At 39.4% G+C, this 57,035-nt stretch carries 71 protein-coding genes and 2 other annotated features (1 of these 73 running past the window's edge); of the genes, 1 reads left to right on the top strand and 70 read right to left on the bottom strand.

Annotation, left to right across the window (positions count from 1 at the left end; all coding sequences use genetic code 11):
• Positions 1-643: 643 nt before the first annotated feature.
• From V7083_RS14000 to V7083_RS14030, 7 genes are all read right to left on the bottom strand, one after another.
• Entirely contained in the window at positions 644-1,051 is a 408-nt protein-coding gene (locus tag V7083_RS14000; protein WP_335478766.1) for a polysaccharide biosynthesis C-terminal domain-containing protein, read from the bottom strand.
• A gap of 153 nt (positions 1,052-1,204) precedes the next feature.
• A complete protein-coding gene (locus tag V7083_RS14005; RefSeq protein WP_335478769.1) occupies positions 1,205-2,170 on the bottom strand; it encodes an NAD-dependent epimerase/dehydratase family protein in 966 nt (321 codons plus the stop codon).
• A gap of 125 nt (positions 2,171-2,295) precedes the next feature.
• Positions 2,296-4,173, bottom strand: coding sequence for a glycosyltransferase (locus V7083_RS14010; protein WP_335478772.1), 1,878 nt, complete (start codon positions 4,171-4,173; stop codon positions 2,296-2,298).
• 70 nt (positions 4,174-4,243) lie between these two features.
• A complete protein-coding gene (locus V7083_RS14015) occupies positions 4,244-5,497 on the bottom strand; it encodes a UDP-glucose dehydrogenase family protein (RefSeq protein WP_335478775.1) in 1,254 nt (417 codons plus the stop codon).
• Positions 5,494-6,591: an NAD-dependent epimerase/dehydratase family protein gene (locus V7083_RS14020; RefSeq protein WP_335478777.1), complete on the bottom strand. Its 1,098-nt coding sequence runs from the start codon at positions 6,589-6,591 to the stop codon at positions 5,494-5,496. Before V7083_RS14020 ends, V7083_RS14015 begins: the two co-directional genes overlap by 4 nt.
• Positions 6,592-6,612: 21 nt before the next feature.
• Complete coding sequence (rfbF, locus tag V7083_RS14025) at positions 6,613-7,392, bottom strand: glucose-1-phosphate cytidylyltransferase (protein ID WP_335478779.1); 780 nt, start codon at positions 7,390-7,392, stop codon at positions 6,613-6,615.
• 504 nt (positions 7,393-7,896) lie between these two features.
• Positions 7,897-8,424 carry an AAA family ATPase gene (locus tag V7083_RS14030; protein WP_335478781.1) on the bottom strand — a complete coding sequence of 176 codons (528 nt, stop codon included), beginning with the start codon at positions 8,422-8,424 and terminating at the stop codon, positions 7,897-7,899.
• A gap of 422 nt (positions 8,425-8,846) precedes the next feature.
• Here V7083_RS14030 and V7083_RS14035 point away from each other — a divergent pair, with 422 nt between their 5' ends.
• Complete coding sequence (locus V7083_RS14035; protein ID WP_335478908.1) at positions 8,847-9,032, top strand: tyrosine-type recombinase/integrase; 186 nt, start codon at positions 8,847-8,849, stop codon at positions 9,030-9,032.
• A 120-nt stretch (positions 9,033-9,152) separates the two neighbouring features.
• On the opposite strand, the gene rpsI is transcribed toward V7083_RS14035, so the two are convergent.
• The 63 genes from rpsI to clpC form a co-directional block, all read right to left on the bottom strand.
• The gene (gene rpsI, locus V7083_RS14040) at positions 9,153-9,545 is read right to left on the bottom strand and encodes a 30S ribosomal protein S9 (protein WP_335478783.1); all 393 of its coding nucleotides are present in this window, start codon (positions 9,543-9,545) and stop codon (positions 9,153-9,155) included.
• A gap of 20 nt (positions 9,546-9,565) precedes the next feature.
• On the bottom strand, positions 9,566-10,003 hold the full coding sequence (rplM, locus tag V7083_RS14045) for a 50S ribosomal protein L13 (RefSeq protein WP_335478785.1): 438 nt from the start codon (positions 10,001-10,003) through the stop codon (positions 9,566-9,568).
• Positions 10,004-10,250: 247 nt separating this feature from the next.
• Positions 10,251-10,988 (bottom strand): tRNA pseudouridine(38-40) synthase TruA, encoded by a 738-nt coding sequence (truA, locus tag V7083_RS14050; protein WP_335478788.1) that lies wholly within the window; start codon positions 10,986-10,988, stop codon positions 10,251-10,253.
• 12 nt (positions 10,989-11,000) lie between these two features.
• Entirely contained in the window at positions 11,001-11,798 is a 798-nt protein-coding gene (locus tag V7083_RS14055) for an energy-coupling factor transporter transmembrane component T family protein (protein ID WP_335478790.1), read from the bottom strand.
• Positions 11,795-12,664 carry an energy-coupling factor ABC transporter ATP-binding protein gene (locus V7083_RS14060; protein ID WP_335478792.1) on the bottom strand — a complete coding sequence of 290 codons (870 nt, stop codon included), beginning with the start codon at positions 12,662-12,664 and terminating at the stop codon, positions 11,795-11,797. Before V7083_RS14060 ends, V7083_RS14055 begins: the two co-directional genes overlap by 4 nt.
• Positions 12,640-13,479: an energy-coupling factor ABC transporter ATP-binding protein gene (locus tag V7083_RS14065; protein WP_335478794.1), complete on the bottom strand. Its 840-nt coding sequence runs from the start codon at positions 13,477-13,479 to the stop codon at positions 12,640-12,642. Before V7083_RS14065 ends, V7083_RS14060 begins: the two co-directional genes overlap by 25 nt.
• Positions 13,480-13,871: 392 nt before the next feature.
• Positions 13,872-14,234: a 50S ribosomal protein L17 gene (rplQ, locus tag V7083_RS14070; RefSeq protein ID WP_335478796.1), complete on the bottom strand. Its 363-nt coding sequence runs from the start codon at positions 14,232-14,234 to the stop codon at positions 13,872-13,874.
• Between the two features lie 51 nt (positions 14,235-14,285).
• Entirely contained in the window at positions 14,286-15,230 is a 945-nt protein-coding gene (locus tag V7083_RS14075; RefSeq protein ID WP_335478910.1) for a DNA-directed RNA polymerase subunit alpha, read from the bottom strand.
• A gap of 170 nt (positions 15,231-15,400) precedes the next feature.
• Positions 15,401-15,790 (bottom strand): 30S ribosomal protein S11, encoded by a 390-nt coding sequence (gene rpsK, locus V7083_RS14080; RefSeq protein ID WP_191275926.1) that lies wholly within the window; start codon positions 15,788-15,790, stop codon positions 15,401-15,403.
• 22 nt (positions 15,791-15,812) lie between these two features.
• Positions 15,813-16,178 carry a 30S ribosomal protein S13 gene (rpsM, locus tag V7083_RS14085; RefSeq protein WP_335478799.1) on the bottom strand — a complete coding sequence of 122 codons (366 nt, stop codon included), beginning with the start codon at positions 16,176-16,178 and terminating at the stop codon, positions 15,813-15,815.
• A gap of 24 nt (positions 16,179-16,202) precedes the next feature.
• Positions 16,203-16,316, bottom strand: a complete 114-nt coding sequence (gene rpmJ / locus V7083_RS14090; protein WP_000868344.1) for a 50S ribosomal protein L36 — start codon at positions 16,314-16,316, stop codon at positions 16,203-16,205.
• A gap of 36 nt (positions 16,317-16,352) precedes the next feature.
• On the bottom strand, positions 16,353-16,571 hold the full coding sequence (gene infA / locus V7083_RS14095; RefSeq protein WP_007085268.1) for a translation initiation factor IF-1: 219 nt from the start codon (positions 16,569-16,571) through the stop codon (positions 16,353-16,355).
• A gap of 320 nt (positions 16,572-16,891) precedes the next feature.
• Positions 16,892-17,542 (bottom strand): adenylate kinase, encoded by a 651-nt coding sequence (locus tag V7083_RS14100; RefSeq protein ID WP_335478801.1) that lies wholly within the window; start codon positions 17,540-17,542, stop codon positions 16,892-16,894.
• A gap of 56 nt (positions 17,543-17,598) precedes the next feature.
• Positions 17,599-18,894 carry a preprotein translocase subunit SecY gene (gene secY / locus V7083_RS14105; protein ID WP_335478803.1) on the bottom strand — a complete coding sequence of 432 codons (1,296 nt, stop codon included), beginning with the start codon at positions 18,892-18,894 and terminating at the stop codon, positions 17,599-17,601.
• Positions 18,894-19,334, bottom strand: a complete 441-nt coding sequence (rplO, locus tag V7083_RS14110; protein ID WP_335478805.1) for a 50S ribosomal protein L15 — start codon at positions 19,332-19,334, stop codon at positions 18,894-18,896. Before rplO ends, secY begins: the two co-directional genes overlap by 1 nt.
• A 32-nt stretch (positions 19,335-19,366) precedes the next feature.
• The gene (gene rpmD / locus V7083_RS14115; protein WP_335478807.1) at positions 19,367-19,549 is read right to left on the bottom strand and encodes a 50S ribosomal protein L30; all 183 of its coding nucleotides are present in this window, start codon (positions 19,547-19,549) and stop codon (positions 19,367-19,369) included.
• A 13-nt stretch (positions 19,550-19,562) separates the two neighbouring features.
• On the bottom strand, positions 19,563-20,063 hold the full coding sequence (gene rpsE / locus V7083_RS14120; RefSeq protein ID WP_335478809.1) for a 30S ribosomal protein S5: 501 nt from the start codon (positions 20,061-20,063) through the stop codon (positions 19,563-19,565).
• Positions 20,064-20,087: 24 nt separating this feature from the next.
• Positions 20,088-20,450 carry a 50S ribosomal protein L18 gene (gene rplR / locus V7083_RS14125; protein ID WP_335478811.1) on the bottom strand — a complete coding sequence of 121 codons (363 nt, stop codon included), beginning with the start codon at positions 20,448-20,450 and terminating at the stop codon, positions 20,088-20,090.
• A 32-nt stretch (positions 20,451-20,482) separates the two neighbouring features.
• Entirely contained in the window at positions 20,483-21,019 is a 537-nt protein-coding gene (gene rplF / locus V7083_RS14130) for a 50S ribosomal protein L6 (protein WP_335478813.1), read from the bottom strand.
• A 31-nt stretch (positions 21,020-21,050) separates the two neighbouring features.
• On the bottom strand, positions 21,051-21,449 hold the full coding sequence (rpsH, locus tag V7083_RS14135; RefSeq protein WP_335478815.1) for a 30S ribosomal protein S8: 399 nt from the start codon (positions 21,447-21,449) through the stop codon (positions 21,051-21,053).
• A 29-nt stretch (positions 21,450-21,478) separates the two neighbouring features.
• Positions 21,479-21,664, bottom strand: coding sequence for a 30S ribosomal protein S14 (gene rpsN / locus V7083_RS14140; RefSeq protein ID WP_066366377.1), 186 nt, complete (start codon positions 21,662-21,664; stop codon positions 21,479-21,481).
• Between the two features lie 24 nt (positions 21,665-21,688).
• Complete coding sequence (gene rplE / locus V7083_RS14145; protein ID WP_335478822.1) at positions 21,689-22,228, bottom strand: 50S ribosomal protein L5; 540 nt, start codon at positions 22,226-22,228, stop codon at positions 21,689-21,691.
• 26 nt (positions 22,229-22,254) lie between these two features.
• Positions 22,255-22,563, bottom strand: coding sequence for a 50S ribosomal protein L24 (rplX, locus tag V7083_RS14150; RefSeq protein WP_335478825.1), 309 nt, complete (start codon positions 22,561-22,563; stop codon positions 22,255-22,257).
• Between the two features lie 34 nt (positions 22,564-22,597).
• On the bottom strand, positions 22,598-22,966 hold the full coding sequence (gene rplN, locus V7083_RS14155) for a 50S ribosomal protein L14 (RefSeq protein ID WP_335478827.1): 369 nt from the start codon (positions 22,964-22,966) through the stop codon (positions 22,598-22,600).
• A 41-nt stretch (positions 22,967-23,007) separates the two neighbouring features.
• Complete coding sequence (gene rpsQ / locus V7083_RS14160; RefSeq protein WP_335478829.1) at positions 23,008-23,271, bottom strand: 30S ribosomal protein S17; 264 nt, start codon at positions 23,269-23,271, stop codon at positions 23,008-23,010.
• 23 nt (positions 23,272-23,294) lie between these two features.
• On the bottom strand, positions 23,295-23,495 hold the full coding sequence (rpmC, locus tag V7083_RS14165) for a 50S ribosomal protein L29 (RefSeq protein ID WP_335478831.1): 201 nt from the start codon (positions 23,493-23,495) through the stop codon (positions 23,295-23,297).
• Entirely contained in the window at positions 23,485-23,919 is a 435-nt protein-coding gene (gene rplP / locus V7083_RS14170) for a 50S ribosomal protein L16 (RefSeq protein WP_335478833.1), read from the bottom strand. Before rplP ends, rpmC begins: the two co-directional genes overlap by 11 nt.
• A gap of 1 nt (position 23,920) precedes the next feature.
• Positions 23,921-24,577 carry a 30S ribosomal protein S3 gene (gene rpsC, locus V7083_RS14175; protein ID WP_335478835.1) on the bottom strand — a complete coding sequence of 219 codons (657 nt, stop codon included), beginning with the start codon at positions 24,575-24,577 and terminating at the stop codon, positions 23,921-23,923.
• A gap of 3 nt (positions 24,578-24,580) precedes the next feature.
• Positions 24,581-24,922 (bottom strand): 50S ribosomal protein L22, encoded by a 342-nt coding sequence (rplV, locus tag V7083_RS14180; protein WP_026574092.1) that lies wholly within the window; start codon positions 24,920-24,922, stop codon positions 24,581-24,583.
• Between the two features lie 17 nt (positions 24,923-24,939).
• Positions 24,940-25,218, bottom strand: coding sequence for a 30S ribosomal protein S19 (gene rpsS, locus V7083_RS14185; protein ID WP_335478837.1), 279 nt, complete (start codon positions 25,216-25,218; stop codon positions 24,940-24,942).
• Between the two features lie 60 nt (positions 25,219-25,278).
• Complete coding sequence (rplB, locus tag V7083_RS14190) at positions 25,279-26,109, bottom strand: 50S ribosomal protein L2 (RefSeq protein ID WP_335478839.1); 831 nt, start codon at positions 26,107-26,109, stop codon at positions 25,279-25,281.
• Between the two features lie 29 nt (positions 26,110-26,138).
• Positions 26,139-26,426: a 50S ribosomal protein L23 gene (rplW, locus tag V7083_RS14195; RefSeq protein ID WP_335478912.1), complete on the bottom strand. Its 288-nt coding sequence runs from the start codon at positions 26,424-26,426 to the stop codon at positions 26,139-26,141.
• Positions 26,423-27,046, bottom strand: coding sequence for a 50S ribosomal protein L4 (gene rplD, locus V7083_RS14200; RefSeq protein WP_335478841.1), 624 nt, complete (start codon positions 27,044-27,046; stop codon positions 26,423-26,425). The genes rplW and rplD overlap by 4 nt, the downstream gene beginning before the upstream one ends.
• A gap of 29 nt (positions 27,047-27,075) precedes the next feature.
• The gene (gene rplC, locus V7083_RS14205; protein ID WP_335478843.1) at positions 27,076-27,702 is read right to left on the bottom strand and encodes a 50S ribosomal protein L3; all 627 of its coding nucleotides are present in this window, start codon (positions 27,700-27,702) and stop codon (positions 27,076-27,078) included.
• A 41-nt stretch (positions 27,703-27,743) separates the two neighbouring features.
• Positions 27,744-28,052 carry a 30S ribosomal protein S10 gene (gene rpsJ, locus V7083_RS14210; protein ID WP_007085291.1) on the bottom strand — a complete coding sequence of 103 codons (309 nt, stop codon included), beginning with the start codon at positions 28,050-28,052 and terminating at the stop codon, positions 27,744-27,746.
• A 385-nt stretch (positions 28,053-28,437) separates the two neighbouring features.
• Complete coding sequence (gene tuf / locus V7083_RS14215) at positions 28,438-29,625, bottom strand: elongation factor Tu (RefSeq protein WP_335478845.1); 1,188 nt, start codon at positions 29,623-29,625, stop codon at positions 28,438-28,440.
• A gap of 126 nt (positions 29,626-29,751) precedes the next feature.
• On the bottom strand, positions 29,752-31,833 hold the full coding sequence (gene fusA, locus V7083_RS14220) for an elongation factor G (protein WP_335478847.1): 2,082 nt from the start codon (positions 31,831-31,833) through the stop codon (positions 29,752-29,754).
• 48 nt (positions 31,834-31,881) lie between these two features.
• Positions 31,882-32,352 (bottom strand): 30S ribosomal protein S7, encoded by a 471-nt coding sequence (rpsG, locus tag V7083_RS14225; protein WP_066321259.1) that lies wholly within the window; start codon positions 32,350-32,352, stop codon positions 31,882-31,884.
• Between the two features lie 42 nt (positions 32,353-32,394).
• The gene (gene rpsL / locus V7083_RS14230; protein ID WP_335478849.1) at positions 32,395-32,817 is read right to left on the bottom strand and encodes a 30S ribosomal protein S12; all 423 of its coding nucleotides are present in this window, start codon (positions 32,815-32,817) and stop codon (positions 32,395-32,397) included.
• 102 nt (positions 32,818-32,919) lie between these two features.
• A complete protein-coding gene (locus tag V7083_RS14235; protein ID WP_335478851.1) occupies positions 32,920-33,168 on the bottom strand; it encodes a 50S ribosomal protein L7ae-like protein in 249 nt (82 codons plus the stop codon).
• Between the two features lie 150 nt (positions 33,169-33,318).
• Positions 33,319-36,918 (bottom strand): DNA-directed RNA polymerase subunit beta', encoded by a 3,600-nt coding sequence (rpoC, locus tag V7083_RS14240; protein WP_335478853.1) that lies wholly within the window; start codon positions 36,916-36,918, stop codon positions 33,319-33,321.
• Between the two features lie 116 nt (positions 36,919-37,034).
• The gene (rpoB, locus tag V7083_RS14245; RefSeq protein WP_335478855.1) at positions 37,035-40,595 is read right to left on the bottom strand and encodes a DNA-directed RNA polymerase subunit beta; all 3,561 of its coding nucleotides are present in this window, start codon (positions 40,593-40,595) and stop codon (positions 37,035-37,037) included.
• 254 nt (positions 40,596-40,849) lie between these two features.
• Entirely contained in the window at positions 40,850-41,449 is a 600-nt protein-coding gene (locus tag V7083_RS14250; RefSeq protein WP_335478858.1) for a class I SAM-dependent methyltransferase, read from the bottom strand.
• Between the two features lie 110 nt (positions 41,450-41,559).
• Positions 41,560-41,922 (bottom strand): 50S ribosomal protein L7/L12, encoded by a 363-nt coding sequence (gene rplL, locus V7083_RS14255; RefSeq protein ID WP_335478860.1) that lies wholly within the window; start codon positions 41,920-41,922, stop codon positions 41,560-41,562.
• A 56-nt stretch (positions 41,923-41,978) separates the two neighbouring features.
• Positions 41,979-42,479: a 50S ribosomal protein L10 gene (gene rplJ / locus V7083_RS14260; RefSeq protein ID WP_335478862.1), complete on the bottom strand. Its 501-nt coding sequence runs from the start codon at positions 42,477-42,479 to the stop codon at positions 41,979-41,981.
• Positions 42,480-42,512: 33 nt separating this feature from the next.
• Positions 42,513-42,655 (bottom strand) — a sequence feature (ribosomal protein L10 leader region).
• Positions 42,656-42,705: 50 nt separating this feature from the next.
• On the bottom strand, positions 42,706-43,404 hold the full coding sequence (gene rplA / locus V7083_RS14265; protein WP_335478864.1) for a 50S ribosomal protein L1: 699 nt from the start codon (positions 43,402-43,404) through the stop codon (positions 42,706-42,708).
• 109 nt (positions 43,405-43,513) lie between these two features.
• A complete protein-coding gene (rplK, locus tag V7083_RS14270; RefSeq protein ID WP_042453928.1) occupies positions 43,514-43,939 on the bottom strand; it encodes a 50S ribosomal protein L11 in 426 nt (141 codons plus the stop codon).
• Positions 43,940-44,220: 281 nt separating this feature from the next.
• Entirely contained in the window at positions 44,221-44,754 is a 534-nt protein-coding gene (gene nusG / locus V7083_RS14275; protein ID WP_335478868.1) for a transcription termination/antitermination protein NusG, read from the bottom strand.
• Positions 44,755-44,943: 189 nt separating this feature from the next.
• Positions 44,944-45,126: a preprotein translocase subunit SecE gene (gene secE / locus V7083_RS14280; protein WP_335478870.1), complete on the bottom strand. Its 183-nt coding sequence runs from the start codon at positions 45,124-45,126 to the stop codon at positions 44,944-44,946.
• Positions 45,127-45,175: 49 nt separating this feature from the next.
• Complete coding sequence (gene rpmG / locus V7083_RS14285) at positions 45,176-45,331, bottom strand: 50S ribosomal protein L33 (protein WP_435556508.1); 156 nt, start codon at positions 45,329-45,331, stop codon at positions 45,176-45,178.
• 105 nt (positions 45,332-45,436) lie between these two features.
• Complete coding sequence (gene sigH, locus V7083_RS14290) at positions 45,437-46,090, bottom strand: RNA polymerase sporulation sigma factor SigH (protein WP_335478874.1); 654 nt, start codon at positions 46,088-46,090, stop codon at positions 45,437-45,439.
• 67 nt (positions 46,091-46,157) lie between these two features.
• Positions 46,158-46,667, bottom strand: coding sequence for an NYN domain-containing protein (locus V7083_RS14295; protein ID WP_335478876.1), 510 nt, complete (start codon positions 46,665-46,667; stop codon positions 46,158-46,160).
• A gap of 2 nt (positions 46,668-46,669) precedes the next feature.
• Positions 46,670-47,413: a 23S rRNA (guanosine(2251)-2'-O)-methyltransferase RlmB gene (gene rlmB / locus V7083_RS14300; protein WP_335478878.1), complete on the bottom strand. Its 744-nt coding sequence runs from the start codon at positions 47,411-47,413 to the stop codon at positions 46,670-46,672.
• Positions 47,410-47,832 carry a Mini-ribonuclease 3 gene (locus V7083_RS14305; RefSeq protein WP_335478880.1) on the bottom strand — a complete coding sequence of 141 codons (423 nt, stop codon included), beginning with the start codon at positions 47,830-47,832 and terminating at the stop codon, positions 47,410-47,412. Before V7083_RS14305 ends, rlmB begins: the two co-directional genes overlap by 4 nt.
• Before the next feature lie 3 nt (positions 47,833-47,835).
• Entirely contained in the window at positions 47,836-49,233 is a 1,398-nt protein-coding gene (gene cysS / locus V7083_RS14310; protein WP_335478882.1) for a cysteine--tRNA ligase, read from the bottom strand.
• Entirely contained in the window at positions 49,214-49,879 is a 666-nt protein-coding gene (gene cysE, locus V7083_RS14315; RefSeq protein WP_335478885.1) for a serine O-acetyltransferase, read from the bottom strand. The genes cysS and cysE overlap by 20 nt, the downstream gene beginning before the upstream one ends.
• Positions 49,880-49,934: 55 nt before the next feature.
• Positions 49,935-50,177 (bottom strand) — a binding site (T-box leader).
• Between the two features lie 46 nt (positions 50,178-50,223).
• Positions 50,224-51,681 (bottom strand): glutamate--tRNA ligase, encoded by a 1,458-nt coding sequence (gene gltX / locus V7083_RS14320; RefSeq protein WP_335478888.1) that lies wholly within the window; start codon positions 51,679-51,681, stop codon positions 50,224-50,226.
• A 58-nt stretch (positions 51,682-51,739) separates the two neighbouring features.
• Positions 51,740-52,231 carry a 2-C-methyl-D-erythritol 2,4-cyclodiphosphate synthase gene (gene ispF, locus V7083_RS14325; RefSeq protein WP_335478890.1) on the bottom strand — a complete coding sequence of 164 codons (492 nt, stop codon included), beginning with the start codon at positions 52,229-52,231 and terminating at the stop codon, positions 51,740-51,742.
• A complete protein-coding gene (gene ispD, locus V7083_RS14330; RefSeq protein ID WP_335478892.1) occupies positions 52,231-52,923 on the bottom strand; it encodes a 2-C-methyl-D-erythritol 4-phosphate cytidylyltransferase in 693 nt (230 codons plus the stop codon). The genes ispF and ispD overlap by 1 nt, the downstream gene beginning before the upstream one ends.
• 28 nt (positions 52,924-52,951) lie before the next feature.
• On the bottom strand, positions 52,952-54,040 hold the full coding sequence (locus tag V7083_RS14335) for a PIN/TRAM domain-containing protein (RefSeq protein ID WP_335478894.1): 1,089 nt from the start codon (positions 54,038-54,040) through the stop codon (positions 52,952-52,954).
• Positions 54,041-54,248: 208 nt separating this feature from the next.
• Positions 54,249-55,322: a DNA integrity scanning diadenylate cyclase DisA gene (gene disA, locus V7083_RS14340; protein WP_335478896.1), complete on the bottom strand. Its 1,074-nt coding sequence runs from the start codon at positions 55,320-55,322 to the stop codon at positions 54,249-54,251.
• A gap of 3 nt (positions 55,323-55,325) precedes the next feature.
• On the bottom strand, positions 55,326-56,705 hold the full coding sequence (gene radA / locus V7083_RS14345) for a DNA repair protein RadA (protein WP_335478898.1): 1,380 nt from the start codon (positions 56,703-56,705) through the stop codon (positions 55,326-55,328).
• 181 nt (positions 56,706-56,886) lie between these two features.
• Positions 56,887-57,035, bottom strand: the 3' end of a protein-coding gene (gene clpC, locus V7083_RS14350; protein ID WP_335478900.1) for an ATP-dependent protease ATP-binding subunit ClpC. Its footprint extends 2,293 nt past the window's final position; only the last 149 of its 2,442 coding nucleotides appear in the window; its start codon lies off the right edge, out of view; its stop codon occupies positions 56,887-56,889.

Raw genomic sequence — 57,035 nt, forward strand, 5'->3', positions numbered from 1 at the left:
GTTTCGGCGAGCCTCCTCCGGCGCTTGGCCTGGGGCCCCCCAGAACCGCACTCTCACAGGACTTTGAATGGCTTCCTTTAATCCGCCTACGCACGAAGAAAATGCGAAAGCATTTTCGAGAGTATTCGTGCCTTCGGCTCCAATCAACGGTGCTGTTTAACATAGCTTTTTGAATAAAAGAATAGAAAAAGATACCATAGCCCTAGATCTAATTATCCCTTTAGCAGAAAATTGTTAACGAAGAACATTATGAAGGGCTAATCTACAAGATTTATCACGGTCTTCTGGATCAATAGCATTAAAAACATACGAAAATAACCAAGTTAAAAACCAAACGGCACAAAAATCTCAGAAGTAAATTGAGTTAAAAAAATGTCCATGTGTTCGATTAATTTTCCGTGGTCAAAAGTTATTTTCATAAATACAAAAGACCCTTTCCACATAAGTGAAAAGAGTCTTTTGAAACGTCGATCATTTACGTTTTGAGAACTGTGGCGCACGACGAGCACCTTTAAGACGTATTTTTTACGCTCTTTATATATATATAAGATATGGAAAAACACAGATCAAAACAATACCTCAGAAAGCCTCATTTTAAAGACCTTTTTTGGTATTGTGAAAATAAATAATTTTTATTTCGGTACTATTGTAAGATATCCATCGGGAATGTGTCTGTATCCAGTTCATTATATTCTTTCGAAGATATGGCAAGCATTATTAACTGCTGAGCCTCTTCATTCTTAAAGGCGTGGACTACCTGTGGCGGTACTTTTAAAACCACATTATCTTCCGCCGAAATATAGAGTTCTTTTAAAATTCCTGTATCCAAATTCTTTAGGGCAACTTTTGCCTTTCCACTAACGACCACAAAATACTCTAACGTTTTCTTATGGTAATGATTTCCTCTAACGCTCCCCTTTTCGGAATATAACAAGTAAACCTCTTCTATTTTTTCATTTTCCTTAAGCTGACTCTTCATTAAAATTTTTTTGAGACTTCCTCGCTTATCCTCAAAAGGTTTTATAGGAATTAATTCATACCCTTTTTCCATCACCATACTCCCTCTCCGCTATAGATTCAAAAAAGAGGTTAAACTACTAGTAATATACTGTATACCTTCCGCTTCAAATAAAACACAATCGTCAACAAAGACATTAGTTTCATGCAAGATTTTAGTCCATTGTTAGCATTTACCACCTTCTCTTTATCTCCTTGTTCCGATAAATTTCTCTTTATTTGCCTGATACCAGTTAATTGTTCTTTTGATTCCCTTCTCGAGGCTTACCTTAGGCTGCCAATTTAAAAGGCTCTTAATTTTAGTTGTATCAGGCTGTTGTCTCCAAACTTCATTTGTTCTATAAGGCAATGCTCCATAGTTTGGTTGGTTCTTTAGTCCCACCTCTTTGTAAATAATGTCTACAAAATGCTTTAATTTGAAAATTTCACCACTACCAATATTGAATATCTCATTTTTAATATCTTCGTTTTTGGCGGCCAAAACAAATCCATCCATGATATTTTCTATATAACAATAATCCCGGTATTGTTCACAAGGTGTTAAATTCACTTCTTTGCCTTCTAAAATCGATAGAATAATATAGGGAAAGAATTTATGACTTCCTTCCTTTTCACCAAATATCCCAAAAGGTCTTAAAGTTACAAGATTTATGTTGTTTTCAGCCGCAATTTGGTGTGCAATGATCGAGGCTGATGCTTTTGTACTTCCGTAAATACTATCAGGTTTTAAACAAGAATTCTCCTGAATAATCTCGGTTTTATCCCCGTACTCCATACATGTGCCAACATTAATAAACTTCTTGCACCCTATATCTTTAACAGAATTCAGCAAATTCATTGTCCCAATGATATTTGTGCTAGCTGCAATATGATAATCCTTTTGCCTTGAATCTACTCCATAAGCACCAACATGAAAAATAAAATCGGGTTTAATTTGTTTAACACACTTATCAATTGATAAAGTATCTCTTAAATCCACTAGGTGAATATCGATATCTTTTTTTAATTCTTCAATTCTCCATAAATCAGATGATTCTCTAACTATTACTGATACAAGAGCTTTCTCTTGTACCATTCTTTGGACTACATGAGATCCAATAAATCCATTCGCCCCTGTAATCAGAACCCTCTGATTATTAAAGTGATTTTCCACAATAACCTCTCCCGCTTAAAGATAAGCTTACTATTTATATCCCTCAAAATGTTTATTAAAGATCTTGACCAAGATCGAGGCAATGACAAAATTAATCATCTTTTTCTTAAAAGTCGGAATTTCAGTTATTCGGCATGAAAATAGTTTAAAGCTTTATTTCGTGAATAATTGTTTTTTTCATCCTCATAAGACTGCCCATTTAGCGACTTTATGACATCCATTTCTTCTCTAACAGCTTTAACATACGGCAAATAAATGGCATTTATCATATTTTCACTTAGGACATTCGTTTTACAAAAATCAAATTCTACATGATTCTTGATGACAAACCCGTTGTAATGAAATGCTATCAGTTTATCGCTGTTGTGAAATAGTTCATTATCTTTAATAGTGAATAGGCTTTCTTTTGCGTTCCAGGGACCCGCAGTCCTATCAGGGTTCTCTATAACTTTAACGGATGGAAAACTTTGAACCCATTGATCCAAATATTTTTGATCCGCCCAGTACCCATCCTCAACTTTATCAAAACACCATTTTACACAATCTTTCCTCCATTTAAAAAGACATTCAAACGAGATTTCATTCCTCTGAAATCCTATAAGTCCAGCATCATAAGCCCCATAGTTTTTTTCATCTTCAGCGGAAGCCCTACGTGGAACTATAAAAACGGGGTGCTGTTGATTCAACTCATTAAATAAATTTTTGACATCCCTGAAAAAGTACATATCGGCGTCTGTATAGATAACAGAATTTATATTATAGTTATTTTTTAATACATATGAAATAAATGAAGCTTTTAAGGTTCGGCAATACTCATCGAAACTTCTGCTATCTTTAATACTTAATAACTCCTTGCCCTCAATATTTTTTAAGGTAATGAGAACGACATGATCCAAATCCATTTTATTTAGTAGGGAATAGGTGCTATCATCTAGACAACAAATCCAAAGTCGAAAATTCGATGTATTCTTTTTGAGGGAACGATAAAGTGCTAAACCTTGCGCCAGGTGTTTTTGGCTTATTATCGTACAGATGTTATATATTTCCTCAGTGGACAGGTTAACTTGAAGGTTAAAGTAATTTCTTACATGGTAGTCTTTGCTGTTTTTTTCGATATTAAAGTTACTTTCGACAGCTTTAATCTTATCCATTATTTCATTGCAAGCATTTAAATAGGGAATATAAAGATGTTTAATCACCTCATCCCTTTGATTCATTACATAGTTGCATATATCAAACACATTGCCATCATAATATTTGAATCCGTAATAATGGAAAAATACAACTTTTTCATTGTCGATATAAATATCATTACCTGAATGAATGACTGAACTTTCTTTGAACCGATAATTTATGATATAAGGAGTAAGATTAACTCCTATATTTTCAATTATTCCTACATTTTTAAATCTTTTCGTCCAATCATTTGCATATACTTGATCACTCCAAAGTCCATTTTCCCACTTATCAAAACACCATTCTATCAACTTCTGTCTAAACCATTGGAGACACTCGAGTGCATGATCATCTCTTTTGAAGCCCATATAACCCGTATTAAAGACACCGTTAGTATCACCCAAGAATTTATGTTCTTCACGCCATTTTTCCTCAGTCAGCGTAATAGAGTAGTCTCCCCATTCGGTAAAGATAGGTTCGGGATCGGAGAGAAACAAAGTATCACCATCTAGCCATACAATATGATTAATTTCGGAAAACTGGTTAAATAAAAACAGACATATTGATGCCTTAGATGTCCAGATATACTCCTTGTCATTTCGGGAGTTCTTTACGGAAAGTAAGATCTTGTCTTCCTTTTCAATTTCCTCCATGCTTATGATCGTTGCATGAGCTAGGTTCATTTTCTCGAATATATTTTTTGCCTCTTCATGTAGGCAAATCATAAAAAATTCAAAGTCTTTATCATGTTTTTCTAGAGAATTGTATAATAATAAACCTTTATAAGCATAATCTTTACTAAACGTTGAACAATAATAGTGTTTCAACTGCCCAAACTCCTTCCAAATTAAATTTTCCTTAAATACGGGTAATTAAGCAGTTTTCCCTAATAGTTGTTTAATCATATATATAACGATAATCAAAAACCTTCTTCTTTTTTATTGATTCTTGATTTAGTAAAAATTCATCCCAAGCTGTTAAAATAACAACATGATTGACTTTCGCAAGTAATGATTTTAAGTCAGAAGAATATTCAATTGGAAGGCTATATGCCTCTTTAAACTCTTCAATAGCCATCGGGTCATAAGCGATAATATTTTTATATCCTTTTTGTAATAAGCCATCAATAATTGATTTTGCTGGTGTATCCCTTATGTCATTTGAATTTGGCTTAAATGCTAAACCGAGAATTCCTATAGGCTCTTTCTCCGTTACTTTTCCTGCTACATCATTAACAACAAATTCTTTCATTGTTTCATTTACCTTTAAGGTTCCTTTTAATAGTTCTGGTGAGTAGGAGTTTTTTAATGCCTGATTAACTAATGCCTTCGTATCCTTTGGAAGACAATACCCTCCAAAACCACAACCTGGATAAACATAAGACGTCATATTGGATGGCGCACCAAACCATCTTTTATCAAGGTGCAAAACTTGAAAAGATTTTTTTATATCTATATCTCCTATATACTTAGCGATTAATGACTGTTCGTTCGCAAAACTAATAAGAGTCGCTAGTAAAGTATTAGATAAATACTTAATAAATTCTGCCGTATTTAAACTAACCCTGTAGATTGGGACGTGAAATGACTGATAAATACTTTCCACGTACTGTCCGCTCTTATCTTCTTCCTGACCAATAACAATACGATCTGGATTCATAAAATCTTCCCAAGCATAACCTTCTCTTAAAAATTCAGGATTATTGGTTAAGCCAATATCAACACCGACCTTAAAACCTAGATTTTCTATATATGGTTTAATCCTTTCACTTGTTGTAGATGGAGGAATAGTCGATTTTAGGACTAACACCTTAAAATTCGGCTTTTTTATACATGCAGTTATACTTTTAATAGCATCGAAAATATAACCTAAATGTGCACTTCCATCTGTTTTACTTGGGGTTCCTACACAAAGAAAGATCACTTCACTTTTGTCAACAGCTTCCTGTAAATCCTCTACAATCTTAAATCCTATATTTAAATGCTGATTTAATTTCTCATTAAGATAAGGTTCATAAAAAGGAATATTCCCTTTTGTTAACATCTCTTTTTTCTTTTGATCAATATCATAGCCATAAACACTATATCCTTTATCGCTAAAGCCTAAAGCTGTTGTCAATCCAACAAAACCAAGGCCGATAACAGTAATCAATGAATGTCCCCTCTTTCTTTTAAAAAGGTTAGAAAGCGATGCACACCTTCAACGACTGAAATGGAAGGAGAAAAATGTAAAAGTTTTCTGGCCTTTGCAATGTTAGGGCATCTTCTTAAAGGATTATGTGTTAAATAACTTTTTTCCTCCGATTCCTTAAATTCTATCGATTGATTGAAATTAAAAATAGCTGATCCTGCATCCTTATAAATGCGGGCCAATTCTTTAATTGAAATTTCGGGCTTATCAATTCCTATATTAAAGTAGTCAAAGGGTTCATATAGGAGAGCCTTTAAATAACCAGTGATAGCATCTGTCACATAACAAAATGTTCGAGTTGGATTTCCGTCAGAATGCATGATTATTTTTTGATTTTCCATAACTGCCTTTGCAAAATCGGCCGGTACCCGCTTATCATTCAATCTCATTCCAGGTCCGTAATTATTAAATGGTCTGACAATCGAAATTGGCATGTTAAATTTTTCAGCATATAAATAGCAAAGCGTCTCTCCAAACCTTTTTGCCTCGTCATAGCATGCACGTGGTCCTATCATTGCCACATTTCCTCGATAATCCTCGGAAGTCGGGATATACTCTGGATAAGGGTCACCATAAATTTCGCTGCTTGAGAAGAATAAAAATCCTTTAATGTCTTTATCCTTATAAAAATCAAGCAATGCTCTTAATCCCCAAACGTTTGCATCAACGGTTTCCAAGGGGAATTTTCTATAATAGGTCGGTGAGGCAATAGAAGCCATGTGGATAATAAAGTCAACTTCGGCAATTTTAGTTGTGTCAAATAGTGAAAACTCAGTAATATCAAAAGTATATAATTCAATCTTAGGATTTGATTTGTTTATATCTGTAATCCATTTAGGCTTTCCTAGTTTAAAATTGTCAATTCCAATTATCTTTCTAACACCCAATTCATCCGAATACTCAGATAAAAAAGACACTAAATAATAACCTAAAAATCCAGCACAACCCGTCACCAAAATTGACGCATCCTTCAATTTTTCTTTTTCGGACTGTGTAAGACTATTGAAGATATATTGAAGGTCTGTCTGGTAGATCGTACGATTTCCATTTTCCAATTGTATACAGCTCCATTTTTATTAATTCCAAATTTTCCAAGGGGCTTTATTCGAATCCCACATCTCTTGTAAATACTTCTTATCTTTTAACGTGTCCATAGGCTGCCAAAAACCAGTATGTTTAAATGCCATTAATTGACCATCTTTAGCAAGTTTCTCTAGTGGTTCTTTTTCAAATGTTGTTTGATCACCATTGTTTAAATACTGAAATACTTCTGGCTGCAAAACAAAAAATCCAGCATTTATCCAACCGCCATCACCTTTTAGCTTTTCTTGAAAGTTGTCTACTCTTTGATCCGAAGACAAAGACAAAGCCCCAAACCTTCCCTTCGGCTGTGTGGCAGTTACTGTAGCCAATTTTCCATGAGACCGATGAAACTTAACTAATTCTTTTATATCAATATCGCCAACTCCATCTCCATAAGTCAGCATAAAAGGGTTATTCCCAATATAATTTTGGACTCTCTTGATCCTGCCACCTGTCAATGTGTTTAAACCTGTATAAACTAAAGTAACCTTCCATGGTTCAGTAAAATTCTGATGAATCGTACAACTATTTGCATTTTGAAAATCAAAGGTCACGTCTGAATGATTGAGAGTATAGTTTGAGAAGTACTCTTTTATAACATGACTTTTATACCCTAAACAGATAATGAATTCGTTAAAACCATAACTAGAGTACAACTTCATAATGTGCCATAGGATCGGTTTATCACCAATCTCAATCATAGGTTTGGGTATTAAGTGTGTTTCTTCACTGATTCTTGTTCCAAATCCTCCAGCTAAAATTACAACTTTCATGTCTTCCCTCCTTTTAATTACTTTAATAACATATGTACAGACCTTAAAATTGTTCAGGTATAAATACATGTTGAAAGGAAATGGAAAAAAACATCGCTTTTAAAGAACTTTATTAAAGTGATAAAAAATTACAGGTGAAGTTTAATCTTGAATTCAAATCAAATACATTCTTCTTTTTTATGAAACAGAAGACAGTGTTAAAGAATTAGAAGAGAGGTTTATCTAAATTACTATGAAAAACCTTTTACAGTAACAGATGGGTAAAAAGAGCGGATAGAGTGGAAGTTTTAAAGGTCGTAGAGGAATTGAACTTGGTCAAAATGTAGTTATAAAAAAGTTAATACTGGTCTAATAAAATTTCTGACATAGATATTTTGTAAATGAAGCATTTAACGCTCCTTCTAAATCTATGACATGGGAAACTAAGAAAGCACAACCATTGTCATCCCTTTTTTCTGAAACACGTTAACTTTCATCATCATTCAAGCCATTTTAATTTTCTAGTTAAGCAAAGTTAAGGACAAATTGTTCCATATGACTTTTTAAATCATTAATAATATCAACTGGCTGTTTATTCGTGGTGTCATAGAGATAGTTTTTGTTTGCTGAATCTTTTTCAAGTTGGTCAAGTAAAAATAAAGAACCATCTATCAAATAATCGTCTCCTCTTTTATTTAATCGACTAATAAGCGTATCCCTGTTTGCCCTTAATATAACATAATAAATTTTTACATTTAATTCTGAAATTTGATTGTAGAACCACTGCAATGATTCTTCAAAATTCCCATAATCGATTATTACATTAATATTATTTTCAATAGAATTCCGCGTTAAGGAAAGGATATTTTTCCACATTAATTGCTTTTTTTCCAACGTTGGTATCTCTTTTCCCACGAGCATGTTTTTAATTATGTCTCCTTCAATTACTGAGACTTTTTCCATATCTGCAGCAAGTACCTTTGTGACGGTTGATTTACCAACTCCATATGGACCTGATAAGATAAAAATAGAACTATTGGTACTCTTATTCATTTAAATCTCCTTCCGAAATCCTAAGTTATTTTTTTATTATTACGCCAGGTCCTTAATTAACCTGCTTTATTAGTACTGTAAGAAATGGCTCCCATATCACCCACCATTTTTGACCTCAATGGAGCTCACTAGATCCCTTTTATGAAAATCGTTTATTTATAAAATTCGTCCGTAATTGTTATATCGATTTGTTGAACATTTAACTGCAGATCTTATTACATAAAAACACACTCATTTTTTATAAAGAATATGCGTATACTTATCATCCTGTGCTTAAAATATTGAACATTACGGAACCAGTCCTGTTAGTTGGGTTGATCCCGGTAACAGCTAGGGTACCCGTTCCAATCCCCGTTCCTCTTCGATTGCTTATCCAAGTGATATATTGGACAGATTAATTAAAAATACACATTCTGCATCCAATAACAAGTTATGAGTTACGCCACACTCATGCATCACTTTTATTTGTAGATGGAACAGTATTAAAGAGATTTCAGGATCGACTTGGGCATACAGATGTTAAAATGACCATGAACATTTATACACACGTTTCCAACACCTTAGAAGAGCAAACAGCCGCAAAGTTTCACAAGTTCATTGAGCTATAATTGGTGGTCAATCGTGGCCAAAAAATATTCCGCGGTCAAAATGTGGTCAAAAGCTCTTTTCAGGCATAAAAAAAACCCCCAGCCAAATATGACTGAGAGTCTTTGTGAGTTCGCAAAAAATTAACGCTTTGAGAACTGAGGCGCACGACGAGCACCTTTAAGACCGTATTTCTTACGTTCTTTCATACGTGCATCACGAGTTAATAAACCAGCGCGCTTTAATGTTGGACGGTATTCAGGGTCAACTTGAAGTAATGCGCGAGCAATACCGTGGCGGATTGCGCCAGCTTGACCAGTGTAACCACCGCCGCTTACGTTTACAAGAACATCGTAGCTGCCTACAGTTTCAGTAGCTACTAATGGTTGTCTTACAACAACACGTAAAGCTTCAAATGGGATATATTCTTCGATGTCACGACCATTAATGACAATTTTGCCTGTGCCTGGAACTAAGCGCACACGTGCGACAGAGCTCTTACGGCGGCCAGTACCAATATATTGAACTTGTGCCAAGTTAATTTCCTCCCTCTTAATTAACCGCGAAGTTCGTAAACTTCAGGTTTTTGTGCTTGGTGCGCATGCTCTGCACCAGCGTATACGTGTAACTTTTTGAACATTTGACGTCCAAGAGAATTCTTTGGAAGCATGCCTTTAATAGCAAGCTCAATCATTTTCTCAGCATAGTTAGTACGCATTTCAAGAGCCGTTCTTTGCTTTAAACCACCTGGGTGTAAGCTGTGACGGTAGTAGATTTTGTCGTTTAATTTGTTACCAGTTAATTGGATCTTAGAAGCATTAAGAATGATCACATGGTCACCAGTGTCCACATGTGGTGTGTAAGTTGGCTTATGTTTACCACGTAGGATTGATGCAACTTCAGAAGCAAGACGTCCAAGAGTTTTGCCTTCTGCATCAACTACGTACCATTTACGCTCGATATTGTTGGCATTTGCCATAAACGTTGTACGCATGAGTTTACCTCCTAATTAAATCTGTAAAGATATTTTTTTCGCACGGTAATGGGCGAAATCCTGTTTATCCTGTTCCGGGGAATAAACCGATCTGCATTTGTGCGTTTCATTTTTTTACAATCATATATTTTCAATCACGATTAAGACTTTCCGGGGCTTTATCGTGGGATTAAAAACACACACATATAATATAATAAATACTCCTGCCATAATTGTCAAGAAAAATGTTACACCAGGTTAGGTTGTTTTAATAATAAACTTTCCAAAGGTACAATCCATGGGCTGGGGCAGTCTTGCCTGCGTAACCTCGATCCTTTTTTTCTAAGATTTCCAGGATCTCCTCCGGCCTACGATCGCCAGCACCTACTTCTAATAATGTTCCCACTAGAATTCGAACCATATTGTACAAAAAGCCATTTCCGACAAATCGGAGCGTCAAAAGTTTCTTATCCTGTATAAACTCAATGGACTCAATAGTACGGATTTTATCTTCAACCTCTGATTTTGCGGAACAAAAGCTAGTAAAATCATGGGTACCCAGAAAATAACGGCTTGCTTTTTCCATATCTTCGACGTTCAGACGATAAGGATATTGATAGGCCCAATTCCGAAGAAACGGGTCACGCTCTGAAGATAAATTCAGCTGATAGCGATATTCCTTCCCCATTGCTGCAAATCGGGCATGGAAAGAATCCAGAACCCTTTCAACAGAGAGAATAGAGATTTCTTCCGGAAGCAGGGAATTTAAAGCAATCACCCATTTCTCTTCAGGAATTGAAAGTGGGGAATCAAAATGAATGACTTGTCCCTTTGCATGGACTCCTGCATCCGTTCTCCCTGAGGCTGAAACTTTCACTTCAATCCCTTTATGCATTTTTGTTAAAACCGACTCAAGGACCCCCTGGACAGTCCGTCCCTTTGGCTGAACTTGATATCCGTTAAACCCGGTCCCGTCATATGCAATGATTGCTTTGTATCTCTGCATGATTACCCCTCATTAAGTCCGAAATAAAACCAAAAGGATCGTTAAGCCCGCTAATATCACCAATTGGATGGTATCTGCTGCTTTCCAGCTCAGCTGGCGGTATTTAGTACGTCCCTCACCGCCGCGATACCCCCTTGCTTCCATGGCAATTGCCAGTTCTTCAGCACGCTTAAACGAGCTGACAAACAGCGGTATCAATAAAGGAATAACAGCTTTAATTCGTTCCTTGACCGGCCCACTGGCAAATTCGACACCTCTGGCGATTTGTGCCTTCATGATCTTATCGGTTTCCTCCATAAGGGTTGGGATGAAACGTAAGGAAATCGACATCATGAGTGCCATTTCATGAACAGGAAACCGCACCTTTTTTAACGGTTGCAATAGAGTTTCCATGCCATCAGTAATCTCAATTGGCGTAGTGGTTAGCGTCAATAAAGAGGTCATTAGAATCAAGAATAAAAACCTTAATGAGATTAGAATTCCCATCCTAATACCTTCATCGTAGATATGAATAACTCCCCAATGATAGACTAGATGTCCTTCCTTCGTAAAAAACAATTGCAATACGAACGTAAAGATCACCAACCATAAGACAGGCTTTAGTCCTCCAAATAAAAAACGGGCAGGAATTTTTGATAAGGCAAGCATTAAAAATGTATAAATTCCAATAAGTGCATAGGTAATAAAATTATTGGCCAAAAAAATAATGCAAACAAATAAAAATATGACTAATAACTTTGAACGGGGGTCCATTTTATGGATCAGTGAATCCGCTGGAACATATCGTCCAAAAATCATTTTTTCCATCATGATCGGACACCTCCGGCTAAAAACTCTGCTACTGCCGTAGATAGTTCATCAATGGATAGATAAATTTTCCCCAGTTGCCTACCGAGCTTTTCTTCAAGCTTCAGCTGAAACCTTACCACTTCAGGAACATCCAGACCCATCTTCACTAATTCTGTAGGATTGGTGAAAATTTCTTCAGGTGTTCCTTTATTGACAACTTTACCTTGCTGCATAATGACAATTTGATCTGCATACCTGGCAGCATCCTCCATACTGTGGGTAACGAGAATCGTCGAAAGCTGTCTTTCCTTATGGAGCGCGTAAAACATATCCATAATTTCTTTTCGGCCTCGTGGATCCAATCCTGCTGTTGGTTCGTCTAACACTATAATATCTGGTTCCATTGCTAAAACGCCTGCGATCGCAACCCGACGCATTTGCCCACCCGATAGATCAAATGGTGATTTTTCTAAGATCTCTTCACCAAGACCCACTTGTTTTAAAGCTACCCGGGCTCTTTGCTTTGCTTGCGCTTCGGAAACCCCGAAATTCATTGGTCCAAAAATAATATCCTTTTCCACTGTCTCCTCAAACAATTGATGTTCGGGAAACTGAAATACAATCCCCACACGTTGACGGATTGGTTTTAGGTTTTTATTTTTCTGACGCGCCTTGATTTCTTGATCACCAATTTTTACTGTGCCAGACGTTGGTACAAGAAGGGCATTTAAGTGCTGCAATACAGTGGACTTTCCAGATCCGGTATGACCGATTAAAGCAAGATATGTTCCAGAGGGTATATCAATCGATACATCTTGAATCGCCAATCTTTCAAATGGAGTATTGGCTTGATAGCGGTATTCTACATGCGAGAGTGAGATGTCCATAGCTCTGTCACCAACTCTTCCTCGGAAAGATAATGCTTTGATACATGTATGCCATGTTGTCTAAATGCTTTGCTCATTTTTACAGAGAACGGTATATCTAACCCTAGTTGAACCAGTTCTTCATCCATCACAAAAATATCTTCCGGAGTACCTTCACGATAGACTTTACCTTGATTCATAACGATAATTCGATCAGCTTTTGCAGCTTCGTCTAAGTCATGTGTAATAGAAATAACAGTTAATAACTTTTCTTCTTTTAAAAGCCTCACTGTTTCCAACACTTCTTCTCTGCCTCGAGGGTCAAGCATTGAGGTTGCCTCATCTAATATAATAATTTCAGGCCTTAAAGCCAGAACACCTGCAATCGCAACTCGTTGCTTTTGACCGCCGGATAGATGATGGGGCTCTTGATATAGAAATTGATCCATTTTAACTCTTTTTAATGAATCCTCAACTCTTTGGACCATTTCTTCTCTTGGAACCCCAAAGTTTTCTAAACCAAAAGCCACATCATCTTGAACGGTCGTCCCAACAAACTGGTTATCAGGGTTTTGAAATACCATACCAATTTTTCTACGAATATCCCAAATCGAGTTCTCATCCAGCTTGATGCCACAAACTGTAATTTCCCCCTCTTTAGGAAACTGTAGGCCATTCAGCAATTTTGCCATTGTTGATTTTCCTGAACCATTATGACCGACTATGGCAAGCCACTCCCCTTCATGTATATCAAAAGATACCTGATGTAGGGCATAGCGTTCTTGTGTATCATATTGAAAAGAAACCCTATCTAGGGAAACAATTGGCTTTTTCATCACAGCGTTACTCCTCTCTCCAAAAGCAGAAGACACCTTGCTGATCTCTTCTCTTCTCATCTCTGCTCTGCAAAAACATTTAGATACAAAAAAAGCCCGCACCCCGTCCCCAGGCAGCACGTAATCACTGCAATATTAGGGATCTCTGTAAAGAAATCGGGAGGGGGTGCATGAGCTAGACGAGACATGAAAAAGAAATATCCTTATAAAGCATTTCTTTCCGGGAAAGCTATAAAAACTCTCCTTAAGCTCTTTGAAAAAGAGTCATGCTCATCATAACGCTCGTTTTTGGCTTGGTTCGTTTTATATGAAAGTAATTGTAAACAGAAAAAGGGCAGAGAACAAGTTTTGTTACTCAAACTGTCCAGTACCCTTGTTGTCTGTTAAAGATATTAAACTAACTCGATGATAACCATTGGTGCACCATCGCCGCGGCGAGGTCCAAGTTTCATAATACGAGTGTATCCACCTTGACGCTCTTGGTAACGAGTAGCGATATCAGTGAATAGTTTTTGAAGTGCATCTTGGCCATTTTCTGCATTTGCAACTTCATTACGAACATAAGCAGCTGCTTGGCGACGAGCATGAAGGTCACCGCGTTTTCCTAAAGTGATCATTTTTTCAACAGCAACACGAAGTTCTTTCGCGCGAGTTTCTGTTGTTTCAATGCGCTCGTTGATAATTAAATCAGTTGTTAAATCGCGAAGCATAGCTTTACGCTGTGCACTAGTACGTCCTAACTTTCTGTATGCCATGAAGGGTTCCCTCCTTTTTGAAGTCATTAAAAGGATTGTATTAGCTTATTATTAATCGTCTTTACGTAAGCCCAATCCAAGCTCTTCTAGTTTTGCCTTCACTTCTTCAAGTGATTTACGGCCCAAGTTACGTACTTTCATCATATCTTCTTCAGTCTTATTTGCTAATTCCTGAACAGTGTTAATTCCAGCACGTTTTAGACAGTTATAAGAACGAACAGAAAGGTCAAGTTCCTCAATAGTCATCTCAAGGACTTTTTCTTTTTGATCTTCTTCTTTTTCAATCATGATTTCGGCATTTTGAGCTTCATCAGTTAAACCGACAAAGATGTTCAAATGCTCAGTTAAAATTTTAGAACCAAGGGCAATCGCCTCTTTTGGCCCAGTGCTACCATCTGTCCAAACATCGAGTGTCAGCTTATCATAGTTAGTCAACTGACCAACACGAGTGTTTTCTACCTGATAAGATACACGAGAAACCGGCGTATAAATTGAATCAATTGGAATAACACCAATTGGTTGATCTTCACGCTTATTTTGATCAGCAGGTGTATAACCGCGACCACGTCTTGCAGTTAAACGCATACGAAGATGTCCATTTGCCGCCAATGTTGCAATATGAAGATCTGGATTTAAGATCTCGACATCACTATCGTGGGTAATATTACCGGCAGTGATAGGACCTTCACCTTGAACATCAATTTCTAATGTTTTTTCTTCATCAGAATAGATTTTTAGTGCAATCTTTTTGATGTTAAGAATAATGGATGTTACATCCTCTACGACGCCTTCAATTGTTGAGAACTCATGAAGTACCCCGTCTACCTGAATCGAAGTAACAGCGGCACCTGGGAGTGAAGATAATAGGATACGACGTAAGGAGTTACCCAAAGTGGTACCATATCCACGCTCAAGCGGCTCTACGACGAACTTACCGTACTTGGCATCATCGTTAATCTCAACCGTTTCGATTTTTGGTTTTTCTATTTCGATCATCAAATAACCCTCCTTCAAAACGTCGAAACCTCGATTAGTTTACTAATCGAAATTCCCCCATGTATACTTTCCCGTTTTGTGCACAACAACTGGAATGATCTTTCTGTTATGGTCAAAAATTTATATCATATCCCATTATAGACAAATGATACAAATTCTATACAGAAAAATTATACGCGACGACGTTTTGGCGGACGGCATCCGTTATGAGGAACAGGTGTTACATCTTTAATAGCAGTTACTTCTAAACCAGCGGCTTGAAGAGCACGGATGGCAGCCTCACGTCCGGCACCAGGTCCTTTAACTGTTACTTCTAAAGTTTTCATACCATGTTCCATAGATGTTTTAGCAGCTGTTTCAGCAGCCATTTGTGCTGCGAATGGAGTAGATTTACGAGAACCTTTAAATCCAAGCGCACCTGCACTAGACCAAGAAATTGCATTACCATGAACATCAGTGATAGTTACAATCGTATTGTTAAAAGTTGAACGGATATGAGCAATACCAGCTTCAATATTCTTTTTAACACGACGTTTACGTGTATTCGTTTTACGTGCCATTTAAATTAACCTCCTTTGCCGATTACTTCTTCTTGTTCGCTACAGTCTTACGAGGACCTTTGCGAGTACGAGCGTTGTTTTTCGTATTTTGTCCACGAACAGGTAAACCACGACGGTGGCGTAATCCGCGGTAGCAGCCAATTTCCATTAAACGTTTGATGTTTAAAGAAACTTCACGGCGAAGGTCACCTTCAACTTTTAACTTGTCGATGATGTCACGGATTTTATTTAATTCTTCTTCTGTTAAATCACGCACACGAGTATCTTCAGAAACACCGGCTTCTGCTAAGATCTTTTGTGCTGTTTTTTTGCCAATACCAAAAATGTAAGTTAAAGAGATTACTACACGCTTTTCGCGTGGAACATCTACACCAGCAATACGTGCCATTTAAAATGCACACCTCCCTCGAGTTTATCCTTGTTTTTGTTTATGCTTAGGGTTTTCACAGATAACCATGACTTTTCCGCGTCTACGGATAACTTTGCACTTTTCGCAGATCGGTTTAACAGATGGTCTTACTTTCATTATCCTAACCTCCTTAATAGTACGGAGTGCAAGCAATTATTTAAAACGGTAAGTGATTCTTCCGCGTGTTAAGTCATATGGAGAAAGCTCAACAGTCACTTTATCTCCTGGAAGAATTCGAATGAAGTGCATACGAATCTTACCAGATACATGAGCCAGCACAGTATGACCATTTTCTAATTCTACCTTAAACATTGCATTTGGCAAAGTTTCAATTACTTTACCTTCAATTTCAATTACATCATCTTTGGCCATTGGTCTCGTCTCCCTTCTCCGAAATTGATTTATTAGCGTTTATGGAAAACTGTCATGCAAAGCGGGTCTTTCAATGTACGTCTTTATGCAACCTTATAATTTTAACATACTTATTAAGGTTTTGTCCTTAAAAATTTGTAAAAATTATAGATTAGACATAGTTAGTACAATTATTCTCACACTGTAAGTCTTGCCCAACACTACGTCCTACATACTTGCATACAATAGAAAAGCCATTTGCTTCCACATGCTTTTAGATCATAATTGAGATGTTCGAGAGCCGCTCGCCAGGTTTCCCCTGGGGGTGATGCCATTTGTCATTAATGAAGGCCCCCAAGTAATTCTTCAATATCAGCTAATACCTTTTTAATATCCTGCTGACCATCGATATTACGTAAATATCCTTTTGTCTCGTAGAAAGTTAATAATGGCTCTTGTTGTTTGATATTTACATCAAGTCTATTTTGAACTGTTTCTGCATTATCATCTGCACGTTGATAAAGCTCACCGCCACAACGATCGCATACGCCTTCTTTTGCAGGAGGGTTAAATACAAGATGATAAGTAGATCCACAATTCTTGCAGATTCGACGACCGGTCAAACGCTCCATTAAAATACTTTTATCCACATTAATATTAATGACATAATCAATCTTTTTGTTTAAATCAACCAGTAGATTTTCCAATGCTTCTGCTTGAGGTACTGTTCTAGGGAATCCATCTAAAAGGAAGCCCTTTTGACAGTCATCTTTGCTTAACCGTTCACGAACAATGCCAATTGTTACTTCATCAGGAACAAGTTCACCTTTATCCATGAATGATTTAGCTTTTAACCCTAATTCCGTTCCCTCTTTCATAGCTGCACGGAACATATCACCTGTTGAAATATGAGGGATGCCGTATTTATCGACGATTTTTTCAGCCTGGGTACCTTTTCCAGCACCGGGTAGCCCCATTAATACTAAATTCACACGTGTTCCCCCTCGTGCCTTAAATAAGGTTTTAGGGATCTAGTCCCCAAAACCAATTATTTAATAAATCCTTTATAATGACGTTTAACCAATTGTGCTTCAAGCTGCTTGTAAGTTTCCAGTGCAACACCGACAACAATCAGCAAGCTAGTTCCACCAATCTGCGCACTTTGTGGTAAGTTTGCAATTTTAATAAAAATTACTGGCAATACCGCGATAATTGATAAGAAAATGGCACCAACAAAGGTTAAACGGTATAATACGCGCGTTAAATATTCTTGTGTGCTTTTACCAGGACGAATTCCAGGAATATAACCGCTTTGCTTCTGTAGGTTTTCAGCTGCTTGTTCAGGATTAACTTGAATAAACGCATAAAAATAGGTAAAAGCAATAATTAATGCTGCATACAACGTCATCCCAATTGGATGAGAGTAATCAAATACTTTCGTAATCCAAATCGTTACATCATTTGTTGGAAAAAATGATGCAATGGTCCTCGGTGTTACAATAAATGAAACAGCGAAGATAACAGGAATAACACCAGCTGCATTAACCTTTAACGGCATATGAGTGGATTGACCACCAACCGGGTTGCGTCCGGCAACCATACGTTTAGCATATTGAATAGGAATTTTACGAGTAGCCTGTTGGATGAAAATTACGCCAACGACAATAGCGATGACAGCAAGCGCAATTAATACAACAGTTACAATACGTAAGAATAATTGCTCACCAGCATTTTCGAACTGTTGGACATAGATCTGATTTATAGTAGTAGGAATTCCCGCAGCAATACCCGCAAAAATGATAATGGAAATACCATTTCCAACGCCTTTTGAAGTAATCTGCTCACCTAGCCACATTAAAAAAGATGTACCAGCAGTTAATACGACAGCAATTAAAAGATACGTAGTAATTCCAGGGTTTTCAATTAATTGTCCTTGGGCAAGGTTATTAAAACCATAGGACATACCTAACGCCTGAATAAAGCCAAGTACTACAGTGAAATATCGAGTGAATTGGGCAAGTTTACGTCGTCCAGCCTCTCCTTGCTTAGACCATTCCGTAAACTTTGGAACAACATCCATTTGCAGAAGTTGGATAATAATCGATGCCGTGATATATGGCATGATTCCCATAGCAAATATGGAGAATTTCTTCAATGCTCCACCGCCAAATGTATTCAAAACACCGAAAACACTTAGTTTATCTTGTGCTGCAAGAACATCTGCATTTATATTTGGAACTGGAATAAACGTTCCAATACGAAATACAACTAACATTAAAAGGGTGAATATAATCTTGCGTCTTATATCACCCACGCGCATAAAATTGGAGATAGTTTGGAACATTAGATCACCTCAGTAGTTCCGCCGGCAGCTTCGATTGCTTCCTTAGCAGCAGAGGAGAATTTATGAGCTTTAACAGTAAGTTTTTTCTCAACGTTCCCTTTTGCAAGAATCTTAATCCCTGCTCTTTCGTTACTTACAACGCCTGTTTCGATAAGAAGTTCTGGAGTAACTTCAGTACCGTCTTCAAAGCGGTTTAACGTATCAAGGTTCACAACAGCGTATTCTTTACGGTTTACGTTTGTAAATCCGCGTTTAGGTAAACGACGGAATAAAGGTGTTTGACCACCCTCGAAACCGATACGAACACCGCCGCCGGAACGGGCATTTTGTCCTTTATGACCTTTACCCGCAGTTTTCCCTTGACCGGATCCGATACCACGGCCTAAACGTTTACGCTCTTTACGAGAACCCTCGGCAGGTTTTAACTCATGAAGTTTCATATTGGCACCTCCTTATAAAAGAAAACAATTAATTATTGTTCTTTAACTGATACAAGGTGAGCAACTTTATTAATCATACCGCGAATAGCAGCGTTATCCTGATGCTCAACTGTTTGATTCATTTTACGTAAACCTAGCGCTTTAACTGTTTCGCGTTGGTCCTCAGGGCGACCAATTACGCTGCGAGTGAGGGTAATTAAAAGTGTGTTCGCCATTTGATTTCCCTCCTTATCCTAACAGTTCTTCTACTGATTTACCACGTAATTTTGCTACGTCCTCAGCACGTTTTAATTGTTTTAAACCTTCCATTGTTGCGCGAACCATGTTAATTGGAGTATTAGTTCCAAGTGATTTTGAAAGAATATCACCAACTCCAGCTAATTCAAGAACCGCACGAACCGGACCACCAGCGATAACTCCAGTACCTTCAGAAGCAGGCTTTAGAAGAATTTCGCCGGCGCCAAAACGTCCAATTACTTGGTGAGGAACAGTTGTTCCAACCATTGGCACTTCGATTAAGTTTTTCTTTGCATCTTCGATTGCTTTACGAATAGCATCTGGTACCTCTTGAGCTTTACCAGTACCGAATCCGACATGACCGTTTTTATCTCCAACTACTACAAGAGCGGAGAAACGGAAACGACGTCCACCTTTAACAACCTTTGCAACACGGTTAACCGTAACTACGCGTTCTTCTAGTTCAAGCTTGTTTGGATCAATACGACGCATCTTTTTGTGTCCCTCCTTTGTCTATTAAAATTGTAAGCCGTTTTCGCGAGCAGCATCAGCTAGTGCTTGAATACGTCCATGGTATAAGTATCCTCCACGGTCAAAAACAACTGCAGAGATACCTTTTTCTACCGCACGTTTAGCAACTAATTCTCCGACCTTTTGTGCTGCTTCAACGTTGCTTGAAGACTCAAGGTTAAATTCTTTATCAAGTGTAGAAGCACTTGCTAAAGTAACACCTGCTATGTCATCGATTAACTGTGCATAAATATGCTTATTTGAACGAAACACGTTAAGACGTGGACGAGCAGAAGTACCGCTAAGTTTCGCACGAACACGAGCATGTCTTTTACGGCGAGTAGCGTTTTTATCTTGCTTCGTAATCATTTACGTCACTCCTTTCGTTTACCTATGCGGCATTACTTACCTGTTTTACCTTCTTTACGACGTACAAATTCACCTTCGTAGCGAATCCCTTTGCCCTTGTAAGGCTCTGGAGGACGAACTTGGCGAATATTAGCCGCTAATGCACCTACACGTTCTTTATCTGTACCTTTAATAGTGATTTTTGTATTTGCAGGTACTTCGATTTCAAGACCAGCTTCAGGTGTAATTTCTACTGGATGAGAATATCCAACGTTTAATACAAGTTTGCTACCTTGCTTTTGAGCACGGTATCCAACCCCGATTAACTCTAATCTCTTCTCAAAACCTTTGGAAACACCTTCAACCATATTGGAAAGGATCGCACGAGTTGTTCCGTGCAATGCGCGGTGTTCCTTCGCATCAGATGGACGAGTAATTGTTACAACATTCTCTTCAATAGCGATATTGATGTCAGGATTAAAAGAACGAGTTAACTCGCCTTTTGGTCCTTTAACAGTAACTGTGTTGTTATTTAAAGTAATTGTAACCCCTGTTGGGATTTCAATAGGTTTTTTACCTACGCGAGACATTTAGTGCACCTCCATTCATTCGAAAACTCGATTACCAAACGTATGCTAGTACTTCTCCACCAATTTGTTTTGAACGAGCTTCTTTGTCCGTTACAACACCTTGTGAAGTTGATACTAGTGCTACACCAAGACCATTAAGTACCTTAGGTACCTCATTAGATTTAGCGTAAACTCGAAGTCCAGGCTTGCTTATGCGCTTTAATCCAGTTATAACACGTTCGTTATTTGTACCGTACTTCAAGAAGATACGGATAATACCTTGTTTGTTGTCATCGATATATTCAACGTCACGTACGAAACCTTCGCGCTTTAAAATTTCAGCAATTTCTTTTTTGATATTAGAAGCAGGCACTTCTAATTTCTCGTGACGTACCATGTTCGCATTACGAATGCGAGTAAGCATATCAGCAATTGGATCTGTCATGACCATTATTTTTACCTCCTTCCCAGACTTGGGTTTTACCAGCTAGCTTTTTTAACACCAGGAATTTGTCCTTTGTATGCTAATTCACGGAAACAAATACGGCATAACTTAAATTTACGGTATACAGAGTGTGGACGACCACAACGTTCGCAGCGTGTGTACTCTTGCACTTTGAATTTAGGTGTGCGTTTTTGTTTCACAATCATTGACTTTTTAGCCACGTTTTCGCCTCCCTTATTTAGCGATTACTTTTGGAATGGCATTCCAAGTTGAGTTAAAAGTTCACGAGACTCTTCATCAGTATTTGCAGTTGTTACGATAACGATATCCATACCACGAACTTTGCTTACTTTATCGTAATCAATTTCAGGGAAGATTAACTGTTCTTTAATACCTAATGTATAGTTACCGCGACCATCGAAGGCTTTTTTAGATACTCCACGGAAGTCACGTACACGAGGAAGAGAAACTGAAACCAGTTTATCTAGGAATTGGTACATGCGTTCACCACGAAGAGTAACTTTTGCACCAATCGGCATACCTTCACGCAGACGGAAACCAGCGATGGATTTTTTAGCACGAGTAACGACTGGCTTTTGACCAGTGATGATCGTTAATTCTTCAACTGCGTTATCAAGTGCTTTCGCGTTTTGAACAGCGTCACCAACACCCATGTTGATAACGATTTTTTCAACTTTTGGTACTTGCATAACTGATTTATAGTTAAACTTGCTCATAAGAGCAGGAGAAATTTCCTTTGAATACTTTTCTTTTAGGCGGTTCATTTAGTGTACCTCCCTTCTTTTATAAACTATTTATCTAAAACTTCACCGGATTTTGCTACGCGTACTTTTTTGCCATCAACCAATTTATGACCTACACGTGTTGGGTTTCCAGTTTTAGGGTCGATAGGCATAACATTTGATACATGAATTGGAGCCTCAAAGTTGATAATGCCGCCTTGTGGGTTAACCTGAGAAGGTTTAGAGTGTTTTTTAACAATGTTAACACCCTCAACAAGTACACGGCTTTCTTTAGGATAAGCAGCTAGGATCACACCTGTTTTGCCTTTATCCTTACCAGAGATCACTCTGACCTTATCACCTTTTTTAACATGCATCCGTAAGCACCTCCTTAAAGGCAATTAAATTTCATTATAGTACTTCTGGAGCTAGAGAAACGATTTTCATAAAGTTGTTATCGCGAAGTTCGCGAGCAACTGGTCCAAAGATACGAGTTCCACGAGGACTCTTATCTTCTTTAATAATGACACATGCATTCTCATCGAAACGAATATATGAACCGTCTTGACGACGAACACCACTCTTAGTACGAACAACAACTGCTTTTACTACGTCACCTTTTTTAACAACGCCACCTGGTGTTGCTTGTTTCACCGTACAAACAATAATATCGCCGATATTTGCAGTCTTGCGGCCAGAACCACCAAGAACTTTAATTGTTAGTACTTCACGCGCACCAGAGTTGTCAGCAACTTTTAAACGTGATTCTTGTTGAATCATGTGTTTAACCTCCCTTCGGAAATGTTGCGGTATCCGAACAATTAAATAATAACAGCTTTTTCTACTACTTCAACTAAACGGAAGCGCTTTGTAGCTGAAAGCGGACGAGTTTCCATAATACGTACGATATCGCCAGCTTTTGCTGTATTTTGCTCATCATGAGCTTTAAACTTTTTAGAGTACTTAACGCGTTTACCATAAAGCGGGTGCTTTTTGTATGTTTCTACAAGAACGGTGATTGTTTTATCCATTTTGTCAGAAACAACGCGACCAGTGTAAACTTTGCGTTGGTTACGTTCACTCATTTACGTGAACCTCCTCTCATTGATCACTTGTTAACGCTGATTTCTCTTTCACGAACAACAGTTTTCATGCGAGCAATCGCTTTACGTACTTCACGAATACGAGCTGTGTTTTCAAGTTGTCCTGTCGCCAATTGAAAGCGAAGGTTGAAAAGCTCTTCTTTAAGAGATTTTACTTTTTGTTCAATTTCTGCAGTGGTAAGGTCACGAATATCATTAGCTTTCATTTGATTCACCACCAATTTCTTCACGTTTTACAAACTTACATTTAACTGGAAGTTTGTGTGATGCAAGACGAAGAGCTTCACGAGCGATTTCCTCAGAAACGCCAGCAATTTCAAACATAATTTTCCCAGGTTTCACAACTGCTACCCATCCTTCAGGAGCACCTTTACCGGAACCCATCCGAACTTCTAGAGGCTTTGCAGTATATGGCTTATGAGGGAAAATTTTGATCCAAACTTTACCGCCACGTTTCATATAACGAGTCATAGCAATACGGGCTGCTTCAATTTGACGGTTTGTGATCCAAGAAGCTTCTAATGCTTGAAGACCGAATTCACCGAAAGTTACTTCAGTACCGCCTTTTGCATTACCACGCATTTTACCACGATGTTGACGACGGAATTTTACGCGTTTAGGCAATAACATATTATTTGCCTCCTTCCTCAGTTTTCTTCTTAGTAGGAAGGACCTCTCCACGATAGATCCATACTTTTACACCAAGCTTACCATAAGTAGTGTCAGCTTCAGCTGTAGCATAGTCGATGTCAGCGCGAAGTGTATGAAGTGGAACTGTTCCTTCGCTGTAGTGCTCAGAACGAGCGATATCAGCACCGCCAAGACGACCGGATACCATTGTCTTGATTCCTTTAGCACCAGCACGCATAGCACGTTGGATAGCTTGCTTTTGTGCACGACGGAATGAAACGCGGTTTTCTAATTGACGAGCAATATTTTCTGCAACAAGTTTTGCATCAACATCAGCTTTTTTGATTTCAAGGATATTGATATGAACTCGTTTGCCAGTTAATTGGTTTAATGCTTTACGAAGTGCTTCAACTTCAGTACCGCCTTTACCGATAACCATACCAGGCTTAGCTGTATGGATCGTTACGTTCACACGGTTTGCAGCACGTTCGATTTCTACTTTAGAAACAGAAGCATCTTTTAAACGCTTCGTGATATATTCACGAACTTTAATATCTTCGTGTAAAAGATCAGCAAAGTCTTTGCCTGCGTACCATTTAGATTCCCAATCGCGGATGATTCCAATACGCAAACCGACCGGATTAACTTTTTGACCCACAGATTACCCCTCCTTCTTCTCTGATAAAACGATTGTAATATGGCTTGTGCGCTTGTTGATTTGGCTTGCACGGCCCATTGCACGAGGACGGAAACGTTTTAAGGTTGGTCCTTCATCAACGAATGCTTGAGCAACAACAAGATTGTTTACGTCCATTTCGTAGTTGTGCTCAGCGTTTGCCATAGCAGATTTTAATACTTTTTCAACTACTGGAGAAGCGGCCTTTGGAGTTAAATTTAAAATGGCTACTGCTTCACCAACTTGCTTTCCTCGAATTAAATCAACGACTAAACGTACTTTACGAGGAGCAATACGAACTGTTCTTGCAACAGCTTTAGCTTGCATTAGGATGCCCTCCTCTCTTAACGTCTTGTTTTCTTGTCATCACTAGCATGACCTTTGTAAGTACGAGTTGGAGCGAATTCTCCAAGCTTGTGACCTACCATGTCTTCAGTAACATATACAGGCACATGTTTACGGCCATCATAAACGGCGATCGTATGGCCAATAAATTGTGGGAAGATCGTAGAACGGCGAGACCAAGTTTTAACAACTTGCTTCTTTTCAGTTTCATTTAACTTTTCGATCTTTACCATTAAATGATCATCAACGAATGGTCCTTTTTTTAAGCTGCGACCCATGAATGAACCTCCCTTCGTAATTGGTCTACGGTTCTATTTGTGAACCGTAGTTCAATCACGTTATTTTTTAGCTCGACGAACAATAAGTTTATCTGATTTGTTTTTCTTCTTACGAGTTTTGTATCCAAGTGTTGGTTTGCCCCATGGAGTCATAGGAGACTTACGTCCGATAGGAGCACGACCTTCACCACCACCGTGTGGGTGATCGTTAGGGTTCATTACAGAACCACGTACTGTTGGGCGTTTGCCTAACCAGCGAGAGCGACCAGCTTTACCGATGTTGATAAGTTCGTGTTGCTCATTACCAACTTGACCAATGGAAGCACGGCACTCAGAAAGAATCATACGAACTTCACCAGAAGTTAAACGAACAAGAACGTATTTACCTTCTTTACCTAGTACTTGTGCAGAAGTTCCTGCAGAACGTACTAATTGTCCACCTTTACCTGGTTTTAATTCGATGTTGTGTACTACTGTACCAACAGGGATATTTACTAATGGAAGGGCATTACCCACTTTAATATCTGCTTCAGGACCAGACATTACTTCCATACCGACTTCTAAGTTTTTAGGAGCTAAGATATAACGCTTTTCTCCATCAACATAATTGATTAATGCAATATTTGCAGAACGGTTTGGATCGTACTCGATTGTGGCAACGCGTCCTGGAATGCCATCTTTGTTACGTTTAAAATCGATTAAACGATATTGACGCTTATGGCCGCCACCTTGATGACGAACAGTTAACTTACCTTGGTTATTACGGCCGCCTTTGCTCTTTAATGGAGCTAAAAGAGATTTTTCCGGAGTGCTAGTTGTGATTTCAGCGAAATCAGAAACTGTCATTCCACGACGACCATTGGAGGTAGGTTTGTACTTTTTAATCGCCATTTTATTTCCCTCCTCTTCTTGTTAAAATTCTAGCCTTCAAAGATTTCAATTTCTTTGCTGTCAGCTGTTAATTTTACGATTGCCTTACGGCGTTTATTTGTGTAACCACCGAATTTACCCATGCGCTTGAATTTACCTTTATAGTTCATGATATTAACTTTCTCAACATCAACGCCGAAGATTTCTTCGATTGCATCTTTAACTTGAGTTTTGTTAGCTTTCACATCAACTTCAAACGTATATTTTTTCTCAGCCATTAGGTCAGTAGAACGTTCAGTGATAACGGGGCGCTTAATGATATCGCGTGCATCCATTATGCAAGCACCTCCTCTACTTTTTCAACCGCTGCTTTAGTTATGATTAATTTATCATGATTTACAACATCTAAAACGTTGATTCCATCAGCAGTTACGACTGTTACACCAGGAATATTACGTGCAGAAAGTGCAACATTTTCATCTAGGTCAGCTGTAACAATTAGTGCTTTTTTCTCAACAGAAAGACCATTTAAAACAGCTTTGAATTCTTTTGTTTTTGGAGCTTCAAACGCTAAGCTATCTAGTACTAAGATGCTTTCCTCTAACACTTTAGAAGAAAGTGCTGATTTGATCGCTAAACGACGAACCTTCTTAGGTAATTTGTAGCTGTAGCTGCGTGGTTGTGGACCAAATACGATACCACCTCCGCGCCATTGTGGAGAGCGAATGGAACCTTGACGTGCACGACCAGTTCCTTTTTGACGCCATGGCTTACGACCACCACCGCGCACTTCAGAACGATTTTTTACTTTATGAGATCCTTGACGTAAAGAAGCTCTTTGCATAACAATCGCTTCGAATAATACGCTTTGGTTAGGCTCAATTCCAAATACAGTTTCGTTAAGTTCGATTTCTCCAACTTGAGAACCAGTTTGGTTTAATAATGCTACTTTAGGCATTCTATTGTTCCTCCTTTCTCTTGAAGTGATTATGCTTTAACCGCACTTTTAATTTTTAATAAAGCTTTTTTCGCTCCTGGTACGTTACCTTTGATTAGAAGCAAGTTGCGTTCTGTATCAACCTTAATGATTTCCAAGTTTTGAACTGTTACTTGATCTCCACCCATGCGTCCTGGTAATAATTTACCTTTGAATACACGGTTTGGAGCAACAGGTCCCATTGAACCAGGGCGACGATGATAACGAGAACCGTGAGCCATTGGTCCACGAGATTGTCCGTGGCGCTTGATAGAGCCTTGGAAACCTTTACCTTTAGAAATTCCTGTTACATCTACAAAATCGCCTGTAGCGAAAATATCAACTTTGACTTCTTGACCAACTTCATAGCCTGCTAAGTCATCTCCGCGGAATTCGCGAATGAAGCGCTTAGGAGCAGTATTTGCCTTGCTAACGTGTCCTTTTTCAGGTTTGTTAGCTAACTTTTCGCGTTTATCTTCAAAACCAAGTTGTGTTGAAACATATCCGTCAGTTTCTACAGATTTCTTTTGAAGAACAACGTTTGGAGCTATCTCAACAACAGTTACCGGAATTAAGTTTCCGTTTTCTGCAAATACTTGAGTCATACCAATCTTTCTACCTAAGATTCCTTTGGTCATTTAAGTCACACCTCCTAATTTACTGTTCATGTATGGTTTGATTATAATTTAATTTCGATATCTACACCGGATGGTAAATCTAATCTCATTAACGCATCAACTGTTTGTGGAGTTGGGTTTACAATGTCGATTAGACGCTTATGTGTCCGCATTTCAAATTGCTCACGAGAATCTTTGTACTTATGAACCGCACGTAAGATCGTGTAAACAGATTTTTCAGTCGGAAGCGGAATCGGACCTGACACAGCAGCACCTGAACGTTTTGCTGTTTCAACGATTTTTTCTGCAGATTGATCAAGAATTCTGTGATCATAAGCTTTTAAGCGGATACGAATTTTTTGTTTTGCCATTATTTTCCCTCCTTTATTCGCCTATTTTAAAAATAGACATTTCTCAGTGAGAATTTCCCTAACACAGCGCCATGGCAAAGCGGCCGGGTGTGTCAGCAACCTCCCACCTCATCGCAGTCAAAGACCAACATTGTCTATTATACATAAAACATAAAGCAAACGCAACATTTTATTGTATTTTATTTTAAACTTTATGTCTTGCACACTTTTACTATTATATCGGCTCACTTCAGCTTTTTCAACTACAAACTAATCACCAATAATACCCTTACCCATTCACGAAATTACCAGAAAAATAAAACAAGTATTTTATAATAGAAGAAACATGTTTTTAAACATTAAAAAAAGCAGATGGATTTACACCCATCTGCTTTTGAATGTTAAATTATTCAGCGATTGTTGTGATTGAACCTGAACCTACTGTACGGCCACCTTCACGAATTGAGAACTTAGTTCCTTCTTCGATCGCAACTGGAGCGATAAGCTCAACAGACATTTCGATGTGGTCGCCAGGCATAACCATTTCAGTACCTTCTGGAAGATTACAAATTCCAGTAATATCAGAAGTACGGAAATAGAATTGTGGACGATAGTTTGAGAAGAATGGAGTATGACGTCCACCTTCTTCTTTTGATAATACGTAAACTTGTGCTTTAAATTTAGTGTGTGGAGTGATTGACTTTGGCTTAGCCAATACTTGACCACGTTCGATTTCTTCACGAGCTACACCACGAAGAAGGGCACCAATGTTGTCTCCAGCTTCAGCGAAGTCAAGAAGCTTACGGAACATTTCTACACCAGTTACAGTTGTAGATTTTGGCTCTTCAGTGAAACCAACGATTTCTACTACGTCACCAACTTTAACTACACCACGCTCAACACGTCCAGTAGCAACAGTACCACGTCCAGTGATTGAGAATACGTCCTCAACTGGCATCATGAAAGGTTTGTCAGTGTCACGAGTTGGAGTTGGGATATAGCTGTCAACAGCATCCATAAGTTCATGGATTTTTGCTTCCCACTCAGCGTCGCCTTCTAATGCTTTAAGAGCAGAACCTTTGATAACTGGGATGTCATCACCAGGGAATTCATATTCAGAAAGAAGATCACGAACTTCCATTTCTACTAATTCAAGTAATTCTTCGTCGTCTACCATGTCACACTTGTTCATGAATACAACAAGGTAAGGTACGCCTACCTGACGAGAAAGAAGAATGTGCTCACGAGTTTGTGGCATTGGGCCGTCGGCAGCAGATACTACAAGGATACCGCCGTCCATTTGAGCAGCACCAGTGATCATGTTTTTAACATAGTCAGCGTGTCCTGGGCAGTCAACGTGTGCATAGTGACGAGCATCAGTTTCATACTCAACGTGTGCAGTAGAGATTGTGATTCCACGCTCTCTTTCTTCTGGAGCACCGTCGATTTGATCATATGCACGAGCTTCTGCTTTACCTTGCTTAGCAAGAACAGAAGTGATTGCAGCTGTTAAAGTTGTTTTACCATGGTCAACGTGTCCGATTGTACCAATGTTAACGTGTGGCTTAGAACGGTCAAATTTAGCTTTTCCCATTTTAAAAAATCCTCCTTTGGATTATAGGTTAAGTATATTTTAAGTGGAAGCCAGAAATAGGTTATCCTATTTCTCAGCCTCCATTATTACATAAGTAGTTATACTTTAAATAAAGGTGAAAATCAATTATTCACCTTTATTTTTTTTGATGATTTCTTCAGAAACTGATTTTGGTACTTCTTCGTAGTGATCGAAGTGCATGGAGAATACTCCACGTCCTTGAGTACTTGAACGAAGCGCTGTAGCATAACCAAACATTTCTGAAAGTGGAACCATTGCACGTACAACTTGCGCGTTTCCGCGTGCTTCCATACCTTCCACGCGTCCACGACGAGCTGTAATTTGTCCCATGATATCTCCCAGATACTCTTCAGGGATTACAACTTCAACCCTCATCATTGGCTCAAGGATTACAGGACTACACTTTGAAGCAGCATTTTTAAGTGCCATTGAAGCGGCAATCTTAAACGCCATTTCAGAGGAGTCAACATCATGGTAAGATCCGTCAAATAATCTAGCTTTAATATCAACTAATGGATATCCAGCAAGAACTCCACGGTTAAGTGCATCTTCAAGACCTGCTTGAACTGCAGGGATGTATTCACGAGGAACTACACCACCAACAATGCCGTTAACGAATTCAAAACCTTTGCCTTCATCGTTTGGTGCGAATTCAATCCAAACATGTCCATATTGTCCACGACCACCAGATTGACGTGCGAACTTACCTTCAACTTGTGCAGAAGCACGGAATGTTTCACGGTAAGCAACCTGAGGAGCACCTACATTTGCTTCAACCTTAAATTCACGACGCATACGGTCTACTAGGATATCAAGGTGAAGTTCACCCATACCTGCAATGATTACTTGTCCAGTTTCCTGGTCAGTATGTGCACGGAATGTTGGATCTTCTTCTTGAAGTTTTTGTAGAGCTGTTGTCATTTTATCTTGGTCTGCTTTTGATTTAGGTTCAACAGAAAGTTGAATTACTGGCTCAGGAAATTGCATAGACTCGAGAATAACTAGATTCTTGTCATCACACAGAGTATCACCAGTAGTTGTATCTTTTAAACCTACAGCTGCAGCAATGTCACCAGCATAAACCTTGGAGATTTCCTGACGGCTGTTTGCATGCATTTGCAGGATACGTCCTACACGCTCACGTTTACCTTTAGTTGAGTTTTGAACATACGATCCGGACTCTAATGTACCAGAGTATACGCGGAAGAACGTTAACTTACCAACATAAGGATCAGTCATAACCTTGAACGCAAGAGCAGCGAATGGTTCTTCGTCGCTAGAATGACGTTCAACGATTACCTCCTCATCATCCACATCATGACCTTTAATAGCAGGTACATCTAATGGTGATGGAAGATAGTCAATAACAGCATCTAGCATCAACTGAACACCTTTATTTTTGAAGGCAGATCCACAAATAACAGGATAGAATTCTACATTAACAGTACCTTTACGAATCGCTGATTTCAGCTCTTCTTTAGTGATTTCTTCACCACCGAGGTATTTTTCCATTAATTCTTCATCTAACTCTGCTACTGCTTCAACTAACTTTTCGCGCCACTCATCTGCTTGAGCACGGTATTCTTCTGGAATCTCACGTACTTCAATATCAGTACCAAGATCATTACTGTAGAATACAGCATTCATTTCCACAAGGTCAATGATTGCTTCGAACTGATCTTCAGCGCCGATTGGCAACTGAATCGGATGAGCATTCGCTTGCAGACGATCATGTATTGTTTTAACAGAGTACAAGAAATCTGCACCGATTTTATCCATTTTGTTAACGAATACCACACGTGGTACTCCATAAGTTGTTGCTTGGCGCCACACTGTTTCAGTTTGTGGTTCAACACCGGATTGGGCATCAAGTACTGCAACAGCACCGTCCAATACACGAAGTGAACGTTCTACTTCAACAGTGAAGTCTACGTGTCCCGGAGTGTCAATGATATTAACACGGTGACCTTTCCACTGAGCAGTAGTAGCGGCGGAAGTGATTGTAATTCCGCGCTCCTGCTCTTGTTCCATCCAGTCCATTTGGGAAGCACCTTCGTGTGTTTCACCAATTTTGTGGATTTTACCAGTGTAATAAAGTACACGCTCAGTAGTAGTTGTTTTACCGGCATCGATGTGGGCCATGATACCAATATTACGAGTGTTTTCTAAGGAGAACTCTCTTGCCATTGGGTCTTTCTCCTTCCTAGTTTAAATGTATTTTTATTGAAGGTAAAATTACCAACGATAGTGAGCAAACGCTTTGTTTGCTTCAGCCATTTTGTGTGTATCTTCACGTTTCTTGACAGATGCACCAGTATTGTTAGCTGCATCCATGATTTCGTTAGCTAAACGCTCTTCCATGGTTTTTTCACCGCGAAGACGTGAATAGTTAACTAACCAGCGAAGTCCAAGAGTTGTACGGCGGTCAGGACGCACCTCAACTGGAACTTGGTAGTTTGCACCACCAACGCGGCGTGCTCTTACTTCTAGAACAGGCATGATGTTTTTCATTGCTGCTTCAAATACTTCCATTGGATCTTTTCCAGAACGTTCACGGATCGTATTGAATGCAGAGTAAAGAATTTCTTGAGATTTACCTCTTTTACCGTCAATCATCATTTTGTTGATTAGACGAGTAACTAATTTTGAATTGTAAAGCGGATCTGGTAACACGTCTCTCTTTGCTACAGGACCTTTACGTGGCATTCATTTTTCCTCCTTTCAAGAAGCTTCTATATTTTCGTTTGATTATTTTTTAGCTGCTTTTGGTCTCTTAGTACCATACTTAGAACGACCTTGCATACGGTTGTTAACACCAGCAGTATCTAACGCACCACGTACAATGTGATAACGTACCCCTGGTAAGTCTTTTACACGTCCGCCACGGATAAGAACAACACTGTGCTCTTGTAAGTTGTGGCCGATACCAGGAATGTATGCTGTCACCTCGATACCATTTGTCAAGCGTACACGAGCATATTTACGTAACGCTGAGTTTGGTTTCTTTGGAGTCATTGTACCAACACGAGTACATACCCCGCGTTTTTGTGGTGAAGATACGTTAGTTTGAGACTTTTTAAAGCTATTATAACCTTTGTTAAGCGCAGGTGATTTTGATTTGTCCTCTTTCATTTGACGAGGCTTGCGCACTAATTGGTTAATAGTAGGCATGTTTTTTTCCTCCTTTCACAATTTATAAGCCCACACATCCAGGTGGTTCATTTTTTGGCAAAAACAAAGTTTTTGCAGAAGTTCCATCTACAAAAACAGTTTTTAACGAGTAATCGCAACAGCTGCGGCACCCACTTCAATTCCGCATGCTTTACCCAACTTTTTCATTGAGTCCACATATTGAATAGGTATATTTAGTCTTTCTGCATCTGTTACAGCCTGATTTATGATCTTTGGATCTGCATCACTCGCAACAATCAGCTCTAGTACTATACCTTCTTTAAGTGCCTTTACTGTTTTCTTCGTTCCTATAATAACGTTATTAGCCTGTAATACTTTATCATAAGACATGATGGATATCCTCCAAAGTATCAGGTGAATAGGAGCACCTTTGATATATTATCATTTTAGCAAAAAGATGTCAACTAAACTTTTAAAATTTCTTTAGAACTTGTTTTCAAAAATACGGTACTTGCTACATCTAGCAAGTACCGTAATATGTTAATCGATTGTAATTGGCTCTTCGGATGTTGTATCTCGGAGAACTGGTTCTGCTTTGCGATATCGCTGCATTCCTGTTCCGGCCGGCACCAACTTACCAATGATAACATTTTCTTTAAGTCCAAGTAGTTCGTCACGCTTGCCTTTGATTGCAGCATCCGTAAGAACTCTGGTTGTCTCCTGGAATGAGGCAGCAGATAAGAATGAATCTGTCTCAAGTGATGCCTTCGTGATTCCAAGCAATATTGGACGACCAGTTGCAGGCATTTTTCCTTCAAGTAACGCTTTTTCGTTTGCATCGGTGAATTGATGAATGTCTAATAATGTACCTGGCAACACATCAGTTTCACCTGCGTCAATTACCCGAACTTTACGAAGCATTTGACGAACCATAACCTCGACGTGCTTATCGCCAATTTCAACCCCTTGCATACGGTAAACTTTTTGTACTTCCCGTAACAGGTATTCTTGAACGGAGGTTACGTCCTTAACTTTAACCAATTCTTTAGGATCAATTGAACCTTCTGTAAGTTCTTCACCACGTTCAACTTGACTGCCGACAGCAACTTTCAGGCGTGCAGTATATGGCGCATTATAGGTGCGTGATTCCACTTCACCTTGAACAACGATTTCATGCTGGCGATCACGGCCTTCATTAATGCTTACAACAACACCTTCAACTTCGGAAATAACGGCTTGCCCTTTAGGGTTACGCGCCTCAAAGATTTCCTGAATACGCGGTAAACCTTGGGTAATATCGTTACCTGCCACACCACCAGTATGGAAAGTACGCATGGTTAACTGTGTTCCTGGCTCACCGATAGATTGAGCCGCAATAATACCTACTGCTTCTCCCACTTCTACCTCTTGGCCAGTCGCAAGGTTACGTCCGTAGCATTTCTTACAAACACCGTGACGAGTGTTACATGTAAATGCGGAACGGATTTTTACTTCTTCAATTCCAGCACCAACAATTACTTCAGCTAGGTCTTCTGTGATTAAGTCATTTTCTTTAACGATAATCTCATTTGTCTCAGGATGTTTGATGTTTTTACGGGCATAACGTCCGATTAAACGTTCTTCAAGAGACTCAATGATTTCTGTGCCATCTTTTAATGCTTGGATCGTGAAGCCGCGGTCAGTTCCGCAATCATCCTCACGGACAATTACATCCTGGGCAACATCTACCAGACGACGAGTTAAGTAACCTGAGTCGGCAGTTTTTAGTGCTGTATCGGCAAGACCTTTACGCGCACCATGTGTAGAGATAAAGTACTCTAATACTGTTAATCCTTCACGGAAACTTGACTTGATCGGTAATTCGATGATCCGTCCAGCCGGGTTGGCCATCAAACCACGCATACCGGCAAGCTGAGTAAAGTTCGATGCGTTACCACGGGCACCGGAGTCACTCATCATAAAGATAGGATTCGTTTTATTCAAGGACTTCATCAATTTTCCTTGAATAACATCCTTCGCCTGGCTCCAAATGGAGATAACACGATCATAACGCTCATCTTCAGTGATTAAACCACGTCTAAATTGTTTTGTAACATTGTCAACCTTACCCTGGGCCTCATGAAGAATTTGCTGTTTTTCACCCAAAACGACAATGTCAGCAACACCAACGGTAATACCGGCTTTTGTTGAATATTTGAATCCTAGGTCTTTCATGCGGTCAAGCATTTTAGAGGTTTCAGTAATTTTGAAACGTTTGAATACTTCAGCAATAATATTTCCAAGGATTTTCTTTTTGAATGGATCAATTAACGGCATAGCCTCAATTTTCGCCTTGATGTCTTCACCTTTTTCAACAAAATACTTTTCAGGTGTTTTGACCTCTAAGTTATCTCTTGTAGGCTCATTGATATAAGGGAATGTATTAGGAAGAATTTCATTGAAAATAAGCTTACCAACTGTTGTGATTAACAGTTTCTTATTTTGCTCTTCTGTAAATGTTTCATTTCCTAACGAACCTGCAAAAACAGCGATACGGGTATGCAAATGAACATAGCCGTTTTGATAGGCAAGTACTGCTTCATTTGTATCATTGAAAATCATACCCTCGCCAACGGCACCATCTCGCTCTAAGGTCAAGTAATAGTTTCCTAATACCATGTCCTGAGAAGGTGTAACAACTGGTTTTCCGTCTTTAGGGTTCAAGATGTTTTGTGCTGCTAGCATTAACAGACGAGCTTCTGCCTGAGCTTCGGATGAAAGCGGTACGTGTACGGCCATCTGGTCACCGTCAAAGTCGGCATTATATGCTGTACATACAAGCGGGTGAAGGCGAATGGCTCTTCCTTCCACCAATGTTGGCTCGAAAGCCTGAATCCCTAGTCTGTGTAGTGTAGGGGCACGGTTTAATAACACCGGATGTTCTTTGATAACATCTTCAAGGACATCCCACACCTCAGGGGATACTCGCTCGATTTTGCGCTTTGCTGATTTGATATTATGAGCTAAGCCTTTTTCCACTAATTCTTTCATAACAAATGGCTTAAATAATTCTAATGCCATTTCTTTTGGAAGACCACATTGGAACATTTTTAAATTTGGTCCTACGACAATAACGGAACGACCGGAGTAGTCAACACGTTTACCAAGTAGGTTCTGACGGAAGCGTCCTTGCTTACCTTTCAGCATATGTGAAAGCGACTTTAATGGACGGTTACCAGGACCTGTAACAGGGCGGCCACGACGTCCGTTGTCAATAAGTGCATCAACAGCCTCTTGAAGCATACGCTTTTCGTTTTGGACGATAATGCTAGGTGCTCCAAGATCTAACAAACGCTTTAACCGGTTATTTCTGTTTATCACACGACGGTAAAGGTCGTTTAAATCAGATGTCGCAAATCTTCCCCCATCTAATTGCACCATTGGGCGTAGTTCAGGAGGGATTACTGGAAGGACATCAAGAATCATCCATGAAGGCTCATTTCCTGAGTTACGGAATGCTTCCAACACTTCAAGACGTTTAATTGCACGTGTACGTCTTTGTCCTTGAGCAGTTTTTAATTCTTCTTTTAAGGCATCAACTTCTTTATCTAAATCGATATCAGAAAGAAGCTTTTTAATCGCTTCTGCACCCATGGATGCCTGGAATTTATTTCCGTACTTTTCACGGTATGCACGATATTCTTTTTCAGATAAGAGTTGTTTCTTCTCTAGTGCTGTGTCACCGGATTCAGTAACAACATAAGAAGCAAAATAAATAACTTCCTCTAAAGCACGAGGAGACATATCTAAAACCAATCCCATACGGCTAGGGATTCCTTTAAAGTACCAAATATGTGATACAGGTGCAGCAAGTTCAATATGTCCCATTCGTTCGCGACGAACCTTAGCACGTGTTACTTCAACACCGCATCGGTCACAAACGACTCCTTTATAGCGTACACGCTTGTACTTACCACAATGACATTCCCAATCCTTAGTCGGACCAAAAATTCTCTCACAGAATAAACCATCTTTTTCGGGCTTTAATGTACGATAATTGATGGTTTCAGGTTTTTTTACTTCTCCGAAAGACCATGAACGAATTTTATCGGGTGAAGCAAGACCTATTTTCATATACTCAAAATTATTAACGTCTAGCAAGGGGCCTACCTCCCTTATAATCTCCAGGTTTTACCCTTATTACGTAAAAAGTTAGATGCACACCGGGAACAGGACTAGCTTGTTCCCGCTTATGGAATGTGCATTATTGATTGGTACTACTCTTTTGAACCTACTTTTTCAGATTCAAAGCTTGGGGCTTCAGAAACGATGTTTAACGTATCTGCTTGTTGCAGATCCTCTTCATCTTCCATATCCCGCATTTCGATTTCTTCTTCATCACCAGAAAGAATTTTTACATCCATACCTAGACTTTGAAGTTCTTTGATTAATACTTTAAACGATTCAGGGACACCTGGTTCCGGAACATTTTCACCTTTTACAATGGCTTCATATGTTTTCACACGGCCAACCACGTCATCTGATTTAACCGTAAGAATTTCCTGCAAAGTATATGCAGCACCATAGGCTTCAAGCGCCCAAACCTCCATCTCACCAAAACGCTGTCCGCCAAATTGAGCTTTACCGCCAAGTGGCTGCTGCGTAACAAGTGAGTATGGTCCAGTCGAACGGGCATGCAATTTATCATCAACCATGTGTGCGAGTTTAATCATATACATGACCCCGACAGATACACGGTTATCAAACGGCTCACCAGTACGTCCGTCATACAGAATGGTTTTTGCATCGCGAGCCATGCCAGCTTCCTGAATAGTTGACCAGACATCTTCTTCTCGCGCACCGTCAAATACTGGCGTTGCAACGTGAATGCCAAGGTATCTTGCTGCCATACCTAAATGAAGTTCAAGCACCTGTCCGATGTTCATCCGTGAAGGAACCCCTAATGGGTTTAACATGATATCAACCGGAGTACCATCAGGTAGGAAAGGCATATCTTCCTCAGGCAAGATTCTTGAGATAACCCCTTTATTTCCGTGACGACCCGCCATTTTATCACCTTGGTGGATCTTACGTTTTTGAACGATGTATACACGGACAAGTTGGTTTACTCCTGGAGGAAGCTCATCTCCGTCTTCACGATTAAATACTTTAACATCATGAATGATTCCTTCTCCGCCGTGCGGAACTCTAAGTGAGGTATCACGTACTTCACGTGCTTTCTCACCAAAGATGGCATGCAATAAACGTTCCTCAGCTGTTAACTCTGTTACCCCTTTTGGTGTAACCTTACCAACAAGCAGGTCCCCATCCTTTACTTCCGCTCCAATACGGATAATTCCACGCTCATCCAAGTTACGAAGAGCATCCTCACCGACATTTGGAATATCACGGGTAATTTCTTCAGGTCCTAGCTTTGTATCACGTGACTCGGATTCATATTCTTCAATATGAATAGAAGTATATACATCATCTTTAACTAAGCGTTCACTCATGATGATGGCATCCTCATAGTTATAACCATCCCAAGTCATGAATGCTACAAGTACGTTTCGGCCTAACGCTAATTCTCCCAGTTCCATTGAAGGACCGTCACCAAGGACTTCTCCTTTTGTAACACGGTTTCCAACAGCTACGATTGGACGTTGGTTATAGCACATCCCTTGGTTAGAGCGAACAAACTTTAATAATCTATATTTGTCTAGGTCACCTTTTACTTCTTGACCATCGACTTCTTTAACACGACGAACCCAGATCTCCCTAGCTTCAACGTGCTCAACAATCCCTTCATGCTTACAAATTACTGCTGCACCAGAATCTTTTGCTGATACATATTCCATTCCTGTACCAACGCGCGGCGCTTCAGGTTGAAGCAATGGTACCGCTTGACGTTGCATGTTCGCACCCATCAAGGCACGGTTAGAGTCATCGTTTTCAAGGAACGGGATACAAGCAGTTGCGGCGGAAACAACCTGCTTAGGTGATACATCCATATAATCAACACGGTCACGTTTTACGACAGTGTTTTCACCACGGAAACGGGCAATTACTTCTTCGTCTAGGAAAGCTCCGTCATCACCTAGGCGTGCATTCGCCTGAGCAACTACATAATTATCCTCTTCATCGGCAGTTAAATAATCAATTCGATTTGTCACTTTTCCGGTATCCGGATCAACGCGGCGGTATGGTGTTTCGATAAATCCAAAACGGTTTACCTTTGCGTAGCTTGATAACGAGTTGATCAAACCAATGTTCGGACCTTCCGGCGTTTCAATCGGACACATCCGGCCGTAGTGAGAGTAGTGAACGTCACGAACTTCCATGCCGGCACGTTCTCTTGTTAAACCACCAGGTCCCAATGCAGATAAACGACGTTTATGTGTTAATTCAGCTAGTGGATTCGTTTGATCCATGAACTGAGATAACTGGGAACTTCCAAAGAATTCTTTTATGGAAGCAATAACAGGACGGATATTAATTAACTGCTGTGGTGTTATGGTTGCTGTATCTTGAATAGACATTCTTTCGCGAACCACACGTTCCATACGGGATAATCCAATCCGGAATTGATTTTGCAGTAATTCACCTACAGAACGAAGACGTCTGTTTCCTAGGTGATCAATATCATCGGTATCGCCAACTCCATGAAGCAAATCAAAGAAGTAGCTAATGGATGCGATGATATCAGCAGGTGTAATATTTTTAATTGGTTCAGCTACATAAGCATTACCCAATACATTAATTTCTTTTTCATTTTCATCGCCAGGGGCATAAATTTTAATCCCTTGTAAAATAATTTCATCTTCTACTACTCCGCCAACCGGGTTGTAGCCTGTGAAATTAACATTTTTCTCAAGAGCAGGTAAAATTCTGTCAAGGTTTCTTCTGTCCAGGACAGTTCCCTTTTCAGCGATAATTTCTCCTGTCTCAGGGTCAACGAGGGTTTCAGCTAGTCGCTGATTAAACAGGCGATTTTTTATATGAAGCTTTTTATTAATTTTATAGCGTCCAACATTAGCGAGGTCATATCGCTTCGGATCAAAGAAACGTGAAACCAAGAGGTTCTTCGCGTTTTCAACGGTTGGAGGTTCACCTGGACGAAGACGCTCATAAATTTCAAGTAACGCCTTGTCTACACCTTCCGTATTGTCTTTTTCCAAAGTATTGCGAAGATACTCGTTATCACCAATCAATTCAATAATTTCTTGATCGGAACCAAATCCTAATGCACGCAAAAGAACCGTAACGGGCAGTTTCCGAGTACGATCAATTCTGACGTATACGACGTCTTTGGCATCTGTTTCATATTCCAGCCACGCGCCGCGGTTCGGAATGACAGTAGCGGTGAAGCCTTTCTTCCCGTTTTTATCTGTTTTTCCACTGAAGTACACACTTGGTGAGCGTACTAGCTGTGATACAATAACACGCTCTGCACCATTAATTACAAATGTGCCGGTTTCCGTCATTAACGGAAAATCACCCATAAAAACATCTTGGTCCTTTACTTCACCGGTTTCTTTGTTAACAAGACGTACTTTTACACGCAATGGAGCAGAATATGTAACGTCCCGTTCCTTTGATTCTTCTACAGAATACTTTGGTTCGCCAAGGCTGTAATCAATAAATTCAAGTGATAGGTTACCAGTAAAGTCCTCAATTGGTGAAATATCCTGGAACATTTCACGCAGCCCCTCATCAAGAAACCATTGATATGAAGAGGTTTGGATTTCGATTAAATTTGGTAATTCCAACACTTCACTGATTCGTGCGTAACTTCTACGTTGGCGGTGTCGTCCATACTGAACTAGTTGACCTGTCAACTGATTCACCCCTCAAATCAAGCGTTATTTAGACAAATATATTACACCTTTTAGAAGGAGCTATAGCCCTTTCTAAAAGACAAAAAGAAAAAGGGTTTTTGTCCAAAAACCACAATTTCACATTTTGACTATTATTTTGTCATCATTTCCTTATTATCCCTTTTTTATACTTGAAAAATAAGCATTTTAGGAATAATTCGGTAAATATTATGATGGCATTTTATAATGCTACCACAGCAGCATTTTGAAGTCAACTATTTTATTCCTCTAAAAATAAAATATCCCTTTGACTTCTCGACTGTTTCTACTTGAGAAAATAGTTCATTTAATTTCTCCAACGCAGACGGTGCCCCTTGCTTTTTTTGAATCACAACCCAGATCTCGCCTTTCTCCGCAAGATGCTCATGACTTTGAACAAATATATCATGGACTATTTTCTTACCGGCACGAATCGGTGGATTAGTGAGAATAGCTGCAAAGTTCAACTCAGTAACTCTATTCAAACGGTCACTTTCATATATTTGAACATTATCAATTCCATTTAAGGCAGCATTTTCTTTTGAAAGTTGAATCGCTCGTTCATTCACATCAATCATATGTACAAACTTATGCGGATGTTCTTTTGCAATCGATAAGCCAATCGGGCCATAGCCACAACCAACATCAAGCACTGGACCATCAACCTCTGGTAGGATAAAGGATTCAACTAGCAGACGTGAGCCAAAGTCTACCTCTCTTTTAGAAAAGACCCCATTATCCGTTTTAAACCGGAATTGCCTGTTCCTTAATTGGAAATCCCAATATTTTGGATCACTTTCAACCTTTTGGGTACGAGAATAGTAGTGTTCGGACATTAGTCTTACCTCCCGAGGAACTTGTATTGAAGACTCTTTAGAGGGATCCTATTATTAGTTAGGATAAGCGAAAAAAAGCCCGCTATGCAGCGAGCTTTTCATTCATAAAATTACTTAACTTCGACGTTAGCTCCAACTTCTTCAAGTTTACCTTTGATTTCTTCAGCTTCTTCTTTAGAAACGCCTTCTTTAAGAGGCTTTGGAGTGTTGTCAACAAGATCTTTTGCTTCTTTAAGTCCAAGACCAGTGATTTCACGAACAACTTTGATAACCTTGATTTTTTGGTCGCCAGCGCCAGCTAGGATTACATCGAATTCTGTTTTTTCTTCAGCAGCAGCAGCGCCTGCGCCACCAACAACAGCTACAGGAGCAGCTGCAGTTACGCCGAATTCTTCTTCGATTGCTTTTACTAGATCGTTAAGTTCTAAAACAGTCATATTTTTAACTGCTTCAATGATTTGTTCTTTAGTCATGATTTGTTTCCTCCTTAATTTTCGGTTAAATTTATTAGATTACGTTCAAAATCAGCTTACGCGCCTTGTTCTTCTTTTTGATCTGCAACAGCTTTTGTTGCAAGAGCAAGATTGCGAATTGGTGCTTGAAGTACGCTGAGTAACATAGAAATTAAACCTTCGCGTGATGGAAGTTCAGCAAGAGCTTTCACTTCTTCAACTGTTGCAACATTACCTTCGATTACACCTGCTTTAAGTTCAAGTGCCTCATTCTTTTTAGCGAAATCATTTAAGATTTTTGCTGGTGCTACTACATCTTCAGTACTGAATGCGATCGCATTAGGACCTGTTAATGCTTCATTTAAACCAGATAAACCAGCGGCTTCTGCAGCACGGCGAACCATGGAGTTTTTATACACCTTGAATTCAATGCCTGCTTCGCGAAGCTGTTTACGAAGTTCAGTTACTTGAGCAACTGTAAGACCACGGTAGTCAACAACGACAGTTGATACACTAGCTTTTAATTTATCAGCGATTTCATCAACGATCTGTTTTTTTGCTTCGATTGCACTGCTCATCTTTACACCTCCTGTAGATTATCTACATTTATACCAGGCAAATAAACGCCCCCATATCATACCAGACATGGAGGCAGAATAATTAAGCTGATCATACAGCCTAGTTTATCGCATTACCTCGGCAGGAAATTAAGCCAATCGGCACCTGCTGTCTACAGTACAAATGTTTATATTATTAAACAACAAAATACATTATATAAGATGTATTAAAGGTTGTCAATTGGTATTATTTAGCTGCAACAGTTGATGGATCTACTTTGATTCCAGGTCCCATTGTTGAAGTGACAGTTACGTTCTTCATGTAAGTACCCTTTGCAGCAGATGGTTTAACTTTTAACATTGTATCGAACACAGTTGTAAAGTTCTCAACAAGCTTTTCGCTATCGAAAGAAGATTTACCGATAGGAACGTGGATATTACCAGCTTTATCTACACGGTATTCAACTTTACCAGCTTTGATTTCGTTAATTGCACGAGTTACATCAAATGTAACAGTACCAGTTTTAGGGTTTGGCATTAGGCCTTTTGGTCCTAATACACGACCTAGTTTACCAACTTCACCCATCATATCAGGAGTTGCTACGATTACATCAAATTCAAACCAACCTTGTTGGATTTTGTTGATGTATTCAGAATCTCCTACATAATCTGCTCCAGCTGCTTCTGCTTCCTTCACTTTTTCACCCTTCGCGAATACTAATACGCGTTGAGTTTTACCAGTTCCGTTTGGAAGTACAACTGCACCACGGATTTGTTGGTCAGCTTTCTTAGGGTCAACGCCTAAGCGGAAAGCAACTTCAAGAGTTGCATCAAATTTTGCATAGTTTGTTTTCTTTGCAAGTTCAATTGCTTCTGCAATTGGGTATGCTTTTGTGCGGTCTACAAGCTTAGCCGCTTCTACATACTTTTTACCTTTTTTAGCCATTGTTTTTTCCTCCTAGATTGTGGTTTTAACGTTGGACAACTCCCACGAAAAAGGTTGCGAGTGAACAATCAACTACGCAACCCCTCATTTCACCAGTTTTTCACATGGATTAATCTTCGATAACGATGCCCATGCTGCGTGCAGTACCTTCAACCATACGCATTGCTGCTTCAACACTAGCTGCGTTTAGGTCAGGCATTTTTTGTTCCGCAATCTCGCGTACTTTATCACGCTTTACTGTTGCTACTTTATTACGGTTAGGCTGGCCTGAACCAGACTGAATTCCAGCTGCTACTTTTAAAAGAACGGCAGCAGGAGGAGTTTTCGTAATAAATGTAAATGAACGGTCTTCAAAAACCGTGATTTCAACAGGAATAATTAATCCAGCTTGATCTGCTGTACGTGCGTTAAACTCCTTACAGAATCCCATGATATTAACACCCGCTTGACCTAGTGCAGGACCAACCGGTGGCGCTGGGTTAGCTTTACCAGCAGGAATTTGTAATTTAACAACTTTAATTACTTTTTTAGCCACGAGACACACCTCCTTAAAGTCCGTGATGTGGTTAATAGGGTTTTTGTTTTTACCCTCCCACTCATCATCTGAAGTCTTTATATAAGTACAAAGAACTTGACAAAGTCTAGTCTCAATTTTTGAGACATACTGACCTATGAAATATTAACACTTTTTATCATTGATTTCAAGTTTTTTTACAAAACATGATGATTTTTCTTTTTGCTCTTTGAAATATTCAGCTGATTCCTGCTCCAAAAACTTCGCCGCAGGCATTTCCACTTCAACAGCTGGATATATCTTTATAATTTTTCAATCTGTGTGTAATCGAGTTCTACCGGGGTATCGCGGCCAAACATGTTTACTAATACTTTGAGTTTGGCTTTGTCTTTGTCCAATTCTTCTACGGAACCGGTAAAATTAGCAAATGGGCCTTCTTTTACGCGGACGGTTTCGCCAATTTCATAGTTGATTTCCATCCGTCTTTCTTCAACGCCCATGCGTTTTAGAATGACAGCTACTTCTTCTGGAAGCAATGGTGTTGGTTTAGATCCTGAACCTGCAGAACCAACAAATCCTGTTACTCCAGGTGTATTTCGCACTACATACCAAGAATCATCTGTCATGATGATTTCTACTAGTACATAACCAGGAAATACTTTTCGTTTTACTACTTTTTTCTTGCCGTTTTTAAAATCTGTTTCTTCTTCTTCAGGAACTACAACGCGAAAAATTTTATCGGACATGCCCATCGATTCTACACGTTTTTCCAAGTTTGCCTTTACTTTATTTTCATACCCGGAATAGGTATGAACAACGTACCAGTTCTTTTCCATTTCAGAGGACTAGATCGTCCGTCCCTCCCTGTATTTTTATAGGTTGTCTACCTTTATGCTGACTGAGTCCATTTGTTTAAGCCTTTAAAGCGTTATACACTTTTGGAGCCAAATTAAAAAACCCGTTGACACGGGCTTTTAGCTAAAATTTCCTCTATTCATCACCATTATACCATGAACTATTAGTAATTATTCAAGAATTAAACGGATCAATTTTGAAATTCCTAAATCTAAAACCGCAAAGAATATGGCAAAAAAAGCAACGGTGGATATTACTGTAATGGTTGAACGGGTAAGTTCACTGCGTTTGGGCCAACTGACCTTTCTCATCTCACGGGCAATATCACTGAAGAATTTCATTATGCGTTGCATTTACTTTAACCCCCAACTATCATAAATAGCACTGCTAGAATTGTATCCCTTATTTCGTCTCTTTATGGGTTGTATGAACTCCGCATGTCTTGCAGAATTTCTTTAATTCTAACCTATCTGTTTGTGTTTCCTTGCTCACCGTAGTATAATTTCGCGAGCCGCAATGTACACAAGAAAGAATAACCTTTTTACTCAACTTTAACACCTACTATAATATATCCCTAAAAATGTAACATGGCACTATATTATTGTCAATAATTATCAGAAATAGATTCATATAAACGACATATTCTTGGGAGCGTATTCAAAATCAGATAGAAAATTCACGAATCTCCAAATACCGCTCCAGCTTTCGCTTTACGCGCTGGAGGGCATTGTCAATCGATTTGACATGGCGATTGAGTTCTTCGGAGATTTCTTGGTATGACTGTCCGTCTAAGTATAAAGCTAAAACTTTTCTTTCGAGATCACTTAATAATTCGGACATCTTATCTTCAATATGGTCAAATTCTTCTTGGCTAATAATTAATTCTTCAGGATCAAGTACCTTTGCGCCCGATAGGACATCCATCAAGGTCCGGTCAGACTCTTCATCGTATATAGGCTTGTCCAATGATACATAAGAATTAAGCGGGATATGCTTTTGTCTTGTCGCCGTTTTGATGGCTGTGATAATTTGTCTTGTAATGCAAAGTTCGGCAAATGCTTTAAAAGAAGTAAGCTTGTCCTCACGGAAGTCACGAATGGCCTTGTATAAGCCAATCATCCCTTCTTGGACGATATCCTCTTTATCTGCTCCGATTAAAAAATAGGATCTTGCTTTAGCACGTACAAAATTCCGATATTTGTGTATCAAGTAATCCAATGCTTCACTATCACCCTGGTGTACCAAATCGACTATTTCTTCGTCTTCCATTACGAAAAAATGCTCGTTACTCTCCGAGCCAAAGTCCGCACTCAACATAGATCCCCTCCACCGAACAAGCATAGATACTAATATTATACATTAGAAATATTTTGAAGTCGAGGACTCACTTCTCTCCACGACGCCATTTTTCAAAAATTTCTGCCATTTCGTCGCTAATTGGAATTTTAGTAGCGGGTTTTTTCCCTTGAATTTTCTTTACCTTTTTTTCAATACCTTTTTCAATCGAGTTCATTTCAACTAAAAGTTCCCGGGCAGACATTCTTAAAGCTCCCTGTCCAAAAATCGTCCATTGCTCGGTAAAATCAGATGTGGCAACGTGAATTTGCGTCATACGATTATTAAGACTGATAGCCATTTTTTCAATCCGCTCATCAGCCGTCTCATTTTCTTTTGTAAAAATGACCTCAACCTTATGATTTTGATATTTTTTTTCCGTACCTTTAACGTAGTGTGCGTCAAACACAATAATCACTCGGAACCCGGAATAAGCTTGATACTCAGCCATTTTTTCTATTAAGCGATCCCGGGCTGCAGGTAAATCCTTATCCTTTAAGACCCTTAACTCGGGCCATGCACCGATAATGTTATAGCCATCTACCAGCAGTATATCCATAACTATCCCTCTAAAGGATTACGCTTCCGATAAACCTCATACATTAACAACGCTGCTGCAACCGAGGCATTTAGGGAAGTAACTTTTCCTGCCATTGGTATATGAATAAGGAAATCACATTTATCCCTAATTAACCGACCCATACCTTTTCCTTCACTGCCAATTACTAGACCCAAAGGAATCGTTCCATCCAATCTGCGATAATCGTCTTTTCCCGATGCATCTGTCCCGGCAATCCAAACACCACGGTCTTTTAATTCATCAATCGTCTGTGCAAGGTTGGTAACCCGTACCACCGGTATATACTCAATGGCACCTGTTGAAGCCTTCGCCACCGTAGCCGTTAATCCAACGGCTCGGCGTTTTGGAATTATAATTCCATGAGCCCCAACAGAATCCGCTGTTCTCATAATGGATCCCAAATTATGCGGATCCTCGATTTCATCCAAGATTAGAAAGAATGGGGGTTCATTCTTCTGTTCAGCCGCTTTAAATAAATCATCAAGTTCCGCATATTGGTAAGCGGCTATGTATGCTAATACTCCTTGATGATTTTGGTCGGTAATTTGGTCAAGTTTTTTCTTAGGCACAAATTGTACCAATACATTTGCCTCTTTTGCTAGATGAATCAGCTGCTGCATTTGCCCACGTTGTGAACCTTCCGCAATCAAAATTTTATTAATGTCCCGTTCCGATTTGATTGCTTCCATAACGGGATTCTTTCCGATTATATATTCCTGACTCATACTGATCCTCCCTTCCTTTCATCTACATAACTAAACGACTTGCTGACAAGCTCTTCCAATCGACTTTTTTTACCAGTTAAGAATAAATACCCCATCAATGCTTCAAACGCAGTGCTATATCGATAAGTTTGGACGTCAGTATTCTTCGGCACTGTTCCTGACTTGGCATTTCTTCCGCGCATGACCACGGCCATTTCGTCTTGACTCAAGATTCCCTCATCCATCAGTTGAAAAAGAATTTGACATTGTGCTTTTGCTGAAACGTATCTAGTTCCTGCCCGATGAAGCTGATTCGGCCTAACCTGCCCGCTGTATAGGAGATGTCGCCTTACATAGGCTTCAAAGACAGCATCCCCCATATAGGCAAGCGCAAGACTATTTAATTGGGTGGCATCGACATTATTTTCATAATCTAGCATGCATTAGCCTCTTTTCCATCGGGTGCCTTGCGGAGTATCCTCTAGAATAATGTTCATTGCTTTCAGCTGATCCCGAATTTGGTCAGATAACTGGAAGTTACGATCCTTGCGGGCTTGAATTCGTTTTTCAATCAAGGCATCGATTTCAGCATCGAGCATTTCTTCTTGGTCAATTGTCAATCCTAATACATGGAACAATTCCTCAAATTCCTTCATAAAAGCATCAATGACTTCCACTGCTGTATTATTTTCTAATAAATAGTAATTTGCCAATTTGGCCAGATCAAATAATACGGAAATAGCTTTAGCTGTATTAAAATCATCGTCCATTGCTTCAATAAATAGCTCTCTTTGATCGACAATTTTCCCCGTCCACTCTTCATTATCATGAGTTAAATTTGCACTTGCTTCCCGACGATGTTTCAAGTTTTGATAGGCAGTAGTGATTCTTTCAAAAGCAGCTTTAGTGCTTTCTAATAATTCCTCACTGTAATTGATTGGATTCCGGTAATGAACGGAAAGCATAAAGAACCTCAATACTTGGGGATTGTGCTGTTTAATAATGTCATGTACTAACACAAAATTCCCCAACGATTTAGACATTTTTTCATTATCAATATTGATATATCCATTATGCATCCAATAGTTGGCGAACGTTTTACCGTTCAATGCTTCTGATTGGGCAATTTCATTTTCATGATGTGGGAAGGTTAAGTCCTGACCTCCGGCATGGATATCAATCGTATCACCAAGATATTTTTTCGCCATAGCTGAGCATTCGATATGCCAGCCCGGTCTTCCCAAACCCCAAGGACTTTCCCAATAGATCTCACCTTCCTTGGCTGCTTTCCATAAGGCAAAATCCAAGTCATCCTGTTTTTTGACGCCTACTTCAATCCGTGCTCCAACCCGCAATTCGTCAATAGATTGGTGTGACAGCTTGCCATATTCATCAAAGGAGCGTGTGCGGAAATAAACATCGCCCTCTGATTCATAGGCATAACCCTTTTCAATCAGTTTAGCAATAAAATCAATAATAATATCCATATTTTCCATAACACGAGGATGCATATCTGCTTTTTTGCACCCTAACGCGGTCACGTCTTCAAAATACGCGTGAATAAAGCGATCCGCAAGAGTTGGAACATCCTCACCCAGTTGAATGGAAGCCCGAATTAATTTGTCATCCACGTCTGTGAAATTAGAAACATATTTAACATCATATCCGCGGTATTCAAAATAGCGGCGGACGGTATCAAATACAATGGCAGGTCGAGCATTCCCAATGTGAATATAATTATAGACTGTCGGACCGCAAACATACATTTTTACTTTCCCTTCTTCCAGAGGAATAAAGGTTTCTTTTTTGCGGGTTAGTGTATTATATAGCTTTATGGTCATTGACTTTTATCCTTTCATCTTTTATTTCTGTCAGTTCTCGTTTTAAGCGGTCAAGTTCAGTTTGCAGTTCTTTGAAACGATCAGCAACCGGATCGGGCAAATCACAGTGATTTAAATCTTTCACCCGTTTACCATCCTGAATGACGACTCTACCTGGAATCCCTACGACCGTCGAGTTTGGCGGAACCTCTTTTAACACGACTGATCCTCCGCCAATCTTAGAATTTTCCCCAATCGTAATCGATCCAAGCACTTTTGCACCGGTTGAGATCAGAACATTATCCTTAATCGTAGGATGCCTCTTTCCTTTTTCTTTACCCGTTCCACCTAAGGTTACCCCCTGAAACACAGTAACATTATCACCTATTTCGCATGTTTCCCCTATAACAATACCCATGCCATGGTCGATAAAAAATCTCCTGCCGATTTTTGCTCCGGGATGGATTTCAATTCCGGTAAAAAAGCGACTTGCCTGTGAAATGACCCTTGCCAGGAAAAAGAATTTACGTTTATACAAGGCATGGGCAAATCGGTGTGCCCAAATGGCATGTAAACCTGAATACGTTAAAATGACCTCAAGATACGTTCTGGCAGCAGGGTCTTGCTCAAACACTACTTCTACATCTTCTTTTAACCTTTTAAACATCGTAAATTCCTCCCTCCGTATGCTCCCCTAAAAAAAAAAGCGCCCCTGTCATATTGACAGAGACGCTTTTGGCGTGGTTCCACTCTGATTAGACGAGATCACATGCATCGTGCATGATTCCCATCCCACTCTCACTTGTTAACGGAAAGTTCCGCTCAAATCTAGTCGGGTTTAGGTACCTTTCGAAATGAGGCTCAGAGGTGCATTTCAAAAAATGAGCGGCTTAAACCACTTTCAGCCGGTGATGGTTCTCTCTAAAAAGCATCATTTTTCTACTTTTCCTCTTCCACGCTTTAGCTCGTATATAATCTTTCTTATTACTATATTACATTTTTGCTCTAATGTTAACTAATAATTTGCTGAATTCTTTGTTGAACCTTGGTTCTTCCTAATAGTTCAATACTTTGTGGAAGATCCGGTCCATGTGTTTGACCTGTTACAGCGGCACGAATCGGCATGAATAGGTTTTTACCTTTTTGGCCTGTTGATTTTTGCACTGCCTTCATAGCCGCTTTGATTCCTTCAGCTTGGAAAGTTTCCAGTTGATCAAGCTCTAATGAGAAAGCCTTTAAAACCTCAGGAACCTGCTCTCCCGCTAACACTTCCTTTGCTTCTTCCTCATAGGCAACTTCATCTTTAAAGAATAACTCGGAAAGTTCAACAATCTCTGCACCAAAGCTCATTTTTTCCTGCAGAAGCGCAACCAAGCTGCGTACCCATTGTTGATCTTCTTCAGATAGGTTTTTATCAATATGCCCTGCTTTGATCAGATGTGGTAAAGCAAGCTCTACAACCCGATCAAGTTCAACTTTTTTCATATACTGGTTGTTCATCCAGGCAAGCTTTTGTTTATCAAATAATGCCGGAGATTTTGACAGACGGCTTGAGTCAAATAACTTGATAAACTCCTCTTTTGAGTATAGCTCCTCTTCTCCTGAAGGTGACCAGCCTAGTAAGGTGATAAAATTAAATAATGCCTCTGGAAGGTACCCTAATTCCTCGTATTGTTCAATGAACTGAATAATCGTTTCATCCCGCTTGCTCAACTTTCTGCGGCTTTCATTGACGATTAAGGTCATATGTCCAAAAATTGGTGCTTCCCAACCTAACGCATCATATACCATTAACTGCTTCGGTGTATTAGAAATGTGGTCATCCCCACGCAGAACATGAGAAATTTCCATTAGATGATCATCGATAGCTACTGCAAAATTATAGGTCGGTGTTCCATCTTTTTTCACCATAACCCAGTCACCGAATCCATCAGATTCGAAGGATACTTCCCCTTTTACCATATCATTAAAAGCATAGATTTTTCCTTGGGGAATAGCAATCCGAATGCTTGGCTGGCGTCCTTCTTTCTCCAAACGATCACGGTCCTCCGCAGTCATGTGGCGGCACTTTCCAGAATAACGGGCAGTTTCTCCTCTTTCGATTTGTGCCTCCCGTTCAGCCTCAAGCTCCTCTTCCGTACAGTAGCATTTATAAGCACGTCCAGTTTCCAGCATTTGATTGTAATAGGTCTCATAGATGTGGTTTCTCTCAGATTGACGGTACGGACCGTATTCTCCGCCGACATCGACACCCTCATCCCAATCCATGCCAAGCCATTTGAGATATTTTAATTGACTTTCTTCTCCGCCCTCAATATTCCGCTTTTGATCGGTATCTTCAATTCGAATGATAAACTTACCATTTTGATTCCGCGCAAATAAATAATTAAATAATGCGGTACGTGCATTCCCGATATGTAAATGACCTGTTGGACTCGGGGCATACCTTACACGAACTTCGTTTCCCATAACCATAAAGCCTCCAAAATTGAATTCATTCTTTATATTCTACCACTAGAAGTATGACTTATAAAGAGATCCCATTGACCTTTTTTAATAAAACTACCGCTTGAGCAGCAATCCCTTCTCCTCTGCCGGTAAAACCCAACTTTTCCGTTGTGGTAGCTTTGACATTGATTTGTTCCGGATCGGCTTCGAGCAGCTCGGCAATCCTTGTTCTCATTTGTTCAATATAGGGAGCCATTTTTGGCCTTTGAGCAATAATCGTACAATCGGCATTCACTAATTCATAGCCCTTTGCTTTCACAAGTTTCCATACATGAGCCTGCAGTTTTGCAGAATCGGCACCTTTAAAATTAGGGTCTGTATCAGGGAAGTGCTTTCCAATATCGCCTTCACCGATTGCACCTAAACAAGCATCTGAAATGGTGTGTAAAAGAACGTCCGCATCAGAATGTCCAAGTAACCCTTTTTCATAAGGTATACTTATGCCGCCAATGATTAATGGCCGTCCCTCTGTTAATTGATGAACATCAAAACCTTGACCAATTCGAAACATTATTTAGACTCCTTTTTTCTCTTTTTTAAAATGGCTTCGGCAAAATATAAATCTTCCGGTGTTGTCAGTTTAATATTATCGTAATCGCCTTCCACAATCGAAACAGTATGATTCAACCTCTCGACTAAACTCGCGTCATCTGTTCCAACAAACTGTTCCTGTTCCGCTTTTTCATAAGCCTCCATTAGCAAGGAAACACGAAAAGCTTGCGGGGTTTGAACTGCCCACAAGCTTGATCGCTCCACCGTTTCGACAACAGTACCATCCCATACCTTCTTCATGGTATCCTTTGCTGGTACTCCAATGATGGCCGCTCCTGTTTCCATAGCCTTTTCTGCTAAAAGGTGAATGATTTCCTTTTTGATAAATGGCCTCGCCGCGTCATGAACAAGGATCAACTCGGCATCTTTTACCGTTTTTAATGCGTTAAAAATGCTGTGCTGCCGCTCTTTTCCACCCGGCACTAATCCAACAACTTTTTGAATGCTGTATCGATAAAGTAATTGTTTAAATGCTTCTTCATCTTGCGGGTGTATGGCTAAAATAACCCCGCTGCACTGTTCATCCTCTTCAAATACCTTTAACGTATGAATCAGTACTGGAATTCCATTAAGCTCTAACAATAGTTTATTTTTCCCGGCTCCCATTCGTTTCCCTTGTCCGGCAGCTGGGAGAATGACTTGATAAGTCATATGATTACCCCACTCTAGCGTGATCTCTCTATAAAGCTTTTTCTAATAACTTGGGTTTGGCAAAAATCATTCTTCCCGCAGAAGTCTGAAGGACACTTGTAACCAATACCTCAATTCTTTTTCCGATAAACTCCCTGCCTTCTTCTACCACAATCATCGTACCATCGTCTAAATAGGCAACGCCCTGGTGATATTCTTTTCCGTCCTTAATCACTTGAACCGTTAACTCTTCACCCGGCAACACCACTGGTTTAACAGCATTGGCTAAATCATTAATATTCAGCACAGAAACATTCTGTAATTCACAAACCTTATTCAAATTAAAATCATTTGTTACCAGCATCCCATTTGTGATTTTCGCCAGTTTCACTAGTTTAGAATCCACTTCCTGGATTTCTTCAAAGTCACCCTCGTAAATTTCCACCTTAATTGAGAGCTCTTTTTGAATCCGATTTAGGATATCCAAGCCTCTGCGGCCGCGATTACGCTTTAAAACATCGGAGGAGTCTGCAATATGCTGCAATTCTTCAAGGACAAATCGCGGAATAACAATAGTCCCTTCTAAAAAGCCTGTTTGGCAAATATCCGCCACACGTCCATCAATAATCACGCTGGTATCGAGGATTTTTAATGCCTTTTTACTATCCTTTTCAGATTCATCCTCAGTCTGTTTCTTTTTATTGCTACCCCTGCTAAATAAACCCAGTAATTCATCACGTTTCTTGAAGCCCACTTGGAAACCGAGATAACCAAATAGGAGCGTTAGTAATATAGGAGCCACTTCATTTAGAATCGGTACTTGAACAGCATTAAGTGCAAAACCGATTAGAAAAGCGACCAATAATCCAAAAATAAGACCAACACTTCCAAATAGTACATCGGTTACGGGAATCTTCACTAATGAGTCTTCAGCCCATTTAATGAAATTAATCACATAATCTACTGCCCAAAAGGTAATAAGATAAAAGATAATAGCACCTATAATAGCAGTGACATAAGAATTATTGATTAATGGAATGTCATTTATATGAACGATCCGAAATAATCCGGGTAACAGCAAAATTCCGAGCGTACCGCCTATAATGAGGAAGCATGCCTGCACAATTCGTTTTAACATTCCTTCACCTCCTCTACTCATTATAAACATATTCATGAAATTGAAACCTTGAATTGCTGATTATTTTTCCAAAATGTAATCATCTTGAAATAATTTTGTTAAGATAAATTCTTATCTTTATCTCCAATAGGGTAGCACCGATAAAATAGACTGTCAAATTTTTGAAAATACATAATTTTATCAAGAGTGATTATTATACTGAAATATTTTATAAATGCCGGTCTGTGTATAATCTGTCCTTAATTAACTTAAATCCTTCTTTGATTTTTTTTGCCCTTACTTCTCCAATCCCGTCTACCTCATCAAGTTCTTCCACCGTGGCATAGAAAATTTTAGATAGATGCCCAAAACGATTAATAAGATTTTCCATGATAATGACCGGAAGTCTTGGTATTTTATTTAACATTCTATAGCCACGCGCACTTTTATTTTCATCAAGATGGACATAACCCATGTAGCCCATCATTTTTAATAAAACGGTATCCTCGATTATACCAGTATTCGTTAGCGACTGCATTCGTTTTAAAACTTCTGCTGGTTTAATTTCCCTGTCAAATGCATAATCCTTAATTATCAGCATGATTTCTTCTTCAAGTTCTGTTAAAATTTCTGTCATTTGCAAACGAATAAGACGCCCTTCTGTTCCCAGTTCATATAAAAAGGTAAGAAGTTCATTTTTAATTTTTAGAACCATTTCAAAACGATGGAGGACAAGTAGAAAATCAGTATATGTAACAGATTCCTCAAACTCAAGGATACTCAAGTTGGCAAAACTGGTCTTTAATACTGTCTTATATTTTTCGAGAGTTTGGATGGCTTGATTGGCTTTGGTCAAATTGACCGAAATATCCTTTAGGGCATAGCGAAAATTACCTTGGTATAGCGTAATCACATTCCTTCGTTGCGAAATTGCAATCACTAAGGCTTTCGTTTGCTTCGCTACTCTTTCTGCAGTGCGGTGTCTCATCCCTGTTTCTGACGATGGAATATCAGCATCAGGAGCTAGCTGGGCATTGGCATAAAGAATTTTATTCCCTGTTTCATTGAGAATAATCGCTCCATCCATCTTAGCAAGTTCATATAAATTGCTCGGAGTAAATGTGCAGTTGATTTCAAAACCACCATCCACAATACTTTTAACCTTATCGTTATAGCCAATGACTATTAGGCCACCCGTATTGGCCCGCAAGACATTATCTATTCCTTCACGAATGGGTGTGCCCGGGGCAATAAATTGCAATACATCACTTACTGATAGCTCTACCGGCCTTTTTTGCTCCATTCTCTACCTCCCTAAAGCGGCTTGTAATGCTTCACTCACGGAAGAAACTCCAATCAACTCAATTCCTTTAGGTCCGCTCCAGCCTCCTAAATTATTGGCAGGAAGGATAACACGTTCAAAGCCCAATTTCGCTGCTTCCTGTACCCGTTGTTCAATTCTGGATACCCGTCTAACTTCACCTGTCAGACCCACTTCGCCAATAATACAATCCGTTGGCCTTGTCGGGTGGTCCCTGAAGCTGGACGCGATACTGACAGCAACTGCCAAATCAATCGCCGGTTCATCGAGTTTCACTCCTCCCGCCACCTTTAAGTATGCATCTTGGTTGGCCAATAACATTCCTACCCGTTTCTCCAAAACGGCCATTAGCAGTGGCACTCGATTCTGATCGATTCCGGTCGCCATTCTTCTTGGATTTCCAAAACTAGTTGGCGAAATTAAGGCTTGTATTTCAACTAATACAGGGCGAGTCCCCTCCATAGAGGCAACGACAGTCGATCCAGCCGCACCCTGTGATCGTTCTTCGAGGAAAATTTCTGAAGGATTTTCAACTTCCTCTAAACCAAATTCCTTCATTTCAAAAATACCCATTTCATTTGTTGAGCCAAAGCGATTTTTTACCGCCCTTAAAATTCGATACGTATGATGGCGTTCTCCTTCAAAATAAAGCACGGTATCCACCATATGCTCCAATAACCTTGGTCCGGCAATCGAACCTTCCTTGGTTACATGCCCGACAATAAAGATCGCAATCCCTTTCGTTTTTCCAATTCTCATTAGTTCCGCGGTACATTCACGAACCTGTGAAACACTTCCGGGAGCGGATGTAACCTCTGGATGAAATACCGTTTGTATCGAATCGATAATGACAAAACTCGGATTTGTCCCTTCTATCGTACGATTGATCTCCTCCAAATTTGTTTCAGCATAGACAAGTAGATTTTCAGAGGAAATCCCCAATCGTTCTGCTCTCAACTTCGTTTGACGTAGTGATTCTTCTCCAGAAATATATAGAACCTGACTCCCCTTTTGGGCAAGCTGAGACGATACTTGTAACAGAAGTGTGGACTTTCCAATGCCAGGATCTCCTCCAATTAAAACTAATGAGCCCTTTACCACACCGCCGCCGAGTACCCTATTAAGTTCATTTAAATCTGTTAGAATTCGTGGTTCACTTTGGGTTTCAATTGAAGTGATGGGCGTAGGTTTTGATAGTGTCACTCCTCCCTGTGAATGGGCAAATGCACCTCTGCGATTCCCACCGGTTACTTCCACTTCCTCCACCATTTTATTCCATGTCCCACAACCCGGGCATTTACCCATCCATTTAGGCGATTCATACCCGCATTCCTGACAGATAAATTTAGTTTTACGTTTAACCATAAGGTTCTTTCCCCTTCTTTACATGAAGACAAATTTTCATAATGGAAACTCATCAATAGCTACTTGGCTACGACTCTAGATAATCTTAAAATCGTAAAAAAAGAGGTACACGGTTTTAATTTATTCACGTGTACCTCCGTTACTCCTTCGTTTGGAGTATTTATTGATAATGGGACAGGTATTATTGGGCTACACCTGTTTGCTCTGCGGCTTTTACAACAAATTCTCCATTATCTACATCAATAATAGCATGGTGTCCTGTTAATAAAGTTCCTTTTAACAATTCTTCAGATAATCTGTCTTCAATATGTTTTTGAATGGCACGGCGAA

This window comes from Bacillus sp. JJ1764, from assembly GCF_036962145.1.
GTDB lineage: Bacteria > Bacillota > Bacilli > Bacillales > Cytobacillaceae > Neobacillus.

What these genes read in the sequence shown, in the direction of transcription:
- V7083_RS14000 (WP_335478766.1), bottom strand. Translation starts at nt 1,051, where the DNA reads ATGGAAAAAGGGTATGAATTAATTCCTATAAAACCTTTTGAGGATAAG.
- rfbF (WP_335478779.1), bottom strand. Translation starts at nt 7,392, where the DNA reads ATGAAAGTTGTAATTTTAGCTGGAGGATTTGGAACAAGAATCAGTGAA.
- V7083_RS14030 (WP_335478781.1), bottom strand. Translation starts at nt 8,424, where the DNA reads ATGAATAAGAGTACCAATAGTTCTATTTTTATCTTATCAGGTCCATAT.
- rplM (WP_335478785.1), bottom strand. Translation starts at nt 10,003, where the DNA reads ATGCGTACAACGTTTATGGCAAATGCCAACAATATCGAGCGTAAATGG.
- truA (WP_335478788.1), bottom strand. Translation starts at nt 10,988, where the DNA reads ATGCAGAGATACAAAGCAATCATTGCATATGACGGGACCGGGTTTAAC.
- V7083_RS14055 (WP_335478790.1), bottom strand. Translation starts at nt 11,798, where the DNA reads ATGATGGAAAAAATGATTTTTGGACGATATGTTCCAGCGGATTCACTG.
- V7083_RS14060 (WP_335478792.1), bottom strand. Translation starts at nt 12,664, where the DNA reads ATGGACATCTCACTCTCGCATGTAGAATACCGCTATCAAGCCAATACT.
- V7083_RS14065 (WP_335478794.1), bottom strand. Translation starts at nt 13,479, where the DNA reads ATGAAAAAGCCAATTGTTTCCCTAGATAGGGTTTCTTTTCAATATGAT.
- rplQ (WP_335478796.1), bottom strand. Translation starts at nt 14,234, where the DNA reads ATGGCATACAGAAAGTTAGGACGTACTAGTGCACAGCGTAAAGCTATG.
- V7083_RS14075 (WP_335478910.1), bottom strand. Translation starts at nt 15,230, where the DNA reads ATGATCGAAATAGAAAAACCAAAAATCGAAACGGTTGAGATTAACGAT.
- rpsK (WP_191275926.1), bottom strand. Translation starts at nt 15,790, where the DNA reads ATGGCACGTAAAACGAATACACGTAAACGTCGTGTTAAAAAGAATATT.
- rpsM (WP_335478799.1), bottom strand. Translation starts at nt 16,178, where the DNA reads ATGGCACGTATTGCTGGTGTAGATGTTCCACGCGAAAAGCGTGTAGTA.
- rpmJ (WP_000868344.1), bottom strand. Translation starts at nt 16,316, where the DNA reads ATGAAAGTAAGACCATCTGTTAAACCGATCTGCGAAAAGTGCAAAGTT.
- infA (WP_007085268.1), bottom strand. Translation starts at nt 16,571, where the DNA reads ATGGCCAAAGATGATGTAATTGAAATTGAAGGTAAAGTAATTGAAACT.
- secY (WP_335478803.1), bottom strand. Translation starts at nt 18,894, where the DNA reads ATGTTCCAAACTATCTCCAATTTTATGCGCGTGGGTGATATAAGACGC.
- rplO (WP_335478805.1), bottom strand. Translation starts at nt 19,334, where the DNA reads ATGAAACTTCATGAGTTAAAACCTGCCGAGGGTTCTCGTAAAGAGCGT.
- rpmD (WP_335478807.1), bottom strand. Translation starts at nt 19,549, where the DNA reads ATGGCGAACACACTTTTAATTACCCTCACTCGCAGCGTAATTGGTCGC.
- rpsE (WP_335478809.1), bottom strand. Translation starts at nt 20,063, where the DNA reads ATGCGTCGTATTGATCCAAACAAGCTTGAACTAGAAGAACGCGTAGTT.
- rplR (WP_335478811.1), bottom strand. Translation starts at nt 20,450, where the DNA reads ATGATTACGAAGCAAGATAAAAACGCTACTCGCCGTAAAAGACATGCT.
- rplF (WP_335478813.1), bottom strand. Translation starts at nt 21,019, where the DNA reads ATGTCTCGCGTAGGTAAAAAACCTATTGAAATCCCAACAGGGGTTACA.
- rpsH (WP_335478815.1), bottom strand. Translation starts at nt 21,449, where the DNA reads ATGGTCATGACAGATCCAATTGCTGATATGCTTACTCGCATTCGTAAT.
- rplE (WP_335478822.1), bottom strand. Translation starts at nt 22,228, where the DNA reads ATGAACCGCCTAAAAGAAAAGTATTCAAAGGAAATTTCTCCTGCTCTT.
- rplX (WP_335478825.1), bottom strand. Translation starts at nt 22,563, where the DNA reads ATGCATGTTAAAAAAGGTGATAAGGTCAGAGTGATCTCTGGTAAGGAT.
- rplN (WP_335478827.1), bottom strand. Translation starts at nt 22,966, where the DNA reads ATGATTCAACAAGAATCACGTTTAAAAGTTGCTGACAACTCTGGTGCG.
- rpsQ (WP_335478829.1), bottom strand. Translation starts at nt 23,271, where the DNA reads ATGAGTGAACGTAACCAACGCAAAGTTTACACTGGTCGCGTTGTTTCT.
- rpmC (WP_335478831.1), bottom strand. Translation starts at nt 23,495, where the DNA reads ATGAAAGCTAATGATATTCGTGACCTTACCACTGCAGAAATTGAACAA.
- rplP (WP_335478833.1), bottom strand. Translation starts at nt 23,919, where the DNA reads ATGTTATTGCCTAAACGCGTAAAATTCCGTCGTCAACATCGTGGTAAA.
- rplV (WP_026574092.1), bottom strand. Translation starts at nt 24,922, where the DNA reads ATGCAAGCTAAAGCTGTTGCAAGAACAGTTCGTATTGCTCCTCGTAAA.
- rpsS (WP_335478837.1), bottom strand. Translation starts at nt 25,218, where the DNA reads ATGGGTCGCAGCTTAAAAAAAGGACCATTCGTTGATGATCATTTAATG.
- rplB (WP_335478839.1), bottom strand. Translation starts at nt 26,109, where the DNA reads ATGGCGATTAAAAAGTACAAACCTACCTCCAATGGTCGTCGTGGAATG.
- rplD (WP_335478841.1), bottom strand. Translation starts at nt 27,046, where the DNA reads ATGCCTAAAGTAGCATTATTAAACCAAACTGGTTCTCAAGTTGGAGAA.
- rplC (WP_335478843.1), bottom strand. Translation starts at nt 27,702, where the DNA reads ATGACCAAAGGAATCTTAGGTAGAAAGATTGGTATGACTCAAGTATTT.
- rpsJ (WP_007085291.1), bottom strand. Translation starts at nt 28,052, where the DNA reads ATGGCAAAACAAAAAATTCGTATCCGCTTAAAAGCTTATGATCACAGA.
- tuf (WP_335478845.1), bottom strand. Translation starts at nt 29,625, where the DNA reads ATGGGAAAAGCTAAATTTGACCGTTCTAAGCCACACGTTAACATTGGT.
- fusA (WP_335478847.1), bottom strand. Translation starts at nt 31,833, where the DNA reads ATGGCAAGAGAGTTCTCCTTAGAAAACACTCGTAATATTGGTATCATG.
- rpsG (WP_066321259.1), bottom strand. Translation starts at nt 32,352, where the DNA reads ATGCCACGTAAAGGTCCTGTAGCAAAGAGAGACGTGTTACCAGATCCG.
- rpsL (WP_335478849.1), bottom strand. Translation starts at nt 32,817, where the DNA reads ATGCCTACTATTAACCAATTAGTGCGCAAGCCTCGTCAAATGAAAGAG.
- V7083_RS14235 (WP_335478851.1), bottom strand. Translation starts at nt 33,168, where the DNA reads ATGTCTTATGATAAAGTATTACAGGCTAATAACGTTATTATAGGAACG.
- V7083_RS14250 (WP_335478858.1), bottom strand. Translation starts at nt 41,449, where the DNA reads ATGTCCGAACACTACTATTCTCGTACCCAAAAGGTTGAAAGTGATCCA.
- rplL (WP_335478860.1), bottom strand. Translation starts at nt 41,922, where the DNA reads ATGACTAAAGAACAAATCATTGAAGCAGTTAAAAATATGACTGTTTTA.
- rplJ (WP_335478862.1), bottom strand. Translation starts at nt 42,479, where the DNA reads ATGAGCAGTGCAATCGAAGCAAAAAAACAGATCGTTGATGAAATCGCT.
- rplA (WP_335478864.1), bottom strand. Translation starts at nt 43,404, where the DNA reads ATGGCTAAAAAAGGTAAAAAGTATGTAGAAGCGGCTAAGCTTGTAGAC.
- nusG (WP_335478868.1), bottom strand. Translation starts at nt 44,754, where the DNA reads ATGGAAAAGAACTGGTACGTTGTTCATACCTATTCCGGGTATGAAAAT.
- secE (WP_335478870.1), bottom strand. Translation starts at nt 45,126, where the DNA reads ATGCAACGCATAATGAAATTCTTCAGTGATATTGCCCGTGAGATGAGA.
- sigH (WP_335478874.1), bottom strand. Translation starts at nt 46,090, where the DNA reads ATGTTGAGTGCGGACTTTGGCTCGGAGAGTAACGAGCATTTTTTCGTA.
- V7083_RS14295 (WP_335478876.1), bottom strand. Translation starts at nt 46,667, where the DNA reads ATGGATATACTGCTGGTAGATGGCTATAACATTATCGGTGCATGGCCC.
- rlmB (WP_335478878.1), bottom strand. Translation starts at nt 47,413, where the DNA reads ATGAGTCAGGAATATATAATCGGAAAGAATCCCGTTATGGAAGCAATC.
- V7083_RS14305 (WP_335478880.1), bottom strand. Translation starts at nt 47,832, where the DNA reads ATGCTAGATTATGAAAATAATGTCGATGCCACCCAATTAAATAGTCTT.
- cysS (WP_335478882.1), bottom strand. Translation starts at nt 49,233, where the DNA reads ATGACCATAAAGCTATATAATACACTAACCCGCAAAAAAGAAACCTTT.
- cysE (WP_335478885.1), bottom strand. Translation starts at nt 49,879, where the DNA reads ATGTTTAAAAGGTTAAAAGAAGATGTAGAAGTAGTGTTTGAGCAAGAC.
- gltX (WP_335478888.1), bottom strand. Translation starts at nt 51,681, where the DNA reads ATGGGAAACGAAGTTCGTGTAAGGTATGCCCCGAGTCCAACAGGTCAT.
- ispF (WP_335478890.1), bottom strand. Translation starts at nt 52,231, where the DNA reads ATGTTTCGAATTGGTCAAGGTTTTGATGTTCATCAATTAACAGAGGGA.
- ispD (WP_335478892.1), bottom strand. Translation starts at nt 52,923, where the DNA reads ATGACTTATCAAGTCATTCTCCCAGCTGCCGGACAAGGGAAACGAATG.
- V7083_RS14335 (WP_335478894.1), bottom strand. Translation starts at nt 54,040, where the DNA reads ATGTTAAAACGAATTGTGCAGGCATGCTTCCTCATTATAGGCGGTACG.
- disA (WP_335478896.1), bottom strand. Translation starts at nt 55,322, where the DNA reads ATGGAGCAAAAAAGGCCGGTAGAGCTATCAGTAAGTGATGTATTGCAA.
- radA (WP_335478898.1), bottom strand. Translation starts at nt 56,705, where the DNA reads ATGGTTAAACGTAAAACTAAATTTATCTGTCAGGAATGCGGGTATGAA.